The 57,671-nt window shown below is 39.4% G+C and carries 52 protein-coding genes (1 of these 52 only partly in view); 21 read left to right on the forward strand and 31 right to left on the reverse strand.

What is annotated here, in order from left to right; all coding sequences use genetic code 11:
- From HMPREF0013_RS24750 to HMPREF0013_RS21105, 4 genes are all read right to left on the reverse strand, one after another.
- On the reverse strand, positions 1-3,681 hold a 3,681-nt coding region (locus tag HMPREF0013_RS24750), incomplete at its 3' end, for an Ig-like domain-containing protein (RefSeq protein ID WP_025464192.1).
- Between the two features lie 457 nt (positions 3,682-4,138).
- Positions 4,139-5,641 (reverse strand): cation:proton antiporter, encoded by a 1,503-nt coding sequence (locus HMPREF0013_RS21095; RefSeq protein WP_002116022.1) that lies wholly within the window; start codon positions 5,639-5,641, stop codon positions 4,139-4,141.
- Between the two features lie 239 nt (positions 5,642-5,880).
- Positions 5,881-6,780, reverse strand: coding sequence for a neutral zinc metallopeptidase (locus HMPREF0013_RS21100; RefSeq protein WP_002116484.1), 900 nt, complete (start codon positions 6,778-6,780; stop codon positions 5,881-5,883).
- A 27-nt stretch (positions 6,781-6,807) separates the two neighbouring features.
- Positions 6,808-7,737 (reverse strand): DUF808 domain-containing protein, encoded by a 930-nt coding sequence (locus HMPREF0013_RS21105; RefSeq protein WP_002116309.1) that lies wholly within the window; start codon positions 7,735-7,737, stop codon positions 6,808-6,810.
- A gap of 208 nt (positions 7,738-7,945) precedes the next feature.
- Here HMPREF0013_RS21105 and trpS point away from each other — a divergent pair, with 208 nt between their 5' ends.
- On the forward strand, positions 7,946-8,959 hold the full coding sequence (gene trpS, locus HMPREF0013_RS21110; RefSeq protein WP_002116097.1) for a tryptophan--tRNA ligase: 1,014 nt from the start codon (positions 7,946-7,948) through the stop codon (positions 8,957-8,959).
- A gap of 410 nt (positions 8,960-9,369) precedes the next feature.
- Here trpS and sucD read toward each other — a convergent pair whose 3' ends face one another.
- The 10 genes from sucD to sdhC form a co-directional block, all read right to left on the reverse strand.
- Complete coding sequence (gene sucD, locus HMPREF0013_RS21115; protein ID WP_005804645.1) at positions 9,370-10,260, reverse strand: succinate--CoA ligase subunit alpha; 891 nt, start codon at positions 10,258-10,260, stop codon at positions 9,370-9,372.
- A 14-nt stretch (positions 10,261-10,274) separates the two neighbouring features.
- Positions 10,275-11,441, reverse strand: a complete 1,167-nt coding sequence (gene sucC / locus HMPREF0013_RS21120) for an ADP-forming succinate--CoA ligase subunit beta (protein WP_002116307.1) — start codon at positions 11,439-11,441, stop codon at positions 10,275-10,277.
- A gap of 147 nt (positions 11,442-11,588) precedes the next feature.
- Positions 11,589-13,022 (reverse strand): dihydrolipoyl dehydrogenase, encoded by a 1,434-nt coding sequence (gene lpdA / locus HMPREF0013_RS21125; protein WP_002116053.1) that lies wholly within the window; start codon positions 13,020-13,022, stop codon positions 11,589-11,591.
- Between the two features lie 61 nt (positions 13,023-13,083).
- A complete protein-coding gene (odhB, locus tag HMPREF0013_RS21130; protein WP_002116193.1) occupies positions 13,084-14,280 on the reverse strand; it encodes a 2-oxoglutarate dehydrogenase complex dihydrolipoyllysine-residue succinyltransferase in 1,197 nt (398 codons plus the stop codon).
- Positions 14,280-17,120, reverse strand: a complete 2,841-nt coding sequence (locus HMPREF0013_RS21135) for a 2-oxoglutarate dehydrogenase E1 component (protein ID WP_002116442.1) — start codon at positions 17,118-17,120, stop codon at positions 14,280-14,282. Before HMPREF0013_RS21135 ends, odhB begins: the two co-directional genes overlap by 1 nt.
- 157 nt (positions 17,121-17,277) lie before the next feature.
- The gene (locus tag HMPREF0013_RS21140) at positions 17,278-17,406 is read right to left on the reverse strand and encodes a hypothetical protein (RefSeq protein ID WP_002116082.1); all 129 of its coding nucleotides are present in this window, start codon (positions 17,404-17,406) and stop codon (positions 17,278-17,280) included.
- A gap of 283 nt (positions 17,407-17,689) precedes the next feature.
- Complete coding sequence (locus tag HMPREF0013_RS21145) at positions 17,690-18,400, reverse strand: succinate dehydrogenase iron-sulfur subunit (RefSeq protein WP_002116292.1); 711 nt, start codon at positions 18,398-18,400, stop codon at positions 17,690-17,692.
- 14 nt (positions 18,401-18,414) lie between these two features.
- On the reverse strand, positions 18,415-20,250 hold the full coding sequence (sdhA, locus tag HMPREF0013_RS21150) for a succinate dehydrogenase flavoprotein subunit (protein ID WP_002116225.1): 1,836 nt from the start codon (positions 20,248-20,250) through the stop codon (positions 18,415-18,417).
- A gap of 12 nt (positions 20,251-20,262) precedes the next feature.
- Positions 20,263-20,628, reverse strand: coding sequence for a succinate dehydrogenase, hydrophobic membrane anchor protein (gene sdhD, locus HMPREF0013_RS21155; protein ID WP_000833672.1), 366 nt, complete (start codon positions 20,626-20,628; stop codon positions 20,263-20,265).
- A complete protein-coding gene (gene sdhC, locus HMPREF0013_RS21160; protein ID WP_005804648.1) occupies positions 20,628-21,029 on the reverse strand; it encodes a succinate dehydrogenase, cytochrome b556 subunit in 402 nt (133 codons plus the stop codon). Before sdhC ends, sdhD begins: the two co-directional genes overlap by 1 nt.
- Positions 21,030-21,503: 474 nt before the next feature.
- On the opposite strand from sdhC, the gene HMPREF0013_RS24760 reads away from it, so the two are divergent.
- Entirely contained in the window at positions 21,504-21,629 is a 126-nt protein-coding gene (locus tag HMPREF0013_RS24760) for a hypothetical protein (RefSeq protein WP_002116304.1), read from the forward strand.
- A gap of 343 nt (positions 21,630-21,972) precedes the next feature.
- Entirely contained in the window at positions 21,973-23,247 is a 1,275-nt protein-coding gene (gene gltA / locus HMPREF0013_RS21165) for a citrate synthase (protein ID WP_002116327.1), read from the forward strand.
- 73 nt (positions 23,248-23,320) lie between these two features.
- Here gltA and HMPREF0013_RS21170 read toward each other — a convergent pair whose 3' ends face one another.
- Complete coding sequence (locus tag HMPREF0013_RS21170; RefSeq protein WP_002116550.1) at positions 23,321-23,806, reverse strand: DUF1289 domain-containing protein; 486 nt, start codon at positions 23,804-23,806, stop codon at positions 23,321-23,323.
- A 111-nt stretch (positions 23,807-23,917) separates the two neighbouring features.
- Here HMPREF0013_RS21170 and HMPREF0013_RS21175 point away from each other — a divergent pair, with 111 nt between their 5' ends.
- Positions 23,918-24,850: a rhodanese-related sulfurtransferase gene (locus HMPREF0013_RS21175; RefSeq protein ID WP_002116523.1), complete on the forward strand. Its 933-nt coding sequence runs from the start codon at positions 23,918-23,920 to the stop codon at positions 24,848-24,850.
- Positions 24,851-24,973: 123 nt separating this feature from the next.
- Here the strand turns inward: HMPREF0013_RS21175 and HMPREF0013_RS21180 are convergent, their stop codons facing one another.
- Together HMPREF0013_RS21180 and HMPREF0013_RS21185 are read right to left on the reverse strand one after the other, a co-directional pair.
- Positions 24,974-25,498: a YecA family protein gene (locus tag HMPREF0013_RS21180; protein WP_002116105.1), complete on the reverse strand. Its 525-nt coding sequence runs from the start codon at positions 25,496-25,498 to the stop codon at positions 24,974-24,976.
- Between the two features lie 74 nt (positions 25,499-25,572).
- Positions 25,573-25,779, reverse strand: coding sequence for a PA3496 family putative envelope integrity protein (locus tag HMPREF0013_RS21185; RefSeq protein WP_002116495.1), 207 nt, complete (start codon positions 25,777-25,779; stop codon positions 25,573-25,575).
- Between the two features lie 358 nt (positions 25,780-26,137).
- On the opposite strand from HMPREF0013_RS21185, the gene rpoD reads away from it, so the two are divergent.
- The 6 genes from rpoD (at position 26,138) to HMPREF0013_RS21215 (ending at position 32,720) form a co-directional block, all read left to right on the forward strand.
- Positions 26,138-28,024, forward strand: coding sequence for an RNA polymerase sigma factor RpoD (gene rpoD / locus HMPREF0013_RS21190; protein WP_002116414.1), 1,887 nt, complete (start codon positions 26,138-26,140; stop codon positions 28,022-28,024).
- Positions 28,025-28,121: 97 nt separating this feature from the next.
- Positions 28,122-28,409, forward strand: a complete 288-nt coding sequence (locus tag HMPREF0013_RS21195) for a YbeD family protein (protein WP_002116017.1) — start codon at positions 28,122-28,124, stop codon at positions 28,407-28,409.
- 202 nt (positions 28,410-28,611) lie between these two features.
- The gene (lipB, locus tag HMPREF0013_RS21200; protein WP_002116342.1) at positions 28,612-29,265 is read left to right on the forward strand and encodes a lipoyl(octanoyl) transferase LipB; all 654 of its coding nucleotides are present in this window, start codon (positions 28,612-28,614) and stop codon (positions 29,263-29,265) included.
- Positions 29,266-29,346: 81 nt separating this feature from the next.
- Positions 29,347-29,880 (forward strand): hypothetical protein, encoded by a 534-nt coding sequence (locus HMPREF0013_RS21205; protein ID WP_002116035.1) that lies wholly within the window; start codon positions 29,347-29,349, stop codon positions 29,878-29,880.
- Between the two features lies 1 nt (position 29,881).
- Positions 29,882-31,066 (forward strand): iron-containing alcohol dehydrogenase, encoded by a 1,185-nt coding sequence (locus HMPREF0013_RS21210; RefSeq protein ID WP_002116403.1) that lies wholly within the window; start codon positions 29,882-29,884, stop codon positions 31,064-31,066.
- A 250-nt stretch (positions 31,067-31,316) separates the two neighbouring features.
- Entirely contained in the window at positions 31,317-32,720 is a 1,404-nt protein-coding gene (locus HMPREF0013_RS21215) for an APC family permease (protein ID WP_005064540.1), read from the forward strand.
- Between the two features lie 47 nt (positions 32,721-32,767).
- Here HMPREF0013_RS21215 and HMPREF0013_RS21220 read toward each other — a convergent pair whose 3' ends face one another.
- A complete protein-coding gene (locus tag HMPREF0013_RS21220; protein ID WP_002116454.1) occupies positions 32,768-33,328 on the reverse strand; it encodes a flavodoxin family protein in 561 nt (186 codons plus the stop codon).
- A 117-nt stretch (positions 33,329-33,445) separates the two neighbouring features.
- On the opposite strand from HMPREF0013_RS21220, the gene HMPREF0013_RS21225 reads away from it, so the two are divergent.
- A complete protein-coding gene (locus HMPREF0013_RS21225; protein ID WP_002116344.1) occupies positions 33,446-33,826 on the forward strand; it encodes a winged helix-turn-helix transcriptional regulator in 381 nt (126 codons plus the stop codon).
- Between the two features lie 43 nt (positions 33,827-33,869).
- Here HMPREF0013_RS21225 and HMPREF0013_RS21230 read toward each other — a convergent pair whose 3' ends face one another.
- The 3 genes from HMPREF0013_RS21230 to HMPREF0013_RS21240 form a co-directional block, all read right to left on the reverse strand.
- Positions 33,870-34,502, reverse strand: coding sequence for a hypothetical protein (locus HMPREF0013_RS21230; RefSeq protein ID WP_079377695.1), 633 nt, complete (start codon positions 34,500-34,502; stop codon positions 33,870-33,872).
- Between the two features lie 16 nt (positions 34,503-34,518).
- A complete protein-coding gene (locus HMPREF0013_RS21235; RefSeq protein ID WP_002116521.1) occupies positions 34,519-35,328 on the reverse strand; it encodes a DUF6502 family protein in 810 nt (269 codons plus the stop codon).
- 84 nt (positions 35,329-35,412) lie between these two features.
- Positions 35,413-36,603, reverse strand: a complete 1,191-nt coding sequence (locus HMPREF0013_RS21240) for a cupin-like domain-containing protein (RefSeq protein ID WP_002116005.1) — start codon at positions 36,601-36,603, stop codon at positions 35,413-35,415.
- Positions 36,604-36,704: 101 nt separating this feature from the next.
- Here HMPREF0013_RS21240 and HMPREF0013_RS0105730 point away from each other — a divergent pair, with 101 nt between their 5' ends.
- The gene (locus HMPREF0013_RS0105730; protein ID WP_031944222.1) at positions 36,705-38,318 is read left to right on the forward strand and encodes a PT dipeptide repeat lipoprotein; all 1,614 of its coding nucleotides are present in this window, start codon (positions 36,705-36,707) and stop codon (positions 38,316-38,318) included.
- Between the two features lie 61 nt (positions 38,319-38,379).
- Here HMPREF0013_RS0105730 and HMPREF0013_RS21245 read toward each other — a convergent pair whose 3' ends face one another.
- From HMPREF0013_RS21245 to rplU, 7 genes are all read right to left on the reverse strand, one after another.
- Positions 38,380-38,853: a tRNA (cytidine(34)-2'-O)-methyltransferase gene (locus tag HMPREF0013_RS21245; RefSeq protein ID WP_002116042.1), complete on the reverse strand. Its 474-nt coding sequence runs from the start codon at positions 38,851-38,853 to the stop codon at positions 38,380-38,382.
- Between the two features lie 43 nt (positions 38,854-38,896).
- Complete coding sequence (gene cysG, locus HMPREF0013_RS21250; protein ID WP_002116039.1) at positions 38,897-40,270, reverse strand: siroheme synthase CysG; 1,374 nt, start codon at positions 40,268-40,270, stop codon at positions 38,897-38,899.
- Positions 40,271-40,337: 67 nt separating this feature from the next.
- Positions 40,338-41,609 carry a serine--tRNA ligase gene (gene serS / locus HMPREF0013_RS21255; RefSeq protein WP_002116367.1) on the reverse strand — a complete coding sequence of 424 codons (1,272 nt, stop codon included), beginning with the start codon at positions 41,607-41,609 and terminating at the stop codon, positions 40,338-40,340.
- A 118-nt stretch (positions 41,610-41,727) separates the two neighbouring features.
- Positions 41,728-42,528: an RsiV family protein gene (locus tag HMPREF0013_RS21260; protein WP_016802913.1), complete on the reverse strand. Its 801-nt coding sequence runs from the start codon at positions 42,526-42,528 to the stop codon at positions 41,728-41,730.
- 115 nt (positions 42,529-42,643) lie between these two features.
- On the reverse strand, positions 42,644-43,339 hold the full coding sequence (lolA, locus tag HMPREF0013_RS21265) for an outer membrane lipoprotein chaperone LolA (protein ID WP_002116386.1): 696 nt from the start codon (positions 43,337-43,339) through the stop codon (positions 42,644-42,646).
- 239 nt (positions 43,340-43,578) lie between these two features.
- Positions 43,579-43,836, reverse strand: a complete 258-nt coding sequence (rpmA, locus tag HMPREF0013_RS21270; protein ID WP_002116037.1) for a 50S ribosomal protein L27 — start codon at positions 43,834-43,836, stop codon at positions 43,579-43,581.
- A gap of 18 nt (positions 43,837-43,854) precedes the next feature.
- A complete protein-coding gene (rplU, locus tag HMPREF0013_RS21275) occupies positions 43,855-44,166 on the reverse strand; it encodes a 50S ribosomal protein L21 (RefSeq protein WP_000271409.1) in 312 nt (103 codons plus the stop codon).
- Positions 44,167-44,607: 441 nt separating this feature from the next.
- On the opposite strand from rplU, the gene sdsA reads away from it, so the two are divergent.
- The 8 genes from sdsA (at position 44,608) to HMPREF0013_RS21315 (ending at position 55,283) form a co-directional block, all read left to right on the forward strand.
- On the forward strand, positions 44,608-45,585 hold the full coding sequence (gene sdsA, locus HMPREF0013_RS21280) for an All-trans-nonaprenyl-diphosphate synthase (protein ID WP_002116233.1): 978 nt from the start codon (positions 44,608-44,610) through the stop codon (positions 45,583-45,585).
- 14 nt (positions 45,586-45,599) lie between these two features.
- The gene (locus HMPREF0013_RS21285; protein WP_002116069.1) at positions 45,600-47,660 is read left to right on the forward strand and encodes a site-specific recombinase; all 2,061 of its coding nucleotides are present in this window, start codon (positions 45,600-45,602) and stop codon (positions 47,658-47,660) included.
- A gap of 183 nt (positions 47,661-47,843) precedes the next feature.
- A complete protein-coding gene (locus HMPREF0013_RS21290; RefSeq protein WP_002116177.1) occupies positions 47,844-48,470 on the forward strand; it encodes a phosphatase PAP2 family protein in 627 nt (208 codons plus the stop codon).
- 24 nt (positions 48,471-48,494) lie between these two features.
- Positions 48,495-49,742, forward strand: a complete 1,248-nt coding sequence (gene adeI, locus HMPREF0013_RS21295) for a multidrug efflux RND transporter periplasmic adaptor subunit AdeI (protein WP_002116482.1) — start codon at positions 48,495-48,497, stop codon at positions 49,740-49,742.
- A gap of 12 nt (positions 49,743-49,754) precedes the next feature.
- A complete protein-coding gene (gene adeJ / locus HMPREF0013_RS21300) occupies positions 49,755-52,931 on the forward strand; it encodes a multidrug efflux RND transporter permease subunit AdeJ (RefSeq protein ID WP_002116419.1) in 3,177 nt (1,058 codons plus the stop codon).
- A complete protein-coding gene (adeK, locus tag HMPREF0013_RS21305) occupies positions 52,931-54,382 on the forward strand; it encodes a multidrug efflux RND transporter outer membrane channel subunit AdeK (RefSeq protein WP_002116015.1) in 1,452 nt (483 codons plus the stop codon). Before adeJ ends, adeK begins: the two co-directional genes overlap by 1 nt.
- A gap of 108 nt (positions 54,383-54,490) precedes the next feature.
- Positions 54,491-54,841, forward strand: a complete 351-nt coding sequence (locus tag HMPREF0013_RS21310) for a YbjQ family protein (protein WP_002116377.1) — start codon at positions 54,491-54,493, stop codon at positions 54,839-54,841.
- Positions 54,842-54,848: 7 nt separating this feature from the next.
- Complete coding sequence (locus tag HMPREF0013_RS21315; protein ID WP_002116525.1) at positions 54,849-55,283, forward strand: YbjQ family protein; 435 nt, start codon at positions 54,849-54,851, stop codon at positions 55,281-55,283.
- Here HMPREF0013_RS21315 and HMPREF0013_RS21320 read toward each other — a convergent pair.
- From HMPREF0013_RS21320 to HMPREF0013_RS21330, 3 genes are read right to left on the reverse strand one after another with little or no spacing between them, the layout of a single operon-like run.
- Positions 55,280-55,714, reverse strand: a complete 435-nt coding sequence (locus HMPREF0013_RS21320; RefSeq protein ID WP_002116099.1) for a nuclear transport factor 2 family protein — start codon at positions 55,712-55,714, stop codon at positions 55,280-55,282. The two genes, HMPREF0013_RS21315 and HMPREF0013_RS21320, sit on opposite strands and share 4 nt — an antisense overlap.
- 53 nt (positions 55,715-55,767) lie before the next feature.
- Entirely contained in the window at positions 55,768-56,574 is an 807-nt protein-coding gene (locus HMPREF0013_RS21325; RefSeq protein ID WP_002116246.1) for an SDR family NAD(P)-dependent oxidoreductase, read from the reverse strand.
- A gap of 25 nt (positions 56,575-56,599) precedes the next feature.
- Positions 56,600-57,271 (reverse strand): hypothetical protein, encoded by a 672-nt coding sequence (locus tag HMPREF0013_RS21330; protein ID WP_002116504.1) that lies wholly within the window; start codon positions 57,269-57,271, stop codon positions 56,600-56,602.
- 196 nt (positions 57,272-57,467) lie between these two features.
- Here HMPREF0013_RS21330 and HMPREF0013_RS21335 point away from each other — a divergent pair, with 196 nt between their 5' ends.
- Positions 57,468-57,671 carry the beginning of a valine--tRNA ligase gene (locus tag HMPREF0013_RS21335; RefSeq protein ID WP_002116441.1) on the forward strand. It continues 2,694 nt past the right edge of the window, so 204 of the gene's 2,898 nt are visible here — the first part of the coding sequence; it begins with the start codon at positions 57,468-57,470; its stop codon lies beyond the right edge, outside the window.

Consider the following 57,671-nt stretch of genomic DNA (forward strand, 5'->3'; position numbering starts at 1 on the left):
CACATCATCAAGTGCAACCACCGGCGGTGTGATGTCGGCAGAGACTGTGCCTGTACCTGGCAATGAAGTATTGCCTGCAGGGTCAGTCGCTGTTGCAGTCACTGTATCGCCATCCACCAGATTGCCCGGGTTTGGTACTGACCATGTTCCGTCTGTGCCTGCCACGACTGTTGCAGTGGTGCCATCAGGATATGTCACAGTCACTGTAGAACCAGCTTCTGCTGTACCGCTCACTGGGTCAGTTGCATTGATTGGATCAAGTACAGGTGCATTTGGTGCGGTGGTATCAATTGTATAAGTTTGTGTATCATTAACAGTGCTGCTATTACCTACTGCATCAGTGAAGGTTACTTTGGCATCAATTATTTTATCTGCATCCGCTGTTAAACCGCTACCAGGCACACTTACTGTCCATGTACCTGCTGCACTGTCTACAGTTGCATTATAAGTTACCCCATTAATAACAACTGTAACGGCTGTAGTAGCCGCATCTGAAGGAACGTTTGTCAGAACACCAGTAATCGTGACATTACCCGCTGCTTCTGATGCATTAATTACATTGTCAGCTGTTACTGAATCAACTGCGAAGTTGACACCATCGGTATTTGGGCCAACTGCATCGACAATAGCTGTGCCTGGTAATGATGGGTTACCTGCTGGATCTGTAGCAATCGCTTCAACTTCATCGCCATCATTCAGGCCAGGGTTTGGCACAGTCCACGTACCGTCTGGTCCTGCTACAACACTTGCTGTACTGCCGTCAGGATAAGTCACAGTCACTGTTGAACCAGGTTCTGCTGTACCTGTAATTGGGTCTGTCCCGTTAACCGGGTTAATTACTGGAGCATCAGGTGCAGTGGTATCGATTGTATATGTTTGTGTATCGTTAACACTGCTGCTATTACCTGCTGCATCTGTAAACGTTACTTTGGCATCAATTGTTTTATCTGCATCCGCAACCAAACCACTACCCGGCACACTTACTGTCCATGTGCCTGCTGTGCTATCTACAGTCGCAGTATACGTCTGGCCATTAATCACAACAGTGACCACTGTATTTGCTGCATCTGCCGGAACGTTTTTCAATACACCTGTAACAGTAACGTTGCCTGACGCTTCTGACGCATTAATCACATTGTCAGCTGTTACTGAATCAATCGCAAAATTTACTGACCCTGTATTCGGTGCAGCTGTATCAACTGTTACAACCCCTGTATCGGTACCCGCATTGCCTGCTGCATCTGTTGCAGTTACGGTAATGGTGTGTGGACCATCAGTTAACGCAGGAAGTGTATTGTCTGCAAGCGTCCAGGTGCCGTCACCATTATTCACTGCCGGATAGTCAGTGCCATCCACATTGACAACCACAGTGGCTGTTGGATCGTTCACTGTACCGGTTAACTCAGGTGTACTGTCATTGGTCAATACATCGTTAAGCGCTACTGTCGGCGCAACCGCATCAACCACAGCTGTTGCTGGGCCTGATGTATTGCCTGCCGGATCTTCTGTTACTGCTGTTACCGTATCACCATCATTTAAGCCTGGGTTTGGCACAGTCCAAGTACCATCCGGTCCTGCTACAACACTTGCTGTACTACCGTCCGGATATGTCACAGTCACTGTTGAACCAGGTTCTGCTGTACCTGTAATCGGGTCTGTCCCGTTAACTGGGTCGATCACTGGCACTGAAGGAGCAGCTGTATCAACTGTCACAACACCCGTATCTGTACCTACGTTACCTGCTGCATCTGTTGCAGTCACGGTAATGGTGTGTGGACCATCAGTTAACGCAGGAAGTGTATTGTCTGCAAGCGTCCAGGTGCCGTCACCATTGTTCACTGCCGGATAGTCAACGCCATCAACAGTCACCACTACAGTTGCTGTCGGATCGTTCACTGTACCAGTTAACGCAGGTGTACTGTCATTCGTTAATAGATCAGTTATAACAACTGCTGGTGCAACTGCATCAACAGTAGCTGTACCTGGTAAAGATGGGTTGCCTGCTGGATCTGTAGCAATTGCCTCAACTTTATCACCATCATTCAAGCCTGGGTTCGGCACAGTCCAAGTACCATCCGGTCCTGCTACAACTGTTGCTGTGTCACCATTAGGATAGGTTACTGTTACGGTTGAACCAGGTTCTGCAGTACCTGTAATCGGGTCTGTCCCGTTAACAGGGTCAATCACTGGCGCTGAAGGAGCAGCTGTATCCAGTGTATAAGTTTGTGTATCGTTAACTGTGCTGCTATTACCTGCTGCATCAGTGAAGGTTACTTTAGCATCAATCGTTTTATCAGCATCAGCAACCAAACCGCTACCTGGTACACTTACTGTCCATGTACCTGCTGCATTGTCTACAGTTGCAGTATAAGTTACCCCATTAATAACAACTGTAACGGCTGTAGTAGCCGCATCTGAAGGAACGTTTTTCAATACACCTGTAATCGTGACATTGCCAGCCGCTTCTGATGCATTAACCACATTATCAGCTGTTACCGAATCAACAGCAAAGTTAACACCATCCGTATTTGGACCAACTGCATCAACAATAGCTGTTCCTGGTCCTGATGTATTGCCAGCAGGGTCTGTTGCTACAGCTGTAACTTCATCACCATTATTCAAACCAGGGTTTGGTACAGTCCAAGTACCATCCGGTCCTGCTACAACACTTGCCGTACTACCGTCCGGATAAGTCACAGTTACTGTTGAACCAGGTTCTGCTGTACCTGTGATCGGGTCTGTCCTGTTAACCGGGTCAATCACTGGTGCATTCGGTGCAGTCGTATCAATCGTATAAGTTTGTGTATCTTTAACAGTACTGCTATTACCTGCCGCATCTGTAAACGTTACAGTCGCATCAATGGTTTTATCTGCATCAGCTGTTAAACCACTACCAGGCACACTTACTGTCCATGTACCCGCTGTTTTGTCTACAGTTGCATTATAAGTTACCCCATTAATAACAACTGTAACGGCCGTATTGGCCGCATCTGCTGGAATGTTTTTCAGAACACCAGTAATCGTGACATTACCTGCTGCTTCTGATGCATTAATTACGTTATCTGAAGTAACAGGATCAACAGAGAAAGTGACTCCATCTGTATTTGGTGGAGTGGTGTCAGCAGGTGTTGAGTCATCATCATTATCACTATTCGATGCTGCAGCGATAATACCGCCCGCAACTAAAGGAATAGCTGCCCACAACCATGGGTTTACACCCGCATCGTGATAAAGTAATGGTTCAATTGAAGAAATAGGTTGGTAAATAACATCAGATACCAACTCTTGTGGTGCTTCTGCTGGTAAAGCAGCAGGTAAATCCTCAGCTACCAGAGCTTGTGGTTCAACATCACTGTCTGCATCAGCGTCCGCATCAGCATCGGCGTCCGCATCATTTTCAGCATCTTTGAATTTTGCCCAAATCAACTGTCCATTTTCATCTTGAAAAACAAGACTGTTATCTTTAGGCTCAGCTGTTCCACTAAAGAAGCCTTCAATAACAATAGTCTCGCCATTTTTCAGGCGAATGACTGCATTGGTACCCTCCCTATTCACTACCAATACATCACTGGCAGCCACTTTTACCAATACGACCGACGCTTCTGAAAGCTTTGCAGAAGTTCCCTTGATTGTTGACAAGGTATCGTGACTATCCTTGGCAATAATTTGTATTTCAGGCATATCTGTATTCCTTTTATATTATTGATTTAAATGATTTTATGTATAATTCTTTTTACTTAATCTTTCTAAGTTTTTGACCTACAACTTAAAAACATTAAGTAATGTGATCATTTTTACATTAAACACTTTAAAATAAAAAAAACAAATACTAAAGTACCTAAAGAAAAAATTTTAATTAATAGAAATTATATATAAGTTTTAGTTAAGTTTTTCTTATGTTAATTTAATGAAAAATCACGTTAAACGTTTTATATATAAAACAAATTTATTGTTTTTCTATTTACCATTTGTTGAAAAATCATTTAATTAAAATATTCATATAACAATTATTAATATCTTAATAAAATAAAATATATTATTAATGATATATATAGAAAAAAAAGGCTTTAGGTAATATTTTACTATTACACTAAAACCTCATTTTTAAATATCTTATAAATTTTAAAAATATTTATATTTAGAAATTATCTGGACTCTCAAATCTTTTTACTTCTTGTAACTTATTCGGGTCATGCATTGTCGCAATTCCATCCTCAGTTTTTTGGTCTACAAGAATATCTGGATTATAAACGGTGATTGTTTCTCTACCCAGCGCATCCTCCCCCACAATATACTGAAAACCTCTTCGGTTCATCTTATGGCACAACCTTTGATAGAAGCCTTTTAAGCCTTCAGTTTCTTCGTTGGGGTTGTAATAAAAAGCATTCATCACAGCTGGTAAACCTAGGCCGCACACAATACCTGATAACAATACACTAATAAATGTATATCCAATCAGGATACTACTATAGGGACTTAAGGCAGGGATATTGGCTACTGCCAAAATCAATGCAAGTGAAATTCCTCCTCGTACCCCACCCCAAGATAAAATAGTCAAACTACCGTTGTAGCTTTTAGTTCTACGCATTGTGGGAAAAAAAGCGAAAGCCATAAAGTTGGCAGCAAAACGAGAAATATGAAGAATAAAGAACGCAACAATACCGCCTAAAATCAGGCTAAAGTTTAGATCAAGAATAAATAACTCTAAGCCAATTAAAGTAAATAAGAATGAGTTAATGATTCCTTCTACTGTATGCCAAAAATGATTAACTTCTTGAATCTCTCGCTCTTCTCGTATTTCCTTCCATTTGTTTCCAACAATTAAACCGCCAATTACACAAGCAATCGGTGCTGATGCATGTGCAAACAAAGCAACCAAATATGCTCCACTTGCAAGTAAAGCTGTTGTTAAAATTAGGGACTCCATTTCGTGTTTACCACGTAATAGACGCAACACCCCTACCCCAAATGCCCAACCAATGCCGACGGCGACAACAATTTCATAAAGTAGAGCTTCTAATGTTGCCACTAATGAGAAATGTTCACCTTGCAAAACATTAAGCAAAGTCATAAACAATGCAATACACATTGCATCATTAAATAATGATTCACCTTCTAGCTTAACAATTAAATGATGAGGTGCGCGAATCGAACTAAGCACACCTTTAATACCAATTGGGTCTGTTGCCCCTAAAGCTGCACCTAAAAGTAACAGCACCAGAATTGGCACATGATATCCAACCAGTAATTGGAATCCGTAGAGTAAACTGCCAAATAATACGGCGCAAAGCACTAAGGCAATTGTTGCCAAAATACTAATTTGTTTCCAATAACTTTTTAGATCTGAAATTTTAAATTTGAGTGCAGAAGAAGTTAGAATAAAGCAAATAACACCATTAATTAAAAAATCATAAAAATCGATATGGCGTACAGCTTCCTCAATATTATGAATGTTAATGGTAATAAACTGGTTACCATTTAGTAGGCTGGCACCCCACTGTAGAATAAAGACAAAAATTGCTGAGACCAGAGGAACACCAATCGCCTGCGGAAAGCCTAAAATACGCTTATTAAAGATCGTGGTTGCTATTGATAATGCAAAAACCACTGTAAACGCTTGTAATAGAAAAAAATTACCCATGAATACCCTTCTTCTGGGTCAACGACCAAATAAGAAAATTTTGCTAGGTCGACCAAACTAAACAAAATGCAGGCATTAATAATGCCATGATCATAAAAAATGAAAATTCGGATGCAAGTTTAACGAATTGATTGAACAATCTATCAATCTGTTAAATTTCTTAACATTATTTATAGTTATGATCTGAAAAAAAGATGAGCTTATTAAATTATGTTTAACAAGACTCATCCTATAAAATTTTAAACTGGATTATTAAAAGTATCACATTGATTAATATCACCAGTTTTTAAACCAACCTGAAACCAATGCATTCGCTGTTCACTACTACCATGAGTAAAGCTGTCTGGAACGACCTGCCCCGTAGAGCGCTTCTGTAAATAATCATCTCCAATTTTTTGAGCAGCATCCATCGCTTCTTCAATGTCACCTTGCTCTAAAAATTGAGTTCGCTGTTGATTATGGCTCGCCCAAATACCCGCTAAACAGTCAGCTTGTAATTCTTGACGAACAGATAATTGGTTACCTTCTCTTTGGCTGACTTGTGCACGGGCTTGCTGTACTTGTGACGAAATACCCAGCAAGGTTTGAACATGGTGCCCTACTTCATGTGCAACCACATAAGCTTGTGCAAAATCCCCAGCTTGATCTTCTCTAGAAAGTTCAGTTTGGTTCTGCTCACCAGAAATTCCCATTTGCTGACGCATATCTTTAAAGAATTCTGTATCGATATAAACCTTTTGGTCTGCAGGACAATAAAATGGCCCCATTGCAGATTGAGCAGTACCACATCCTGACTGAACCATTCCACTAAACAATACTAATGTTGGTGGCGTATAGCTTTTACCTAACTGTTTAAATATGGGGGTCCAAGTATCTTCTGTATCAGCCAAAACCGTTCCAACAAAATCCGAGGCTTCCTTTTGCTCGGCCGTTAAACTTTCTGGCGCAGTTGCATTTGATTGTTGTGAAGCAGTAACTTGCTGCGTTGCTTGATAAGCCTGCTGTGGGTCAACACCAAAGAACTTCCACGCAACAAATGCAACAACCAAACCAATAATACTGATACCGCCTGCTCTAACACCGCCACCACCTCGACGGTCCTCAACATTGCTACTAATTCGTCGACCTTTCCAGCGCATAATTTCCCTCTTCTTTTTAGAATGGCATCATGAACCCGATGCTTTTTTAGGCCACATTTTTTGTATTAAGCTCACAATTAATAGAACAATTGCACCTGCAACAAGTCCTATTCCAAAGTTAATCAATGTTGGTGTTAAAGCACCAATGATGTTACCCACTGCTGGTATTGTTTCCACATGATCCACTGTGTCTTCAGTTAAGTGATGAAGCAATGGAATCGTATGATTAATAATCCCGCCACCCACTAAAAACATTGCAATAGTGCCCACGATTGAAAGTAATTTCATCAAAATAGGAGCAAAAGCTAATAGGCCTCGACCTATAGTTTGTTTAAATGAGGTCGACTGTTCTGTTAAATATAATCCCAAATCATCAATCTTAACAATCATACCAACTAGGCCATAAACGCCAATCGTCATCACAACAGCAATAACACTTAAAACGCTTAACTTTGTCATTAAAGTAGCTGTAGCAACTGTACCAAGCGTAATCACCACGATCTCAGCCGATAAAATAAAGTCAGTTCTTACTGCTCCTTTTATTTTTTCTTTTTCAAAAGTTGCTAAGTCTAATTCTTCAGTTTCAAGCTCTGCTTTTGCTTCCTCTGATGTAGAAGCTTTTTTATGCATAATGGTATGAAGAACTTTCTCTACTCCCTCATAACATAAAAATAACCCCCCGAGCATTAATAGCGGGTTAATAAGCCAAGGTGCAATCACACTAATTAACAATGCTAAAGGAACTAAAATAAGCTTATTAACAAATGAGCCTTTAGCCACTTTCCAAACAATAGGTAGTTCGCGATCTGCGCGCACACCTGTTACTTGCTGAGCATTTAAGGCCAAATCGTCACCTAAAACTCCGGCAGTTTTCTTGGCTGCCATTTTGCTCATTAAAGCAACATCATCTAAAATTGTTGCTATATCATCTAGTAATAAAAGTAAGCCACTCGCCATTTCTTATCCAAGTTTGTATTTATTAAGGCTATTGTAAGATGATTTTTTTGAATTTCTGTAATTTTACTGAATAAATTCACAATATTATTTTAAGAAAAGTTTCCCCAATCGCTGACGAAAAAAATTTATTTCCCGTACAATAATGCCAATCTTTTATATTACAGGGCTTACTACCCCTGATTAAGCCAATACGATAGTGGAATAAATAATGAGTAATGTTGATCAGCGTCCAATTATTTTGACAGGCGACCGCCCAACCGGACAACTTCATCTTGGGCATTTTGTCGGTTCTTTGCGTTCTCGTGTAGGTTTACAGGATAGCCATCATCAACATCTCTTATTAGCAGATGCACAAGCATTAACAGATAATGCAGATAATCCAGATAAAGTTCGTCGTAATATTCTAGAAGTTGCTCTAGATTATTTAGCTGTAGGCATTGATCCAACAAAAACTACCATTTGTGTTCAGTCTTGCTTGCCAGCACTCAATGAACTCACAATGCTCTATCTTAACTTTGTGACAGTTGCGCGTTTAGAACGTAACCCGACCATTAAATCTGAAATTCAAATGCGTGGTTTCGAGCGTGACATTCCAGCTGGTTTCCTCTGCTACCCTGTTGCACAAGCGGCTGATATTACTGCTTTCAAAGCAACTGTGGTTCCAGTTGGTGAAGATCAGATTCCAATGATTGAACAAACCAATGAAATTGTACGTCGAGTAAATCGCCAAATCGGTCAAGATCTTTTGCCTGAATGTAAAGCTTTGCTTTCTAATATGGCACGTCTACCTGGTTTTGATGGTAAAGCGAAAATGTCTAAATCATTAGGCAATACCATCGTTTTAAATGCTTCTGATAAAGACATTAAAAAAGCTGTTAATGCGATGTACACCGATCCAAATCACCTTCGTATTGAAGATCCAGGTCAAGTTGAAGGCAATATTGTATTTACTTATTTAGATGCATTTGATCCAAATAAAGAAGAAGTTGAAGAGTTAAAAGCTCACTATCGTCGCGGTGGTCTTGGTGACGGTACAGTTAAAAAACGTCTTGAAGGTGTCTTAAAAGAGTTAATTACACCTATTCGTGAACGTCGCGAAGAACTTGCTAAAGATCCTGACTATATTATGGATGTTTTACGTCAAGGTACAGATAAGTGCCGTCTTATTACTCAACAGACTTTAGACGAAGTTAAAGATGGTTTAGGTTTATTTAAATTTTAATTCTCGTTAGAAATTAAAAGCCCTTCGGGGCTTTTTTTATTTATTAGATTCAATAATATTCATTTTTTAGAATTACTAATGTATTGATAGCCATTCACAGGCTTTTACCCTATTAACGTGAAGTAACACTTATTAACGCTAATAGCGATGAAGAATATCTTAACTTTATCTATTATCCTCTATGTAGGTTACATCATATGAGCCTCACGACATTTCTCCTTAAACCGAAACTGTTTTTACAGATTCGTTGTTCTACGCAATGATCACCCCAATCATTGCGTATTTTTTTGCCTAAAAATTTTATTTATGAATTAGCTATACTTATAAAAACTCTTATTTTTCTTTAATAAATAAAAAAACACCGCATCATTTTTCAGATGCGGTGCTTTTTAAGATTCAGCGTAAAGCGATTAAGCTAAACCTTTCTCTTTTAAAACTTGCAACATAGTTGAACCAAGCTCAGCTGGGCTACGAGTGTAAGCCATACCTGCTTTTTCAAATGCAGCGAATTTCTCTTCAGCAGTACCTTGACCACCAGAAATAATCGCACCAGCGTGACCCATACGCTTACCTTTAGGAGCAGTTACACCAGCAATGTAACCTACTACAGGCTTAGTCACGTTAGATTTGATGAATTCAGCAGCTTCTTCTTCCGCTGTACCACCGATCTCACCGATCATGATGATTGCATCAGTATCTGGATCATCTTGGAACAATTGAAGCGCTTCGATTTGGTTCATACCTGGGATTGGGTCACCACCGATACCGATACAAGTAGACTGACCTAAACCAAGCTTAGTTGTTTGAGCAACAGCTTCATAAGTCAATGTACCTGAACGCGAGATGATACCAATACGACCTGGTTGGTGAATATGACCAGGCATAATACCAATCTTACATTCACCCGGAGTGATCACGCCTGGACAGTTAGGACCAACTAAACGAGTACCGTTACCGTTAGTTTCTAAGTAGCGTTTTGCTTTAAGCATGTCGATTGTTGGAACACCTTCAGTGATCACAACGATTAGGCCAACACCTGAATCAACCGCTTCAACGATTGAGTCTAAAACGAATGGAGCTGGTACATAGATTACAGATGCATCTGCATTTGTTTCACCTACAGCTTCTTTCATTGTGTTGAATACTGGTAGGTCAAGGTGAGTAGTACCGCCTTTACCTGGAGTAACACCACCAACAACTTTTGTACCGTAGTCTAAAGCTTGTGCAGAGTGGAAAGTACCGTTTTTACCAGTAAAACCTTGTACCAATACTTTAGTGTCTTTATTAATTAATACGCTCATGATTGATACTCCCCTTACGCTTTAACTGCAGCTACAACTTTTTCTGCGGCATCAGACAAGCCGTTTGCAGAAATTAATTTCAAACCAGATTCATCAAGTAATTTAGCACCTAACTCAGCGTTGTTACCTTCTAAACGAACAACAACTGGAACAGTTACGTTTACTTCTTGAACCGCTGCAATAATTGCTTCAGCAATCATGTCACAACGTACGATACCACCGAAGATGTTGATTAAAACACCTTGTACAGATGTATCAGCAAGGATGATTTTGAACGCTTCGATTACGCGCTCTTTAGTTGCACCGCCACCAACGTCAAGGAAGTTTGCAGGCTGACCACCATAAAGTTTAATGATGTCCATAGTTGCCATTGCAAGACCAGCACCGTTAACCATACAACCGATGTTACCTTCTAAAGCAACATAGTTAAGATCAAATTCAGATGCTTTTAATTCACGCTCATTCTCTTGAGATTTGTCACGTAAAGCAGCAACTTTAGGTAAACGGTAAAGCGCGTTAGAGTCGATACCTACTTTCGCATCAACACATAAAATTTCGCCATTTTCACGAACTGAAAGTGGGTTAATTTCAAATAATGCAAAGTCATTTTCAACAAATGCTTGGTAAGCAGCTGTCATGATTTTTACAAATTGATTAATTTGCTTGTCTTTCAAACCTAAAGCAAACGCAACTTCACGTGCTTGGAATGGTTGTAAGCCAACTAATGGATCAACTTCAACTTTGATAATTTTTTCTGGAGTTTCTTCCGCAACTTTCTCGATTTCTACACCACCTTCTGTAGAAGCCATGAAAGTAATACGACGGCTAGAACGATCTACAACCGCGCCCAAGTAAAGCTCACGCTCAACTGGGTATACGTCTTCAGCAACAATAATGCTGTTTACTGGTTGACCATTTGCATCTGTTTGATACGTTACAAGACGAGTACCAATGATATTATTTGCAAATTCGATAACGTCTTCTTTAGATTTTGCAACTTTAACGCCACCAGCCTTACCACGACCACCAGCATGAACTTGCGCTTTCATTACCGCGAATTTACCACCAAGCTGTTCAAATGCAGCAACTGCTTCGTCTGCATTGGTAGCCAAGATACCTTCTTGTACTGGCATACCATATTCTTTCAATAACGCTTTAGCTTGATACTCATGTAAGTTCATTTAGTTACCTACTTAACTTTGTTTGTTGTCTTCAATTTGCGCAACATTCTCATGTTACTTATGCAAATTGCTGTCTACGTCTTTCACCTTGATGCTTTTTTAATCACACCATCGAATGTGAAAAAGAGCGGAGAACCGCTCTTTATTTTATTTACGCTTACGTTGAATCGCGTGAATTGCACGACCATCTACAGCAAGTGCAGCTTCATGAACAACTTCAGAGAATGTTGGATGACCAAATGTCATTAACTGAAGATCTTCAACAGAAGATACAAATTCAAGAGCAATCATACCTTGGTGTACGATATCAGATGCTGCAGGTCCAATAACATGCATACCTAATAAACGGTCAGTTTTTGCATCAGCAACAAACTTAACAAAACCAGCACCTTCACCCGCCGCTAAAGCACGACCATTTACAGCAAAACCGAATTGACCAGTTTTAACTTCATGACCTTTTTCTTTAGCTTGTTCTTCAGTTAAACCAACCCATGCCGCTTCCGGATGTGTATAGATAACAGAAATGATTGTGTCATAGTTCACTTGAGCTGCATGACCGTGAATACGTTCAACAGCCATTACACCTTCTTCCATTGCTTTATGAGCAAGCATTGGACCACGAACCAAGTCACCAATCGCATATACACCTTCTACAGAAGTTGCACAGTGATCATTTACTTCAACTAAACCACGTTCAGTTAATTTAATGCCTGAATCATCTGCCAATAAACCTTCTGCATAAGCTTTACGGCCTACACAAACGATTAATTTGTCAAAAGTCTGAGTTTTTTCTTCGCCGCCTTGAGTGTATTTAACAGTCACTTCACGACCATTAATTTCAGTACCAGAAACTTTAGCACCGATACGAATATCAAGACCTTGCTTAGTTAAAAGTTTTTGGTAGTCTTTTGCCAAAGCTTTATCAGCCATTGGTAAGAATGCATCCATTGCTTCAAAAACAACAACTTCAGCACCAAGACGACGCCAAACAGAACCAAGCTCTAAACCGATTACACCTGCACCAATTACACCTAAACGCTTAGGTACTTCTGGGAAGTTCAATGCACCAGTTGAATCAACAATAATATCTTGATCTACAGGAGCTACTGGAATATTTACAGGCACAGAACCAGACGCAAGAATAACGTATTTAGGTTCTAAAACTTGAGTTTCGCCTTCATGAGAAACGAACTCAACTTTTTTACCAGCAAGTAATTTACCAGTACCTTTTAACCATTCAATGCCATTGCCTTTAAGCAATTGATCGATACCACCAGTTAATTGGTCAACAATTTTGTCTTTACGAGCAAGAAGCTTAGCAAGATCAAAATTCACTTCACCTGTAGTGATACCGTGATCAGCTAAGTGATGTACTGTATCTTCGTAACGGTGAGAAGAGTCAAGTAATGCTTTAGAAGGAATACAACCTACGTTTAAGCATGTACCACCTAAAGATGGCTTACCGTTGTGAATACGTTTTTCGATACAAGCGACTTTAAAACCTAGTTGAGCAGCGCGAATTGCAGCTTCATAACCACCAGGACCACCGCCAATAACAACAAGATCAAATTGTTGAGACATTGTTTATCTCCATGGTCCGAGATAGAGGATCACTCTACCTCGGTAATATTATTCGAAGAAATTAAAGATCAAGGATGAGTTTAGCTGGCTCTTCTAACAATTCTTTGATTGCTACCAAGAAACCAACAGCTTCTTTACCATCGATCATACGGTGGTCATAAGAAAGTGCTAAATACATCATTGGCAAGATTTCAACTTGACCATTTACAGCCATAGGACGCTCTTGGATTTTGTGCATACCCAAGATACCAGTTTGTGGCTGATTCAAAATTGGAGTTGAAAGTAATGAACCGAAAGTACCACCGTTAGTGATTGTGAAAGTACCACCAGTCATTTCTTCGATAGATAATTTACCATCACGTGCTTTAGCAGCATATGCACCAATACCAGATTCAACTTCTGCATAGCTCATACGATCAGTATCACGTAATACTGGTACAACAAGACCACGATCAGAAGATACTGCAACACCGATGTCGTAGTAACCGTGATAAACGATATCGTCGCCATCAATTGAAGCGTTTACAGCTGGGTAGCGTTTAAGCGCTTCAGTTGCTGCTTTAACGAAGAATGACATGAAGCCTAAACGAGCGCCATGACGTTTTTCAAAAGCATCTTTATATTGCTTACGCAATTCCATGATTGGCTTCATGTTAACTTCGTTGAATGTAGTTAACATTGCTGTTTCTTGAGTTGCAGCAAGAAGACGCTCAGCTACACGCTTACGTAAACGAGTCATTGGAACACGTTTTTCGATACGCTCACCAACAGCCACACTTAACGGAGTAACGTTAGCAGCTGGTTTAGCTTGATGGTTTGCAACATCTTCTTTAGTGATACGACCACCACGACCAGTACCTTGTACGTCAGCAGCAGCAATACCAGATTCAGTTAATGCTTTACGAACTGCAGGAGCTTGATCAGATACAGTTTCTGTACGCTCAACAACAGGCGCTGCACCAGCTTGAGTGTGAGCAACTGCTTGCTCTACTGCTGCCGGAGCAGCCGCTGCTGCACCAGCACCAGCTTCAAATTGAGCAATAACTTCGTCAGAAAGAACTGTATCGCCTTCATCTTTAATGATTGCAACTAAGCTACCATCAGCAGGAGCAACAACTTCTAAAACAACTTTGTCGGTTTCAATATCACAGATTACTTCATCACGTGATACAGGTTCACCCACCTTTTTATGCCAAGTTGCGATGGTGCCATCTGCAACAGACTCTGGGAATACCGGTGCTTTAATTTCGGTTGCCATTATTGAGAATCTCCTGATTGTTCAGCTTCGATTGCCAATGCATCATTAATTAGCTGAGCTTGTTGTTTTGCATGCAAGTACGGTGAGCCACAAGCTGGTGCAGCAGAAGCTTCACGACCTGCAAAACTGATACGGATTTGTTTGCCAGATTTTAAGATATCGTCATATAAACGCGGTGCAATAAATAACCATGCGCCTTGGTTCTTCGGCTCTTCTTGTGCCCAAACGAGTTCTTTCACATTTGGATATGAAGCCAAGATTTCCGCAAGACGTTGCTCTGGATATGGATACAACTGTTCAATACGTACAATTGCGACATTAGTTAAGTTTTGTTCACGACGTTTTTCAAGTAAGTCGTAATAAACTTTACCGCCACAAAGTACAAGACGAGTTACATCTGACTTGTTAATTTGATCAATTTCGTCAATTACAGTTTGGAATGAACCATTCGCAAGCTCTTCTAAAGTAGAAGTAGCAAGTTTATGACGAAGTAAAGATTTCGGTGACATTACAATCAATGGCTTACGAATTGGGCGTACAGCTTGACGACGTAATGCATGGAAAATCTGTGCAGGTGTCGTTGGAGTGATCACTTGCATGTTGTCTTCAGCACATAACTGTAAGAAACGTTCTAAACGAGCTGATGAGTGTTCTGGGCCTTGACCTTCGAAACCGTGTGGTAACAACATTGTTAAACCACAAACACGTTCCCACTTAGTCTCACCAGAAGCAATAAACTGGTCAATCACAACTTGAGCACAGTTTACGAAGTCACCAAATTGTGCTTCCCAAATAATCAAGCTCTTAGGAATTGTAGTTGCGTAACCATATTCGAATGCAAGAACTGCTTCTTCAGATAAAAGAGAGTCATAAATCGCAAAACGTGGTTGGTTTTCTTTCACATGACAAAGTGGAATGTAAGTTGAACCATCAGCTTGGTTATGCAATTTCGCATGACGGTGTGAGAAGGTACCACGACCCACATCTTCACCAGTAATACGAACTAGATAATCTTCATCTAATAAAGTTGCATAAGCTAAAGTTTCTGCTGCACCCCAGTTTAATGGAGTTTCACCAGTTTGCATTTTTACGCGGTCTTCAATTACTTTTTGAACCTGACGCTGCATTACAAACCCTTCAGGAAGTTTGCTCATGCCCTCGCCTAATTCTTTTAAGCGATTTAAGTCAAATGAAGTATCCCAATCGTCTGTGTAGTCATGGCCCAAATATGGAGTCCAATCAACAAACATTTTGGTATTTGGTTCAAGAATCAATGCATTTGCTACATGATTACCCGCTTCTAAATCAGAACGGTAATCTTCAACCATTTGGTCTGCTTCAGCACGATCAAGTACTTTCTCTTGAACAAGTTGATCAGCATAAAGTGTACGAGTCGTTGCTTTCTTCGCAATTACTTGATACATCAATGGTTGTGTACCAGATGGCTCATCTGCTTCGTTATGGCCACGACGACGATAACAGAACAAATCGATAACAACATCTTTACGGAATTCGTGACGGAAATCATGTGCTAATTGAGTAGCAAAGATAACAGCTTCAGGATCATCGCCATTTACATGGAAAATTGGCGCCTGAATCATTTTAGCAACGTCTGTACAGTATTCTGTAGAGCGTGCATCACGAGGATCAGAAGTTGTGAAACCTACTTGGTTGTTCACAATAATATGAACTGTACCACCAACCGTATAGCCACGAGTTTGTGACATCTGGAAGGTTTCCATGTTCACGCCCTGACCTGCAAATGCCGCATCACCATGAACAATAACTGGTAAAACGTCATCACCGCCAATGTCTCTACGACGTACTTGACGTGCACGTACAGAACCTTCAACTACAGGACCAACAATTTCCAAGTGAGATGGGTTAAATGCTAATGCCAAGTGAACTTCGCCACCTGGAGTCATTACATTACTTGAGAAACCTTGGTGGTATTTAACGTCGCCAGAACCTTTTTTATGAATTGATTTACCTTCGAACTCACCAAATAAGTCCGCAGGGTTTTTACCCATAATATTCACAAGAAGGTTTAAACGGCCACGGTGCGGCATACCAATAACAACTTCTTTACAACCTACAGCACCAGCACGCTGAATAATCTCGTTTACCATAGGAATAAAGGATTCGCCGCCTTCAACACCAAAGCGTTTAGCACCGACGTATTTATTACCAAGATATTTTTCAAGACCTTCAGCAGCAGTTAAACGCTCTAAGAAGCCTTTCTTTTGATCATTTGTGTAATTGAATTTACCACGGGCACTTTCAAGACGTTGTTGAATCCAACGTTTTTCTTTTGTGTCCACGATATGCATGTATTCAACACCGATCGAACCACAATAGATTGATTCCATTGCTTCAATCATTTCAGCAAGCGTTGCTTCGCTTTTGCCGATTTCAAGATTGCCAGTATTGAATACAGTATCTAAATCTGATTTGGTTAAACCGTGAGCTGAAAGATCTAAATCTGGAATCTCTTCACGCTTAGCAAGACCTAATGGATCTAATTTAGCTTTTTGATGTCCGCGATTACGATAAGCAGCAATAAGTTGTAAAACGCCAATTTGACGACGCTCATGCTCAGTACTTACAGTACTTTGTACAACAGGTTGAACACGATTAGCATTACGTCCTAGTAATAGGAATTGCTCACGCACAGTGCTGTGTGGTTGGTCACCCTTTGGATATTTATCGAAATATTGGCGCCAGTCCTCAGCTACAGAGGTTGGGGAAGTCAGGTACTGCTCGTAAAGTTCTTCAATATACGCTGCACTATCAGCGGAAAGTTCAGTGTCAAGACGCAATGCGTCAGCAACTTCTTGCATTTGTGGACCCATTTCCTATTGCAAAAAATATTACAGGCTGCCTTTTAAGCACACCCATGATGCATAATGCCAAATTGGTAAAAAAGGCATTAGTTACCCAACAGGTCTCTAAGACCATGGGGCGTCATACTACCTAGAGAGAAAACTCCATAGGTAATTAATGAATCACAACGCCCTCAATGGCATCATCACTCACCTTATACTCGATTAAAACCGAGCAATTTTTTGCAAATCTTTTTAGAAAAATTAACTTTAAAATTAACTTTTCTAAAATGACTTTAACCATAAAAATTAAGCACAGATCTAAGATCGTGCTACTTAAATTAATTTCACTAGTATACGCTTTTTTCACCTATAACTTTGTGGCAAATCGTATCATGTTCTTAAACAACGATTGATTTTTTTGACACATACCACCTATAAATTGGCGAAATACATAAGCGATTTTATCTTTTAATATATGGTGCAATATATAAAATCCTCGCTCTTTTCGACCAAAGTCTAAAGTTTACATTATAAAATTAAAAAAAAACGCACATCAAGGATGCGCGTTTTCTATTTGTGCAGAATTAACCCGCTTGATCTAATAGCATGTTACGGATGTGACCGATTGCTTTAGTAGGGTTTAGACCTTTAGGACATACTGACACACAGTTCATAATACCTTTACAACGGAACAAACTGAATGGATCGTCAAGACGAGCCAAACGGTCTGCAGTAGCAGTATCACGAGAGTCGATGATAAAACGATATGCATTTAACAATGCTGAAGGACCCAAGAATTTATCAGGGTTCCACCAGAATGATGGGCATGAAGTTGAACAACACGCACAAAGAATACATTCATACAAACCATTTAAGTGTTCACGCTCTTCAGGAGACTGTAAACGCTCTTTAGGTGGAGCTGGTTGGTTATTGATCAAGAATGGCTGAATTTTGTCATATTGATCATAGAATTGGTTCATATCAACAACCAAATCTTTAACAACCGGCAAACCTGGTAATGGACGAATTACAATTTTCTCAGGCAGGTCATTTAAATTCCATAAACAAGCCAAACCATTTTTACCATTAATGTTTACACCATCCGAACCACAAATACCTTCACGGCATGAACGACGGAACGTTAATGATTCATCTTGAACCTTCAAAGCAAGTAATGCATCAAGCAACATACGGTGCTTATCAGTCAATTCAAGCTTGAAAGTTTGCATGTACGGCGCTTTATCCTTATCAGGATCATAGCGGTAGATTTCGAATGTACGTGTACCTCTACTCATCTTTATACTCCCGATTAGAATGTACGTGGTGCTGGTGGAATTGCATCAACAGTCAACGGTTTGAAGCGCACTGGCTTATATTCCAAACGGTTATCTGATGAATACCATAAAGTATGCTTCATCCACTCATCATCACGGCGACCGTATGAATAAGTTGGGTGATCAGCTGGCAATTCATAATCAACTACAGTATGCGCACCACGACACTCTTTACGCGCAGCAGCTGAAATTAATGTAGCTTTTGCAACTTCATATAAGTTTTCAACTTCAAGCGCTTCAACACGTGCAGTGTTAAATACTTTAGATTTATCTTTCAAGTGAATGTTGCGCACACGTGGTTCAAGAGCAAGAATCTCTTTAACACCTTTATCAAGCAAAGCTTGAGTACGGAATACACCAGCGTGGTCTTGAACGATATCACGAATCGCATCAGCAACTTCTTGTGCATTTTCGCCAGAAGTTGATTCATCCAATTTACGTACGCGATCTAAAGTTTGCTCTAATACGTTTGTTGGAAGTGGTGCATATTCATCACCATGATGCTTAGTTACGTAGTCGATAATGTGCTCACCAGCAGCTTTACCAAATACAACCAAGTCAAGAAGTGAGTTAGTACCTAAACGGTTTGCACCATGTACTGATACACAAGAACATTCACCAATTGCATAGAAACCTTTTACAGGTTTAGTGTAATTGTCTGTACCTGCTTCAGGTAAGCACACTTGACCATGCATATTTGTAGGAATACCACCCATTTGATAATGGATTGTTGGTACTACAGGAATTGGTTCTTTAGTAATGTCAACGTTCGCGAATTTTTTACCAATCTCAAATACAGATGGCAAACGCTTCATGATTGTGTCAGCGCCCAAGTGAGTCATATCTAGTAAGATATAATCACCTTTTGGACCACAACCACGACCTTCTTTAATTTCTTGGTCCATAGAACGTGATACGAAGTCACGTGGAGCCAAGTCTTTTAAAGTTGGTGCATAACGTTCCATGAACGGTTCGCCGTCTTTGTTACGAAGGATTGCACCTTCACCACGACAACCTTCAGTTAACAATACGCCTGCGCCCGCAACACCCGTAGGGTGGAATTGCCAGAATTCCATATCTTGTAATGGAATACCAGCACGAGCAGCCATACCAAGACCGTCACCAGTGTTGATATAAGCATTTGTTGATGCACGGTAAACACGACCAGCACCACCGGTCGCAAACAATGTCGCTTTTGCTTGGAATACTGCGATATTACCAGTTTCTTGGTCAATCGCTGTTACACCAAGAACATCACCTGCTTCGTTACGGATCAAATCAAGCGCGATCCATTCAACGAAGAACTGAGTACCCATTTTCACGTTGCTTTGATAAAGCGTGTGCAATAATGCGTGACCAGTACGGTCAGCAGCAGCACAAGCACGTGGAACTGGTTTATCACCATAGTTCGCAGAGTGGCCACCGAACGGACGCTGGTAAATTGTACCATCAGCGTTACGGTCAAACGGCATACCCATGTGTTCAAGTTCATACACAACTTTTGGTGCTTCACGACACATAAATTCAATTGCGTCTTGGTCACCTAACCAGTCAGAACCTTTTACCGTATCGTAAAAGTGGAAATGCCAGTTATCTTCTTGCATGTTACCTAACGACGCACCGATACCGCCCTGAGCAGCAACTGTATGTGAACGTGTTGGGAAAACTTTAGTAAGTACTGCAACTTTCAAACCTGCTTGAGCAAGTTGGTAAGAAGCACGCATACCAGAACCACCACCACCAACGATAACTGCATCGAAAGTGAGGTTTTGAATATTTGAATAATCTTCTTTAGGGGTTATCGCGCCCATGATATCTTCCTATCAATTCGCCCAGAAAATCTGGATACCCCAGATTGCGTACACAAACACTGCAATAATGACAGCCGTCGTCAGTACAAGGCGTAAACCTTTCGCTGAAGGACCCATTTGACGAGTAGTGACATAGTCAGTGAAAACCTGCCACATACCAATCCATGCGTGTGCGATAAGCGATAAAATTGCCAATAAAGAAAAAATCTTCATTGGTAATGTCATCATGAAGCCAGCCCACTGTTGATAGTCAAATCCACCTTTGCAGAGAATCCAACCAAAAAGAACAACAGTATAAGCTGCTAATACAACCGCACTTACACGCTGGATAAACCAATCACGAGAACCTGAACCAGTTAAACCTGTAGCACTTTTCATTAGAACATAATCCATACAAAGGCTGCGATAATGGCTACCACAGATAAGATCAATGAAATTGTCGCTGCAATACGACCACTTTGCAGTTCTTCAGCAAAACCTAAATCTGCAAGTAAGTGCTTAATTCCAGCAATAAAGTGGAATATCAAGCCGGCTGCAAATACCCAAACAACAAAACGTACAAGGATATTTCCAAAAACGACATTTTTAACGTAGTCAAATCCTTCTGGTGAAGATAATGATTTATCTAGAATCCATAAGAGAACTGGTACTAATAAGAAAACGATGACACCTGATAAACGGTGTAAAATTGATGCAATAGCCACGGGTGAGCGTAAATTTACCGCTAACACCTGACCCATGGACAAATTGACAGGTCTGTTGCTTTTCACAGCGGGCATCCTGTAGGTAGAAACTCCGACCGGAGTTTGTTGAATTAATTCCAAGGAAAGCTGGCATTGTTAGGCAAGCACAGCTCATGCCTAACCTATAAACGACACTGAATTATAAAACGCGAAGTATCAAAATACAAACAATCCACTTTGCCATTTCAGCAAAAAACCATTAAATAAGAATCATTCAAAACAATATTACATTATTAGGTCAATAAAAAAACTACACCTACATACATCATGTCCTTGTTTAAAATAACATTTTATTTAATTTCATTTTTTCTGAAATTTCTTTTAAATAAGCCGATTTTAGACTAAAGATGAAGTTATAAATTCCTCATATCAATAGAAAAATGATCGCAATACCCTCCTATTTTCAATGTGAGCCACATTTCAAATAAGTGAACAGACTTATATTTCAGATAGATATTAAGCGATCTATACTAATTTTTCGAAAGTGAATTTCATTAAAAAACAGTTCTTATGATTTTAAAATCATCTGATAAGCTATTTTTTATACAATTAAACTTAAAAAAAGAACAATATTCTTTGTTACAACTAAATAAAAATACAATTTTTTTTGAGTATAAATTTGAAATTACATCATGAGTTTTATGATTTTTTTAAGCGGATTGGCATTTTCTACCGCCTTATTATTCTAAATTGCAATTTATAAATTTGCTTACAATTGTACTCATCCTTCATTTTTTTTCTGCACGTTCTTGTTGAATTGACTTATTATACCATCCCGATGCAGTGATTTTACTGACTTTTTTGCTCGGGTCTTGATGACTAACTCTCTGTGGGAACGTCATTTTTTATCCATAAGTATAATTGACAAAATTTCAGTACTCACTAATCTTATAGCAAATTTTGACACCGTCTGATTCGCACATGAGAACATTAGGATTTCGAGTCAGATCAACATTCACCAGGACAGGAGATCTATTGAATGTCTGAAGCAAATGGCAAAAAAGCCGTATTACATCTTGATGGCAAAGAAATTGGTTTACCAATCTACAGTGGCACTTTAGGTCCAGATGTAATTGATGTCAGCAGCATACTGAAAGAAGGTCATTTTACTTTCGATCCTGGTTTTATGGCGACAGCCGCATGCGAATCTAAAATTACTTTCATTGATGGTGACAAAGGTATTTTATTACACCGCGGTTACCCAATTGACCAGTTAGCAACTCAAGCAGACTATCTTGAAACTTGTTATTTATTATTAAATGGCGAGCTCCCAACTGCTGAGCAAAAAGTTGAGTTTGATACGAAAGTTCGTGCTCACACTATGGTTCATGATCAAGTTAGCCGTTTCTTCAATGGTTTCCGTCGTGACGCTCACCCAATGGCAATCATGGTAGGTGTTGTAGGTGCATTATCTGCGTTCTATCACAACAACCTAGATATTGAAGATATCAACCACCGTGAAATTACTGCAATTCGTTTAATTGCAAAAATTCCAACACTTGCTGCTTGGAGTTACAAATACACAGTAGGTCAACCATTCATCTATCCACGTAACGATTTAAGTTATGCGGAAAACTTCTTGCACATGATGTTTGCTACTCCTGCTGACCGTGATTACAAAGTTAATCCTGTTCTTGCTCGCGCAATGGATCGTATTTTTACGCTTCATGCTGACCACGAACAAAATGCTTCTACATCTACAGTACGTCTTGCTGGCTCTACTGGTGCAAACCCGTATGCATGTATCTCTGCTGGTATCTCTGCACTTTGGGGACCTGCTCACGGTGGTGCAAACGAAGCAGTTCTTAAGATGCTTGATGAAATCGGTAGCGTTGAAAACGTTGCAGAGTTCATGGAAAAAGTTAAACGCAAAGAAGTTAAGCTTATGGGCTTCGGTCACCGCGTTTACAAAAACTTCGATCCACGCGCTAAAGTAATGAAGCAAACTTGTGACGAAGTTCTTGAAGCTTTAGGTATCAACGATCCTCAATTAGCACTTGCTATGGAACTTGAGCGTATCGCATTGAACGACCCGTACTTCGTTGAGCGTAAACTTTACCCTAACGTAGACTTCTACTCAGGTATCATCCTTAAAGCGATTGGTATCCCAACAGAAATGTTTACTGTAATCTTCGCTCTTGCTCGTACAGTTGGTTGGATCAGCCACTGGTTAGAAATGCACAGCGGTCCTTACAAAATCGGTCGTCCTCGTCAGCTTTATACTGGTGAAACTCAACGCGACATCAAACGTTAATATTCGAAAGAAAATTAATGAAAAAAAGCTGCCTTCTGGCAGCTTTTTTATTTACGTCTTTTTTACTCTAGACTTATTCTTCTTCATACATAGTTAACAAGTGATGGCTAATTCCATCTGCTCGCAACCAAGCCAACTCATAGCTCGCTTTAGCCAACGCTAAAACGCGTCGTTCAAACTCAACCCATATTGTTTTGACTTGAGTCTCCGAAATACCCAAACCACTCTCGTGTGCTAAATGTTTATTCTTTTCACATATTTTTAAGGCATGGTAAAGCTTACGGCCTTGGCTCGCCCCTTCCATTAACCGAACACGCTTACTTAAAATAAAGCCCTCAACATGCTGTAAGTCTGCATGAGGCAGCATCGGTACTAAGATTTGATTCAATTGATCATCTAAACGCTTCCATACAGCCAAACGCTGCTCTGCCGTATAAGTGTTCCATTGAATCACCTCGTGGTTAAAACGGCGACAACCACGACAAACCTGATCACCAAAAACTGTTGAACAACGCCCTGCACATGGGGTGAGAGAGAGCGTTCGATGATCATTACTCAAAACAAACTCCTTAAATAAACCATATACTTTTTATGGTTTTCTCGCTTATTACAAATTTTCGCGCTAAAATATGCGCCTTAAATTTCTATCTTAATACATTTGGAGTTTTCCATGAACGCTACTGTAGAACAGCTTGCACCTGTAGAACAGCAAGCGACCGCAGGTTGGGTTGTTGCAGCACTATATCAATTTAAAGAAGTTCAAGATCCTGCCGATCTTCAACAACGTTTATTAGACTTAGTGAAAACAATTAACCTTTGTGGAACTCTGATTGTAGCAGGTGAAGGAATTAATGGTACTGTTGCTGGTGATCGCTTAGCAATTGATACACTACATCAATTTTTGCTCAATGAAGGCTTTGGTGCTATGGAATACAAAGAATCTCATAGTTCTGACAAACCTTTCCGCAAAATGAAAATTAAACTTAAAGAAGAAATCGTGACTTTAGGTGTTGAAGTTAAACCTCGTGACTTAGTCGGTCACTATCTTGATCCTAAAGAATGGAATGATTTAATCGCACGTGATGATGTAATTTTAATCGACACACGTAATGATTACGAATATAAAGCGGGTACATTTAAGGGTGCAATTGACCCTAAAACTGAAACATTCCGTGAGTTTCCAGAATACGTTAAGAAAGAATTAGAGCAACATAAAGACAAAAAAATTGCGATGTTCTGTACTGGTGGTATTCGCTGTGAAAAATCAACTTCTTTACTTCTTCAAGAAGGATTTAAAGAGGTTTACCATCTTAAAGGCGGTATCCTTAAGTACCTAGAAGAAACCCCTGCTGATGAAAGCTTATGGGAAGGTGAATGTTTCGTATTTGACGGACGTACTGCTGTAACTCATGGTGTAGAGGAAGGCGTGAATATTAAATGTCATGCTTGCGGTTGGCCTTTAACTCCTGAAGAGTCTGCTCTACCAAGTTACGAACACGGTGTTTCTTGCGTTTATTGCATCGACAAAACCACTGAAAAGCAAAAAGCTGGTTTCCGTATGCGCCAGTCACAAATTGCTGCTGCAAAGCGTAAACGTCTATAAAACTATAAAATAGTTTTTAAAGGGCATTTAGATTTCTAACTGCCCTTTTTTATTTATACCACTAATTTTTTTACAATAAAAAACGCCCTAGAAAGGACGTTATTTATTATTTCTTCTAATAAGTTAATTTGGCGTATGATACATCAAGTATAATTCATTCAAATTATCTGGGATTTCTTCTGCCAGTTCATCCATTAACTGTCCATTACGACGGAAAGATTCCATCTGTGGATCTTCTTCATCAATTCCACTAAATACCATCATTGGTAAAGTTAAATCAATTAATTGTTCCTCATATTCAGGTGCAAACCATGCATCTTCATTTAAGAACATCGCATCAACAAATCCAACACTCCAGTCGCCTAAGCTAGACTCAACATCAGCTTCTTCAATTTCAAACGGAAATTCAATTCCATTTTCATTTGCTAAGTCTTGTCGAATTGACTCTAACCACGCTTTGATCTGCTGAATAATTTCGGCAGGAACTTTTTTATGGTTATTATCAAACAATTCATCTAACCAACGATCGAACTGAGGGCCTACTGCAATTGCACACAGAAAACCATGAGTTGCAGCGAAATCCAGACCATACTCATTGTGGTCTCCATCTAGATATTCACTTAATTGGTCTAAATCTAACGCACTCATTGTGTTACCTGACTATAAAAAAGAAATCTACGATAGCATAGCATCTAAGCTGACGATGCCCTATTCAGATTTGATTAGTCTTCATCATCAAGATCATCATCGTCTAAATCGTAATCAAAATCTTTTAACTCACGCTCTAAACGGCGTTGAGCCAATAGATCATCAATTAATCTACGTTTTTCTAATGATTCTTTCGCAGTGATTTTGCCTGATGACTCATCAAAACCGACATCATCATCATCACCGTAGTTATCATCTAATTCAAAATCTGTAGAAGACACTAAAACTACCTCTAATGAAAAAATGTGAATGGGTCTAGCCGCTATTTATCTTGGTTATTAAATCGTGTCAAGTTTTATTTATATTTTTTTCATTAAACTGCATATTTGTACTTTTTTTCGCCCAAAAAATTGTGTATTTATAAAGCTGAACTATTTTTTTGATCAAAAAAAAATTCTATGATTTTTTCGATGATTTAAGCTTGAAAAAAATGATTTTATCCCAATATTCAAAAAACAGACGTGAATTCAAAGATATTTTTTATTTAACGGTTACTGATCAAAGCCAAAACATTTCAAGCAAATTGTGCTATCATGCACGGTTTTTCACTGCCACAGATTCAACAAAGAGTAAGCAAAGATGAGCGATATGCATTCCCCTACTTCTCAAGTAGCGGCTCTGATTAGCCGAGGCAAAGAACAAGGTTACTTAACTTACGCTGAGGTTAACGATCATCTGCCGGACTCGATTACTGAAAGCGAACAGATTGAAGACATTATTCAAATGCTTCAAGACGTTGGTATTCCTGTACACGAGCGTGCACCTGAATCTGACGATACCATGTTCGGTGAGTCGGCTGACGCAACTGATGAGGTTGCTGAAGAAGAAGCTGCTGCCGTACTTGCATCGGTTGAAAATGAGCCTGGGCGTACGACAGATCCTGTACGTATGTACATGCGTGAAATGGGTACAGTTGAACTGTTAACCCGTGAAGGTGAAATCAGCATTGCCAAACGTATTGAAGAAGGTATCCGTGATGTCCTTAATTCAATTGCTTACTGGCCAAATGCTGTTGAAGTTGTATTAAAAGAATATAATGATTTTTTAACTGGCGAACGCCGTCTTGCAGATATTTTATCAGGCTACCTCGATCCTGAAACTGATGAAGATATTCCAGAAGTTTTAGAAGAAGTTGAAGAACTTGAAGAAGAAGACGAATCATCTTCAAAATCAACGAAAGAAGTTAAGCTTGATGATGATGATGAAGAAGAAGAGTCTGAAGGTGATGATGACTCTGAAGGCGATTCAGGTCCAGACCCTGAAGTTGCAAAAGTTCGTTTTACTGAACTAGAAGCTGCTTGGGCTAAAACAAAAGCTGTTGTTGAAAAACATGGTCGTAACAGTCCAGAGGCTGAAGAAGCTTTAGAAGCTTTAGCTACTGTGTTCATGATGTTTAAATTTACACCACGTTTATTTGACATCATCTCTGAAATGATTCGTGGTACCCATGAGCAAATTCGTGCCAATGAACGTGAAATCATGCGTTATGCAGTACGTCGTGGCCGTATGGACCGTACTCAATTCCGTACATCTTTCCCTAAACAAGAATCTAATCCAGCTTGGTTAGATGAACAAATTGCTAAAGCACCTGCTGAAATCAAGGCGCATTTAGAAAAAGTTCGTCCAGATGTTTTAGCATTCCAACAAAAGATTGCAGATATTGAGAAAGAGCTTAGTTTAAGCGTTGCTGAAATTAAAGATATCTCTAAACGTATGGCGATTGGCGAAGCGAAAGCACGTCGCGCTAAGAAAGAAATGGTAGAAGCCAACCTCCGTTTGGTAATCTCGATTGCGAAGAAATATACTAACCGTGGTTTACAGTTCCTTGACTTGATTCAAGAAGGGAACATTGGTTTGATGAAAGCTGTAGACAAGTTTGAATACCGTCGTGGTTATAAATTCTCGACTTATGCAACTTGGTGGATTCGTCAGGCGATTACTCGTTCGATTGCCGATCAGGCTCGTACAATCCGTATTCCAGTACACATGATTGAAACGATTAACAAGATCAACCGTGTATCTCGTCAATTGTTACAAGAAATGGGCCGTGAACCAACACCTGAAGAATTAGGTGAACGTTTAGAAATGGATGAAGTTAAGGTTCGTAAAGTACTTAAAATTGCTAAAGAACCGATTTCGATGGAAACACCTATTGGTGATGATGAAGATTCACATCTTGGGGATTTCATTGAAGATCAAAACATCACTTCTCCAATTGATGCTGCGACTTCAGAAGGCTTAAAAGAAGCAACTCGTGAAGTATTGGAAAATTTAACTGAACGTGAAGCAAAAGTATTGAAGATGCGTTTTGGTATTGATATGCCAACCGATCACACACTTGAAGAAGTTGGTAAACAATTTGACGTAACACGTGAACGTATCCGTCAGATTGAAGCGAAAGCATTACGTAAATTACGTCACCCTTCTCGTTCTGAACATTTACGTTCTTTCTTGGAAAATGACTAAGTTTTGAAAGCTTGAAATTTCAAAACCAAGCCCCATTTAATAGAAAGAGCTATAAACGCCTGCGATAATGCAGGCGTTTCAAATCATGAGGTAACTTATGTTAGACCGCACTCCATCTCGCGAACTACAAGAACATCTTTGGGTATTTCCGATGGATTATCCAATTAAACTTATTGGCGATGCGGGTGAAGAATTACGTGTTGCTGTAGTCGATATTTTGGTAAAACATTTTCCAGACTTCGACCACTCAACATTAAAAGTTCAAGAATCTCGCACTGGCAAGTATCATTCTTTAACAGCACAATTGCGCTTTGAAGAATTGGAACAAGTTCATGCACTTTATGCTGACTTGGCTGCTTGTCCGCAGATTAGAACTGCGCTTTAATTTTAAGTTCTTCAATCAATACCACAGTCAGGCATTCTTACTGTGGTATTTTTTTGGAAATTTTAAAAACTTCCTACCACGAAAAACCTTACAAATATTTAGAATTCCTTTTATAAAATCCTTTAAAATTACAAGGTTTTCGGCTTTTATCTAGTAGATATTAACTGGGCGCCGCATAAACTAATTATAGGAAGAGATTGTGATGAGCCTTGATAAACCTAACTTAATCATTCGGCAATGGAACGATTTACAAGATTATCAAAGCAAGTTTGAAACCATGAAACTCTTAACAAATGAGCGAGATCAAGATACGCCTGATGAGTTATGGTTACTTCAACATCATAATGTTTTAACTCAAGGTCAAGCTGGTAAACCTGAACACATCCTAATTTCATCAGATATTCCTGTAGTGCAAACTGACCGTGGTGGACAAGTGACTTGGCATGGACCTGGTCAACTTGTTGCTTACTTCATGTTTGATCTTAATCGTCTAAAATGGAACGTACGAACATTGGTCAGTTTTGCTGAACAATTCATGATAGATGTTTTAAAAAAATACAGAATTGAAGCGTATGCTAAGCCTGATGCTCCAGGAGTATATGTCGATGACCGTAAGATTGGTTCCTTAGGCTTTAAAATTCGTCGTGGCCGTAGCTATCATGGATTAGCATTAAACTTGGACTGTGCTTTAGATGGGTTCCAAACTATTAATCCTTGCGGTTACGCAGGCTTAGAAATGGTGCGTATACAAGATTTGGTGACTCCTTATCCATCATTCACTCAACTTTGCCAAGACTTTATTGAGTATATTAAGAACACGGGGTACTTTAATGACCCGGAAGTCAAAACCGAATAAATCGCTTTGCGATGAAATAAAAATGGATTAGAGTAATTACTCTAAATTTGCTTTTGCATAATTTTAACAAGGGATACGCGAGTGATTTCGACAAAAGCTGTAAAGCCTACTCTGCAACTTGCCTACGTTAAGCTCATGATGGATGTTGTTGGTCGTGGCTTAGTCATGGCAAGTCAAGTGGACACTGAAATACAAGAGGAAGTATCTAAATTTCCTGTTCACTTTGTACTTTCAATGAATGTTTTCCCAAATGGACCAGCATTTTTTGCTCGAGTCACAGAAGACAAACAGTTAGAGCTACTCAAAAGAGCTGAAAGAAAGCCAGACTTAACTATTACATTCAAACATGTAACTCATGCCTTTTTAGTATTTTCTTTTCAAGAAAGTACTGCCCAAGCATTTGCTAATGACCGAATGATTGCTGATGGTAATGTATCTGCTGCCATTCGCTTAGTACGCTGTCTAAATAAAATGGAATCTCTCATTTTACCTAAATTGGTTGCGTCTCTTGCAGTCAAAGAATACCCAACCGAACTCACCCTAAAAGAAAAATTCAACGAAGCTGCAAATATTTACTTAAAAGTAGCTAAGTCCTATTTCAAGCGGAGCGCATAACATGGCTAAACCATATTACGAATTCTTTTGTCCTGTAAAAGTCATTGCCGGTAATGCTGCGTTAGAACATATTCCGTTTGAACTTGCGACTCTAGGTGCAAAACGTCCGCTCATCATTACAGATAAAGGTGTGCGCGCAAATGGCCTACTCAACCCGATTGAAGCTGCGTTCAGTACGACTGATGCTGTCATTGGTCATGTATTTGATGATGTTCCACCAGACTCAAGTTTAGAAGTCGTTCGTCTTGCCGCAGAAGCTTATCGCAAGAATAAATGCGATGCGATTATTGCTGTAGGTGGTGGTTCAGTTATCGATACTTCTAAAGCAACTAACATTTTAGTATCTGAAGGTGGAGATGACTTACTTCAATATTCTGGTGCACACAACCTACCAAAACCATTAAAACCCTTTTTCGTAATTCCGACTACATCAGGTACGGGATCTGAAGTGACTATGGTTGCCGTGGTTTCAGATACACAAAAGAATGTTAAATTGGCATTTGCTTCTTATTACTTAATGCCACATGCAGCGATTTTAGATCCGCGCATGACACTTACATTGCCACCTCATTTAACTGCAATGACAGGTATGGATGCCTTAACACATTGTGTTGAAGCCTATACATGTATGGCTGCCAATCCACTTAGCGATGCTTATGCAAGTGCTGGAATTAAAAAGATTAGTGAAAACCTATTTAATGTCCTAGAAAACCCAAATGACTCACAAGGTCGTTTAGAACTAGCACAAGCCTCTACAATGGCAGGTATTGCATTCTCTAACTCAATGGTAGGCCTTGTACATTCTTTAGGTCATGCTTTAGGTGCTGTTGCTCATCTGCCCCACGGTTTATGTATGAATTTATTCTTACCATATGTGCTTGAATATAATAAGCAGGTAAATGGCCAGAAAATTGGTGAATTACTATTGCCATTAGCTGGTGCTGATATCTATGCACAAACTCCAGCAACTCAACGTGCAGACAGAGCGATTGCAACAATTTTAGCGATGCGTGATCGTTTATTTACCTTAACCAAGTTACCACGTACTTTACGTGAAACTGGCAAAGTAACTGAAGCACAGCTCGATGAAGTTGCAGAAAAAGCACTAAATGACGGCTCAATTATTTACAACCCTAAAGAAGCAAGCCTAAAAGATATCCGCGATATCTTACAAAAGGCATGGTAACAAGATAAGTTAAATCAAAAATCCCCCATAAGATCCTGATTTTTATATAAAATCAGGATCTTTTTTATAGATGTGAATCTATATTCATCATTTTATTTGTAAATATGGCAAAAAATTTGCTAAAAAATCGATGAAAGTACTGACAATTTGCATCAATTTAGGATAGATTGGCGCACTTTATCTTTTTCTGTAGGGGGGATCGTTCGTCTCAAACGATCCTTAACACCAAGCTGATCCTTGATCAACGATTATGAGGATAACGCCGTTGACAACTATCTCTGGGACTCCGTCTGTAGTTAAGCTACGAAAAACGCTAGGTCTTTGGCATATTATTATTATTGGTTTAGCCTATATTCAGCCAATGACATTATTTGACACATTCGGTCTAGTTTCCGAAGAAAGTCATTACCATGTTCCAACTTCGTACATTTTTGCATTAATTGCCATTTTGCTAACATCGATTAGTTATGGACATATGATTAAGCGCTATCCATCTTCAGGTTCAGCTTATACCTATGCACAAAAATCAATTCACCCTAATGTTGGTTTTATGGTGGGTTGGTCATCTTGGTTAGATTATTTGCTTTCACCAATGGTCAATATTATTTTGGCTGGTATTTATCTTGATGCATTATTTCCTACAGTCAATCATTGGGTATGGGTAATTGTATTAACCGCTTTCATGACTGGTATTAACTTACGTGGCGCACGCTTTGTTGCTAATTTTAATAGCCTGATTGTATTTGTACAGTTACTCGTGATCGGCATATTTACTTATCTAGTCTATAGCAAATTACAAATGGGCTATAATGCAGAAGGTCCAATTACAGAAGCAACCCGTTATCAGTTATGGAGCTTAGAGCCTTTCTGGAATGAGTTGACATCCGTAGGGGCATTAGTCACTGGTGCAACATTACTTTGCTTCTCGTTTACTGGATTCGACTCTTTAAGTTCTTTAGCAGAAGAAACAAAAGACACTGAGAAAACATTACCTAAAGCGATTTTCTTAACAGCACTTATCGCTGGTGTAATCTTTGTCATCAGTACTTACTTCATGCAAATTTACTTCCCACATGATCCTAAAAACTACTTTGAAGATGTTGCAGCAACACAGCCAGACATTTTATTACTTGTAGGTGGTTCATTATTTCAGTCATACGTTCTTGCTTTTGCAATTATTACTGTCATGGCATCTGGTATTTCAGCTCATGCAGGTGTATCGCGCTTGATGTATGCAATGGGACGTGATGGTGTAATCAATAAAAAAATCTTTGGTCATGTTAGTCCAAAGAACTATACGCCTTCATACAATATTCTTATTGTTGGTGTTGTAGCACTAGCAGCAGGTTTCATGAGCTTAGATATTGTCATTTCAATGATTAGCTTTGGTGCGTTAACTGCATTCACATTTGTTAATTTATCAGTGATTTCACGCTATGCTTTACGTGATGGCCGCACAAAGAATTTCAAAGATATTTTTAACTTTGTAATTATTCCACTTCTTGGCTTCTTTAGTATTTTCGCTCTATGGCTTGAGATTGAAGAGACAGCCTTGAAATATGGATTATGGTGGGCAATGTTCGGTATTTTATACCTAGGTTATAAAACTAAAGGTTTTAAATATCAAGCACCTCAACATAATGAACATGAATAACCATCCCTCATAAAAAAGGCGCTTAAAGCGCCTTTTTTATGGTCAAATTAACCAAAAATTTTGTTCACAATATTTTGTACACGTTTAGCGTAGAGTTTCGCTGTTTCAAGGTCTCCAGCAGGAACTTCCTCTACACTTGCATCAGAAGGCGATTGAACTAAAAGTCCAACTGAACCACCTAAGTTATTTACATCTTCACGTGTTGCATCTTTTGTATTCGCTGGTAATAAACCAAGGCTTACCCAAATTCCACCATGTTGCGATGCTAAAGTCTGTAATTGAATAAGGGTAACCTGCTTATCCCCATTTAAGCTCGCGCTGTTTGTGAAGCCTGCAAATACTTTATCTTGCCACCCACGTGTAAACCAAACTTTTGAAGTTGCATCAGCAAACTTTTTAAATTGCCATGGTGCTGTACCCATATAAGTCGGAGCACCAAAAACAATCCCCTTCGCATCATTTAATGTCTGCCAATCTTGCTCAGTAATATTACCTTCTTGATCAATTTGGATGAGCTGAGCATTAATTTCGTTTGCAAACGTTTCAGCCACGACTTTGGTATGGCCATAACCAGAGAAATATACAACCGCGATATTAGAGTTAGACATGGGAGCAAACCTTTGTTTTATTAAATTCCACTTTATGATATATTTTAGAAACTAGGTGTCAATTAGTTACTAATCGGTAACTATGGTAATTTTTTAAGAAATTAGCAGGTAAATAGTATGAATGAATGTCTAAAATATAATGTTTTTCAACAACATTGCCCTGCTCGTTTATTTTTTGAAAAAATTGCAGATAAGTGGGTTTTATTAATTTTAAATGTGCTTGAAGAGGAAACTCAGCACTTCAACTTGCTCAAAAAGAATATTCAAGGTATTTCGCCTAAAGTCTTATCACAAAAGTTAAAAATGCTGGAAAGGGATGGTTTTATTGAGCGTAAAATTCAGAATACGTCTCCTATTCGTGTTGATTACTCACTCACTTCTCTGGGGCAAAATGTCGCTTCAATGGCGTTCCAATTAAAAGAATGGGCCGAAACTAATATTGAACAGGTTTTAGCAGCCCAAATGACTTATGATGAAAAAGTGCTAGAGCAAGCTTAACTCATACTTCCCTTAAAATTTTATCGCTCATGAGTGGCTCAACTTAATTAATTTTAATCGGCTCAGGTGGTGCATTTATTTTAAATTGGATAGTTAAAGGTTCACATTGTTTTAACTCTTGATCACTCTTCAAATAAGTGCTTTCTAGACCATATTTCCAAGTACCATTCATGACGTCAAATGCTGGATAATTGACAATAAAAGTTTTGGTTTCACCTGGCAGATATTCGTAAGGTTGAGTCTCTTTACACTCATTTTCTGGATAGGAGCGCTTTGTATTTCCAAGTAAATAGAGTTCTAAAGGTACGTAACATGCAGGTTGTTTTTCTTGTATTTTCTCTAATCCCTTATTAGTTTGAGTAATCTGCAAAGCCAGAGTACCGTTTAGAGTTAACTGCTGTGCATATTTAAAAACAGTTTCTTTTTCTATAGGTTCACGCGTTACATTATTGAGAAACTGTAGTTTGCGATGTAAGCCATTACAGTCATCTTCAACGGGTGCAGGCAACCAAATTTCATTATCTTTTGAGTCGCCTTTCTCTCCATCGGCCGGTGTTTCAAAATCACCCGGTTTACCAGGTTTAGTCGGATATCCTGACCCCCCTAAACTTGCACCACCTGCGAATAAATCCTCTCCACAAGCGGTTAAAAGACCACCTGTCAAAATGAAGCTCATGGATATTATTAATTTTTTATAAGTTGTTTTCGTCATATTGATAAGCTCCGAAACGGAAAGTTTTTGTTGCACCCTCTTTTCCTTCATCTAGTGCACAACGTTCAATAGCTAACTTAAGTACTTGTAGTGATAAATCTTCCCATAAGCGCAAACTTGCTTCTTTGAGTAAAGTAATCGATTCATCTGTTAGTTCATCAGCAAAAATTGCTTGTTCTAAATAGGGTTCTCTTTCTGGCTGAAATAAATTATGAACTCCAGCAGCTAAATGTGCTTCTAAATTACTCGTTAATAATTTTCGAACCTCAAATTGCTCTACATCAGGCATAAAACTACGCTGCTGCAACATCACAAGGCCATCTTCTTCTCTCACAATATTTAGGCGTTCGAGTTCATTCAAAATAGATCTTGGATGCTTTTCAGTTGAGACTTTCTTTACTAAATTTTCAAAACAAATTTGATCATTACTTACAAATGGAATTTTTTCTGCCAATCCCTCTGCAAGCCACAAACCAATCACCCGAGCAGGAACACTTACTGGCTCTGCTACTTTTGCTTCTGTTAAAGGCTGCCCAGCCTGCATCGCCTTTTTAAATGCATTCACATCTTTGCGATGTAACCCTGAAAGTAAACTGACCGCTGAATCAGTTGGCTTTTGCTCTATACGCTCTAGCTCAGTTAAAGCTTGTTGATAGAAAACAGGTTTTAAAGCAGTTACAAAGTCGTTATATCCAACTCCCGAACGAATTAACCATTGCGTCAGGTATTCCATTAACATTAATACCTGCTTTTGATTAAGTTCTGCATTGTTCGTTTGGAGTGTGGTCATAGGGTAACAATTTTCCTTCATATTTGAAAACAGTATGGGCCGAGCAATTGTCACACTGAACGGTTTAAGATGCAATTTTCATTCTTAAACCTCTTTGGGAAACCGATCAATATAATGATTTGGTGCATTAAAATGGGTAAAAGAAATACTGATTGAGACATCCAAACTTTCTACGCTATGCCACCAACCAATCGGGATGAATAGAGCTTCCCCTGCATTCAAAATACATTCAACAGGAGTAATTGATTTTGCTAAAGGATATTTTTCAAAATCAATTTTATTTGTATCACTCAACTCACTAAATACCCAATGATCGTTATATAGATGAGGAACTTGCAATGCAGGAATTAAAGTTACTTTTTTGCTCCCATAAATTTGAACTAACATATTATTCGTTAAATCATGATGTAAAGGTGTAAATGTTCCTTTAGGTCCAAACCATAAAAAACTACGGTCATCCTTTAAAGCCAAATCACAGTAACCATCTGCAAAATCATCTATATCTGAAAATAATTCTTGAAGCATCTGATGACTATTTGATGCATTATTTGCAGTCATATAAAAATCGTTACTAGCATCAACTGACATAACTTTTGATACAAACTCTGCCATCTTCATTTTTTGTTTTAATGATGGAGAATGTCTTTCAAACTGTTCATCTAAATTTCTATTCATCTGAACTTCAACTAAATGATGACCAAATTTAGAAGCAAAATATTGCGGAGACCATTTGTGCAAAGCTGGCCAATGTTCTATTCCTTTTTTTAAAATCACAGGACGATGTTGACTATAGTAACCCTTCACAAAATCAGAAAAATTTGGAGCAGTAATAGAAGGAATTTTTTTACTATAGTCAGAGTTTAGCTGTGCCAATTGATCTACAGTTTCTATTAACCATTCACATTTTTTAAGCTGATGATGCTTTTTCTTCAAAATTTTATATAACTTATTATTTTCTAAATTATTTAAATATTCTTTTACTTTTAAACCATCATGCCCCTGCTCTATTAATATTTTTATAATTTCCGAAGACGTTACCTTATTTAAAACTTGTTCAATTATCCACTCTTGATCATGATCCAATAAAGTCTGAAATTTCAAATCATTCATTTCAAACTTTGGTTCAAATCCATTTGCTTTTAATACATCGACTAATTGTTCAACTCCACACCCTTTTTCTAAGTTTTCTTCAAGCCAGTTTTTCCACTCTAATGGCAACTGGTCAAACCATTTTTGGCTTTGTTCGAATATTTCAATTTGATTATAAGCTGCCATGTTGAACCTTTTTTCAAATTTGATCTTTACAACTGCATTATAATTGATCTATTTTAAAAATGTTAAATTTTCACATTTTTAATAAAAAAAGGGTTCATGTGATGAATAACATACTAAAAGGAAGCAGCATTGCTTTGATTTTTATAGCTTTAAGTGGTTGCGGATCTGATGATAACGATTCGGAACCGACACCGACACCAACACCGACACCGACACCAACACCGACACCAACACCGACACCAACACCAACACCAACACCAACACCAACACCAACACCAACACCAACACCAACACCAACACCAACACCAACACCAACACCAACACCAACACCAACACCAACACCAACAAGTGTAGCGGATCGCTTTGTTGGAAGTTGGTTAGCAGGCAAAGGAGGTTGTATTAACGGCTCTGCTCTAAAAATGAATGTCATTAAGGTTTCTGATAACAGCGTGCGATTTGCCAGTGAAACAGTACGTTATGAGAATGAATCGAACTGTACAGGTAACATTGTTGCAAGTTACCGCCAAGCTGAAGATTTTAGTCTGGTTTCAAATATTGGAGCACCTCAGACAGTACAAACCTCAAGCTATAACAAAGTAGATTGGCAGCTTGTAGTAGCAGGAAAGCTAACGCAGAAACAGCCAGCTATTCTAGGGTTTAAAAATGCAAACCAATTCTGTCTAGTTCCTACAGATGAACCAAATGCGATACATAATTATTTGCAGCAAGCAAACTTTGATCTCACAAATACCTGCTTCACAAAAACAACTCCACCAGCAAGCATGCAAAAGCCAACTCAAGTATTGGCAACAGCAAGTTTTAGACTAGGAGATAATAAGGAATCTTGGGCAGACGTATTAAGTCAACTTAATGATCAAGGACGCCAAGGCTACGCTCTTCTCACGCCATCTGTAAGATTAGATAATCCGGATGGAAGCTTTGCGCTGTATAAAAATTTATATGTTAAAAACAATAAATCCACTGACACATACACCTATAAAACAGTTGATGTTAAAACTAATTCAGTAGCAAACCGTTATTTACTATGGGTGAATGAGTTAAATAAACAAGGTAGCTTAGGCTATATATATAAGCTTTCATTTGGCGAGGTTACATCTGATACAGATAAATATTTATTTGTGAAAAATGATAAGAAACCTGCAACCTATTCGTATTCTAATCGCTTCTTAACCAACACTTCTCGCACAAGTATTCTAAATGCCTTCAATGAACTTGGTGCACAAGGTTGTAAGCTAATTTACGCAAACTCAGAATTCACCAATAATGGCACAACGAATGGAACCTTCTATGTACCTACTTGCGTAAATAGCAGTACCCATAATGGAACCTATGCATATCGTTATTTTGAAGTTCCGCAACATATTCCTTTCAACAAGGATGATGCAATTAAACTTGAAAAACTTCTTAAAGAACAGGCAGCTGAAGGTTACAGATTAGTCGACGCGAACAATAACCTAGGCTTCTTTAATATTGATGGTTATCTATTTGAGCGCGACAGTGAAAATACAGGACCTATTGAATATAAAGTATTTATTGAAGATGCTGCATCCGAAACAGATGAGCCTTATATCGTTGAAAATCGGATTCAAGACCAAGGTACATTAGGCTGGTTCTTTGCAGTTCGACTTGGATCGGTCTATACTAACTCACCAACAAATTATGATTTAGCAAGTGGTGTTGTTTTCCCTAAATAAGACATCTAAAAAACAAATAAGGCCACAACTGTGGCCTTATTTTTATTTAAAAATTATTAACTTATCCTAAGTTTTTAAAACCCTGCTGACGCCATGCTTCATAAACAATCACAGCCGTTGCATTAGATAAATTTAAACTTCTTGAGTTTTCCGCCATCGGCAAACGAATCCACTGTTCTTGTGGGAACATCAAGCGAACATGCTCAGGCAAACCGCGTGTTTCCGGCCCCATCAGTAAAGCCACAGGTCGATTCAAATCAACTGTATGCGGAGTTGCAGAACCTTTAGTGGTGAGTGGAAAAACATGCTCAACCCCTTTAGCTTTCAGGTCAGCAAGGCAAAGTTCTATGTTGTCCCAAATTTGCATACGTGCCCATTCATGATAATCAAGGCCTGCTCGTTTGAGCTTTTTATCATCTAATTCAAAACCTAAAGGCTTGACCAAATGTAACTGTGCACCAGTATTAGCACATAAACGAATGATATTGCCTGTATTGGCAGGAATTTCAGGCTCGTATAGGACAACATGAATCACAAATTTTCTCGACTTTAATAACCAGCAATAAACTCAAATGAACTTATTGCCATTTTAACTGTTCACGTAAATTCACCACTTCACCAATAATGGTTAAAGTCGGTGCTACAATATGATGTTCAGACACTTTTGTTGCGATATCAGCTAATGTTCCAACTACAACTTTCTGGTCTGGTGTGGTTCCCTTAGAGATTAAAGCTACTGGCATATCAGCACGTTGGCCATGAGCAATAAGTTGCTCACAAATGCGTTCTAAACCAACTAGTCCCATATATAAAACCAAAGTTTGATTTTCATAAACCAGCTCATTCCAAGGAAGTTCAGCTGAACCTTCCTTTAAATGCCCAGTCAAGAAACGAACACTTTGTGCATAATCACGATGTGTTAATGGAATGCCCGCATAAGCTGAACAGCCTGATGCTGCTGTTATACCTGGTACAACTTGGAAAGTGACATTCGCCTCAACGAGCTCTTGAATCTCTTCACCACCACGTCCAAAGATAAATGGATCACCACCCTTTAAACGACAAACACGCTTTCCTTTTTGAGCATACTCAACCAGTAAAGCATTGATGCCATCTTGGGGAACGGAGTGATTTGAACGCGCTTTACCGACATAAATTTTAGTCGCATCACGACGGCAAAGCTCTAAAATGGGCGCAGAAACAAGACGATCATAAATCACAACATCAGCTTGCTGCATAAGACGTAATGCTTTTAGTGTCAGTAACTCTGGATCACCCGGTCCAGCGCCTACCAAATAAACTTCACCTTTAGGTGCAGTCCATTCTGTTAGAGCTTGCTGAATCAAACTATTTGCAACTTCTAAATTGTCATTGAAAACTTGTTCTTTCAATGGGCTAGCATAGAGATTTTCCCAAAAAATCCGACGCTCATCTGGATTGGGAATTTTTTCTTTTACCTGCTTACGCCACTGACCAGAAAACTCAGCCAACTTACCCATGCCATGCGGAACAATTGTTTCTATTTGAGTACGAAGTTGTCTTGATAAAACTGGTGATGCACCATTTGAAGCGACAGAAATAATTAACGGAGAACGATCAATAATAGCTGGAACCATAAAGCGACAATGTGGAATATCATCAACACTATTGACCAATAAATTACGCGCTTCACATTGTTCAAAAACAGCTTTATTCACTTGCGCATCATTAGTTGCAGCAATCACTAATCGATATGGTGTATTTAATATTTTTTTAGCAAAGGACTCGGCAAAATACTCTCCGCCTGTCGTTTTGACTAACTGTAAAAGCTGCTCTTCAATTGCAGGAGCAATAATATCGATTACTGCTCCCGCTTTGGCTAAAAGGTTTGCTTTGCGCAATGCAATATGCCCACCACCTACAATCAGACAATGTTGCTGTTGCAACTTTAAAGAGATTGGAAAAATATCCACCTTAAACCTCTACATTAATCATCTGATTTGGGTTAAGCAAAAACCGTGCACAATTTAGATGCAAAGCTTAGTCAATAAACGTTGCACCACCCATATATGGGCGTAATACTTCTGGAATCTCGATAGAACCGTCTTCACGTTGGTAATTTTCCATTACAGCAAGTAAAGTACGTCCAACTGCCAGACCTGAACCATTTAGTGTGTGCACCAATTCGGTCTTCTTTTGATCCATTCTGTAGCGCGCCTTCATGCGGCGTGCCTGAAAATCACCCATATTAGAGCAACTAGAGATTTCACGATAAGTATTTTGGCTTGGAACCCAAACTTCTAAGTCGTAAGTTTTAGTAGCACCGAAGCCCATATCCCCACCACAGAGCAAAATTTTGCGGTATGGTAAACCTAGTGCCTGCAAAATGCCCTCAGCATGTGCAGTAAGCTCTTCAAGTGCTTGCATAGATGTTTCAGGTTTAACAATTTGCACCATTTCAACTTTATCAAATTGATGCTGACGAATTAAACCACGGGTATCACGACCATAAGAACCAGCTTCACTACGGAAACATGGCGTATGCGCTGCATATTTTAAAGGCAAACGTTCAGTATCAATAATCTCATCACGAACAAAGTTAGTAACAGGAACCTCTGCTGTAGGGATGAGGTAATATTCTTTTTCACCTTGAAGTTTGAATAAATCTTCTTCAAATTTTGGCAACTGACCAGTACCACGAAGTGAATCAGCATTGACCAAATAAGGCACGTAAGCTTCTGTATAGCCATTCTTTAAAGTATGGGTATCAAGCATGAACTGCGTTAATGCACGTTGTAGGCGTGCTAAAGAACCTTTCAATACGCTAAAACGTGAACCAGTCAATTTAGTAGCGGTTTCAAACTCTAAACCACCCATCCACTCACCTAAATCAGTATGATCTTTGATTTCAAAATCAAACTGACGAGGCTTACCCCATTTTGAGATTTCAACGTTGTCATCTTCATCTTTACCAGCAGGAACAGACTCATCTGGTAAGTTAGGAATACTCAACGCTTTTTGTTCAATCTCGTTTTGTAACTCTGACAAAGCAACTTCAGCAGCTTTAATTTCGTCGCCAATGGCTTGCATACGCGCCATGATTTCAGAAGCATCACCACCGGATTTTTTAATCTGACCCACTTGTTTTGCACCGGCATTACGTTCTGCCTGCAATTTTTCAGTTTTTGATTGCAAATCTTTACGGCGAGTTTCTAAAGAAGCCCATTCTTGAACATCTAATTGAACACCGCGTTTTGCCAAAGCCGCATTAACGGCTTCAATATTATTTCTGAGTAACTTAGGGTCGATCATAATCAATCATAATATGGGTAAAAAACTGGCTATAGTGTAAGGCCTTAACACTAAAAAATATAGTGATCATCTTCATAACGAATAGCTTTCACACAATTCTTAGAATAGATCACTTATTTTAAAAGTTATAGTTTGGCACACTTGGCAAATACTCAGGTTTAATGAACTTACCCGCTTCAAAATATGGCAGCGTTAATTCAGACATTCCCTCTGCATATGAAGCCAGCTCATAAATTGGATAGACAAATACAATGCCATTAGCACCATAGTAGAAATTATCGCTTAGCTGAAGTTTTTCACGGCTAATATTATGTGCTTGAAGCCAATTTGTATTTGCTTCAAAAAGAGCATCAACCAACTGTTTTTCAACATCTGGCTGAATAAGTTCAGCAACAGTAATGTGCTTTTTATTTAATAAGTCAAAATTTACAAATTCTTGATGAGACATGCCGTGTGCAGCACCAGCTGAGTATGAATAGGTCTGTAATGCAAAGGTAGCAAGATTATAGTTTTGCCCTAAATAGCGAACATAAATTGCACTTTGACTTGAACTTGGTTCACCTTCAGGTACTTCAACTGGTTGATCGGCTAAATTTGCAAAAGCATTCGGATCTGCTTTCTTTATACGATTGGTGAAGTAATCATTAATCCATTTTTGATTGGTCTGTACTGTTTGAAAATCATACTCAGTACAACCATCTTCTAAGCAAACTTTTGATTTTGGCAATTTTACCGGGATTACTTTTGCTTGAATTACAGGAACACCAGCCTCTTTCGTTTCTTTAACTTTTGCAGTCGAAGCAGCCTGCTCTTCTTTGGCTGCCGACTTTGGTTGGCAACCAGTCACAATTGCCATTGCAGCCATTAATGGAAGAATATAAATAATTTTCTTATCGTAAAGTCGCATAATAATCCCCATGAATTTATCTCTAACACTATACAAAGCGTAAGAATAAGACGGGGTTAAAAAATGTATCTGTTTCTCTTATATAAAAAAAGCTACCGTTAAAGTAGCTTTTTTGAAGAGGCTTTAATTATTGGTCAATAACATCTGTACCTTTTGGCGGCGTAAAGTTAAAGACTGATGCCGGAATTGAAGCATTTACTTTAACGTTCTTAAAGCGTACATAGGTGGTTTGACCTAATGAGTCTTGTAATACCATAAGTGTAGGTGCTTTATTTGCTCCGAAGCTAATCGTTAAGCTTTGGAATGCCCCATCTTCTTTTTTAGGGAATAATGTGAAATAAAGTTTAGATTTATCGGGTTGTGTTACACGATAAGACTTCATGATTTGGTTGGTATTACCAGAAAGTAATAATGCTGGTGTATCTGCAACCTGATCATCTAAGTTTTGGCGGACAGCTTGTTGTAAATCTGGATCATAGATCCAAACTGTTTTTCCGCTCGTTACAATAGTTTGTTTAGCAGGACTTACTGTTTCCCAATAAAATTTCCCCGGACGCTCAACTTTCATTGAGCCTTTAAATGTCTGGTTCATATGCTGTGCACTTAAACTCTTTTTCTGTGCCACAGTTTTTGTATTGGCTTTAGTTGTTTGTTCAAAGTCGGCAGTCAAACGCTGTAAACCTGATAACTGATTAACCAGGTTCCCAATTGCCTGTTGCTCCGGTGCTGCTACAGGCGCAGCAAACACTGTAGTACTCATTACAGGAGCAAGCACTGACGCGCTAAGTGTAATAGCACACATAGTTTTACGAAGCATATTCATGTCATCACCTTTTTAGTTGCTGTAAGACAACTTACTCTCTTTCAAAGTTATGAAGCTGAGTAAGCTCTTAATTCAAGACTCATATTAACCGACAAACTCTGTGCTAATCATTGAGAAAATAAGATATTTTGTTATGTTATTCATGTTGTTTGTAGAATTTCATTCATCATGATGAAGATGAATAAAAATAAATGCCATAAAAAAAGCCCACAAAATGTGGGCTTTTTTCGAGCTAAAACTTATACAGTTTCAACTTTTACGTAGCGACGGCCAAATTGACCTTTCACTTCGAATTTTACTACGCCGTCAGCAGTAGCAAATAAAGTATGGTCACGGCCCATACCAACATTTGCACCAGCGTGGAACTCTGTACCACGTTGACGAACGATGATGTTACCAGCAGTTACAGCTTGACCGCCGTAAACTTTAACACCTAACATTTTTGGGTTTGAATCACGACCGTTCTTCGTCGATCCACCGGCTTTTTTAGTTGCCATGTCTCTTACTCCTCGTGATTAGCCTGAAATACCAGTAATTTTCAACTCAGTGAACCATTGACGGTGACCTTGTTGTTTACGGTAGTGTTTACGACGACGCATTTTGATGATGCGGATTTTGTCGTGACGACCATGACCAATCACTTCTGCAGTTACTTTAGCGCCAGCTACAACTGGAGCACCGATTTGAATGTTGTCACCGTTTACAACCATTAATACATCATCAAATGTAATAGTCGCACCAGATTCAGCTTTCAATAATTCAACTTTAAGGGTTTCACCCTCAACTACACGGTGCTGTTTACCACCGCTTTGGATTACTGCGTACATAATGTACTCCAATCAGCCCGTGTCGTCGTGTCGATAAAGGGATATATCGATCTTAAAACGATCGCCACTGGGGTTATACAAGGCGACAGATTTTAAGTGAAATTTGATCAAACGACAAGTATTTTCTATCTATCAGTAAAGCATGATCCCCTATTCTTACAAAATCAAACAGCTTGGACTGGAATTTAGCAGTTTTCATTGATTCTGAATGAAAATTAAAATACAGTTCCAAACACAAATTGCGTCAAGAACAAGTTGTATTAATGCTGATGTCATTAAATTTATTGTTTTGCCGAAAACATCGTATTTTGCTTAAATAAAGAACAAAAAACGCTTAAAAACAATAGAAATGATTAATATCAGCCACTTGTTAACCTGTGCAACACATCTTTAATTGATACACTAACGCCACTTATCTACCAATACGGGGTTTTTCTTCATATGGTCATCGATTTCAAGCAAGACATTCTTGCGCCTGTTGCTTCAGACTTCGCTGCGATGGATCACTTGATTAATGAAGGAATTAGCTCAAAAGTTGGTTTAGTCATGTCTGTCAGCAAACACGTCGTTGAAGCTGGCGGAAAGCGTATGCGCCCAATCATGTGTTTGCTTGCAGCACGTGCTTGTGGCTTAGATAACATGGCAAATGCACAGCGTTTAGCTGCAATCATTGAAATGTTACATACCGCGACACTAGTCCATGATGATGTGGTAGATGAATCTGGGCTTCGTCGTGGTCGCCCTACAGCAAATGCGACATGGAACAATCAGACAGCTGTTTTAGTCGGAGACTTCTTGATTGCTCGTGCTTTCGATTTACTGGTCGATTTAAACAACATGACTTTATTGAAAGACTTTTCAACAGGGACATGTGAAATTGCTGAAGGTGAAGTATTACAACTTCAATCACAGCATCAACCAGATACAACTGAAGAAACTTATTTAAAAATTATTCATGGTAAAACGTCTCGCCTGTTTGAGCTGGCTACAGAAGGTGCTGCTATTTTGGCAGGGCAAGAAGCGTACCGTGAGCCATTAAGATTGTTTGCTGGTCATTTTGGTAATGCATTCCAAATTATTGATGATATTTTAGACTACACCTCTGATGCTGAAACATTAGGTAAAAATATTGGTGATGATTTAATGGAAGGTAAGCCAACTTTACCGTTAATTTCTGCATTAGCACGCTCAACAGGTGAAGAGCATGCGATTATTCGTCGCAGTATCGCAACCGGTGGAGTAGACCAACTATCTCAGGTCATCGAAATTGTACAGAAGTCTGGTGCTTTAGATTATTGCAACCAACGTGCTCAAGAAGAAACAGAAGCAGCACTGCAAGCTTTATCAAACCTACCCGATACACCGTATCGTCAGGCTTTGATTAACTTAACTCAGCTTGCGTTACATCGAATACAATAGATATTATTTTGCCTATGCATATAAATTTTTCAGATCTTTTTTTAAAAATAGAGAAGCAGCTTGAGGACCCTCGAGCTGTCATTGATGAAAATCTACTAATTGAACTCGTCAATGTCATCCGACCATCCAACCCACAAGATACGGATGAAATTAAGAAAAAAATACAGGCTTTTATTGAAAGTCTTTTGCGCACACCTACAGCGCCCTTCTTACTACAAACTTTTTTATTACGTTTAATTAATCGCTATAAGCAAGTTAGTTTATATGCCGATAGCGGAATCTTGTCTTTAGATGGTTTCTGGAACCAGCTTGGGCAAAGACTCGGAGCACATTTTTTACCGCTAATTGAAGACTCAAGCCAACTCAAAATATTAATTGGAAAAATTTTCTATCTAGAGAGTGACAAAATCTGGCTCAATAATATTGATGATGAAGATTGGGCAAATTTATTTGGCCTTATTGGGCAAAGCCAAAGTAATGTCGATGAGAAGTTAGTCATTCAAAGTGAAATGATTAAAGCCATTACAGTCCTATCCTATCGAATTAGTGGAATTGGTCTTTATCCTGAATTTATTAACGCTCAGCCAGAATTAACAGAATATGAGTCGCCATTTTTAGTTCAGAACCGTGAAATTATTGAGTTTATTGAAAAGTATAAAAAACAAGAAATTTCTGAACATGAAATTGCAGTTATTTCCCCGCCCGATGCATCACAAGCATTTGTTATGTTGGAACAGTGCCGAGATGTCGTTTTAAAGATTCGTCGTGCGACCAAACGAATTGGTGTCAGCTTAAGTTTGACTTACTTACTATCATTACTTGAGCAATGTCTTGATCGAATTGAGTTATTACTTTATCTGGTCGTAGATAACACTAAAGGGAAATATGTTTCTTTAGGACATCTGATTTCCGATTTAACCAAGGCACATTACAGCGAAAAAAGTGTTCGCTCATTACTCAGTACGACCAGTGAACTTATTGCTTTTCAGGTAACAGAAAATGCTAGCCGAACAGGTGAACATTACGTAAGTACGGATACCAAAGGCTTTTGGGGAATGTATAAAGCTGCCGCTGGTGCAGGTGTCATTATTGCCTTTATGGCATCTTTAAAAATTCTTGCTGCAAGAATGACAATGGCCCCGCTCATGCAAGCCTTTACGTTCAGTATGAATTATTCCCTAGGTTTCATTCTGATTCATGTTCTGCATTTTACAGTTGCGACCAAGCAACCCGCTATGACGGCGGCGGCTCTTGCTGCAACAGTGCAGCAACGTAAAGGCTCTAAAACGGCTCAAATTGCAGAGTTAGCGGCGCTTATTATTAATATTATCCGAACGCAATTTATTGCTATTTTGGGCAATATTTCAATTGCGATTCCTACTGCTGCACTCATCACTTTTGCTTGGCAGTTTTACCTTGATGAACCGTTATTAACCCATACTAAAGCAACTTATCTTCTACACAGTCTAAACCCCTTTACTTCATTAGCAGTTCCCCATGCAGCAATTGCTGGAGTATGTTTGTTTTTGTCAGGTCTCATTGCAGGATACTTTGACAACATGGCTGTTTACCGAAAAGTCGGCCCGCGTCTAAGAGCACATCGCCGTTTAGCTAGCTGGTTTGGGCAAGATCGCCTTAACCGTTTTGCTGAATATATTGAACGTAATTTAGGTGCGTTAGCCGGTAACTTCTTATTCGGTATTATGCTAGGAAGTATGGGGACCATAGGCTTTATCCTAGGTCTACCTTTAGATATTCGCCATATTGCCTTTGCATCCGCTAACTTTATTCAAGGTTTAATGACTATTAACGGCAGCCCAGATATCGGACTGATTATCGTGTCCTTTCTTGGTGTGCTATGCATTGGTCTCACTAACTTATTTGTGAGTTTCACCTTAACGATTATTGTGGCATTACGAGCGCGTCGAGTCCGCTTTGAACAATGGAAACCTTTAGCCAAATTGGTCATGACCCATTTTTTAACTCGTCCAAGCGATTTTTTCTGGCCACCGAAACAACCATTAGAACTTGAAGAAAACACCTCAACAAATAACGGGAAAAAAGCAGACCACTAAGAATTTTGCTTTGTACACAAAATGTGATTTTCGTCAATTTTGTTGTGATTGTTTTTCCAAATGTTAAAAAATTTTCAAAATGAATTTACGATGATCTATCAGGCTTGAAAAAAAGTGTACTGGCAAGTACACTTTTAACGGCTTTCAGTAGTAGACACTGCTTGAACGAGCAAAGGTATATACATGCCCTATTTATTGCTTTTTATTGGTTGTATTTTTTTAGGATTAGGTGTTCTTGGTCTTTTTGTACCAAGACTTCAATCTTTGGATCTTCTCACCGTTCAAATATTGAGTGAAAATCGATCAGATTATCTTAACTCTATTACGACCTTTCTAGCACGTGTAGGCGGTATGCCTTTTGTATGTTTTTTATCCTTATTGGTGTGTATATATCAAGCATGGTATAAAAAATATATTACTGTTATTTTCATTAGCGTGGGTGTTCTTGGCAGTATCATCACGGGTTGGCTGCTCAAGTGGTGTGTTGACCGTCCAAGACCTCCACAGGTATATCATATTGTCGAAAGTTATGGTGCATCGTTCCCAAGTGCACATAGTGTTTATGCATCAACACTGGCTTGTATGGCAATTATAATGTTATGCCATAAGCCCAACACTAACTCTCCTTATATCATTTTGATTTCCTGTCTTTGGTTTATCTGCATGGGGCTTTCAAGAATATATGCTGGAGTTCATTTTCCAACAGATGTACTCGCCGGTTGGGGCATAGGTTTTATTTGGATTGCACTGCTTTGGCTCTGGTTATTACAAACACAAAGTAGGTTAAGTAGAAAACAAATATATTTTTAGATTTTATCTAAACGAGGTGGAACAATGATGTCGGCTAAGCTTTGGGCTCCTGCCCTTACTGCTTGCGCATTAGCAACAAGTATCGCACTTGTTGGTTGTAGCAAAGGCTCCGATGAGAAACAGCAAGCTGCTGCTGCTCAGAAAATGCCGCCTGCAGAAGTAGGTGTTATTGTTGCTCAACCACAAAGTGTTGAACAAAGCGTTGAACTCTCCGGCCGTACTTCAGCATATCAAATTTCTGAAGTTCGCCCTCAAACAAGTGGTGTTATTTTAAAACGCTTGTTTGCTGAAGGAAGTTACGTTCGTGAAGGACAGGCTCTATATGAACTGGATTCTCGCACGAACCGTGCAACGCTTGAAAATGCAAAGGCTACCCTTTTACAACAACAGGCAAATCTAGCTTCACTACGTACTAAGTTAAACCGTTATAAGCAACTTGTTTCAAGTAACGCTGTATCTAAACAAGAGTATGACGACTTACTTGGTCAGGTTAATGTTGCCGAAGCACAAGTTTCTGCTGCAAAAGCTCAAGTAACGAATGCAAATGTTGATCTTGGCTACTCTACAATTCGCTCACCAATTTCTGGTCAGTCTGGACGTTCTTCTGTAACAGCAGGTGCTTTAGTGACTGCCAACCAAACTGATCCGTTAGTGACGATTCAACAGTTAGATCCAATCTATGTTGACATTAACCAGTCTAGTGCCGAGTTATTACGCTTACGTCAACAACTTAGCAAAGGCAGTTTAAACAATAGTAACAACACGAAAGTGAAATTGAAGCTCGAAGATGGTTCAACTTACCCAATCGAAGGACAACTTGCTTTCTCTGATGCTTCTGTAAATCAGGATACAGGAACGATTACTTTACGTGCCGTATTCTCAAACCCGAATCATCTGTTACTTCCAGGCATGTATACCACTGCACAGATTGTTCAAGGTGTAGTTCCTAATGCTTACCTGATTCCTCAAGCTGCAATTACACGTTTACCTACAGGTCAAGCTGTAGCAATGCTTGTTAATGCCAAAGGTGCTGTTGAGAGTCGTCCTGTTGAAACCTCTGGTGTTCAAGGACAAAACTGGATTGTGACTAACGGTCTTAAAGCTGGTGATAAAGTGATTGTTGACGGTGTTGCCAAAGTTAAAGAAGGGCAAGAAGTTTCAGCAAAACCTTACCAAGCTCAACCAGCGAATCCACAAGGTGCAGCTCCAAATGCGACAAAACCGGCTCAATCAGGTAAACCTCAAGCAGAACAGAAAGCATCTAATGCATAAGGGGTAGATTGAATGGCACAATTTTTTATTCATCGCCCCATTTTTGCGTGGGTGATTGCATTAGTCATTATGTTGGCAGGTATTCTCACGCTAACAAAAATGCCTATTGCACAGTATCCGACGATTGCACCACCGACAGTTACAATTGCTGCAACTTATCCTGGTGCATCTGCTGAGACTGTTGAAAACACTGTAACCCAGATCATTGAACAACAAATGAATGGTCTAGATGGTTTACGCTACATTTCATCTAACAGTGCTGGTAACGGTCAGGCCTCTATTCAATTAAACTTTGAACAAGGTATTGATCCAGATATTGCACAGGTTCAGGTTCAAAACAAATTGCAATCTGCAACTGCGCTTTTACCTGAAGATGTACAGCGTCAAGGTGTAACAGTAACTAAATCTGGTGCAAGCTTCTTGCAAGTTATTGCATTCTACTCACCAGATAACAGCCTTTCTGACTCGGACATTAAAGACTACGTAAACTCATCAATTAAAGAACCACTTAGCCGTGTTGCTGGTGTGGGTGAGGTACAGGTCTTTGGTGGTTCATACGCAATGCGTATTTGGCTTGATCCAGCTAAGTTAACCAGTTATCAACTAACTCCTAGTGATATTGCGACAGCTTTACAAGCGCAAAACTCACAAGTAGCAGTAGGTCAATTAGGTGGTGCACCAGCTGTACAAGGTCAAGTGCTTAATGCAACAGTGAATGCACAAAGTTTGCTGCAAACACCTGAACAGTTTAAAAATATCTTCTTAAAGAACACAGCATCTGGTGCTGAGGTTCGTTTAAAAGATGTTGCGCGTGTAGAGTTAGGTTCTGATAACTATCAGTTTGACTCGAAGTTTAACGGTAAACCTGCTGGTGGTCTTGCAATTAAAATTGCAACTGGTGCCAATGCACTTGATACCGCAGAAGCTGTTGAACATCGTTTATCTGAATTACGTAAGAACTATCCAACAGGTCTTGCAGATAAACTGGCTTATGACACGACTCCATTTATTCGTCTTTCAATTGAAAGTGTTGTACACACATTAATTGAAGCGGTAGTTTTGGTATTCATTGTCATGTTCTTGTTCTTACAGAACTGGCGTGCAACGATTATTCCAACACTTGCTGTACCTGTTGTTGTGTTAGGTACATTCGCTGTTATTAATATCTTTGGCTTCTCAATTAACACCTTAACCATGTTCGCCATGGTATTGGCAATTGGTCTTCTGGTCGATGACGCCATCGTTGTGGTCGAAAACGTCGAACGTGTGATGAGTGAAGAGCATACCGATCCGGTCACGGCGACCTCACGATCAATGCAACAGATTTCTGGTGCGTTAATTGGTATCACAAGCGTATTAACAGCGGTATTCGTACCAATGGCATTCTTTGGTGGTACAACTGGTGTAATTTACCGTCAGTTCTCGATTACCCTTGTAACAGCAATGGTTCTATCGTTAATTGTAGCGTTAACATTTACACCGGCACTTTGTGCAACCATTTTAAAACAGCATGATCCAAACAAAGCACCAAGTAATAATATTTTTGCTCGTTTCTTTAGAGGCTTTAACAATGGTTTTGACCGCATGTCGCATAGCTACCAAAATGGTGTTAACCGCATGCTTAAGGGCAAAATCTTCTCTGGCGTGCTTTACGCTGTAGTTATTGCTTTATTAGTGTTCTTGTTCCAAAAACTCCCATCTTCATTCTTACCGGAAGAAGATCAGGGTGTAGTAATGACACTTGTTCAATTACCGCCAAATGCAACGCTTGACCGTACAGGTAAAGTGATTGACACCATGACAAACTTCTTCATGAATGAAAAAGATACAGTGGAATCGATTTTCACCGTTTCGGGCTTCTCATTCACAGGTGTTGGTCAAAATGCTGGTATTGGCTTCGTTAAATTGAAAGACTGGAGTGAACGTACTTCACCAGAAACTCAAATTGGCGCATTGATTCAGCGAGGTATGGCATTGAACATGATCGTTAAAGACGCATCTTACATCATGCCTTTACAGCTTCCAGCAATGCCTGAACTCGGTGTAACAGCCGGATTCAACTTGCAACTTAAAGATTCAAGTGGTCAAGGCCATGAGAAACTTATTGCTGCACGTAATACGATCTTAGGTTTGGCTGCACAAGATAAACGCCTTGTGGGTGTTCGCCCTAATGGTCAAGAAGATACACCTCAGTATCAAATTAATGTAGACCAAGCTCAAGCTGGTGCCATGGGTGTGAGTATTGCCGAAATTAACAATACGATGCGTATTGCATGGGGTGGCTCATACATTAACGACTTCGTTGACCGTGGCCGCGTGAAAAAAGTTTATGTTCAAGGTGATGCGGGTAGCCGTATGATGCCTGAAGACTTAAACAAGTGGTATGTACGTAATAACAAAGGCGAAATGGTACCGTTCTCTGCATTTGCTACTGGCGAATGGACATATGGTTCTCCACGTCTTGAACGTTATAACGGCGTGTCATCGGTTAACATTCAAGGTACACCTGCACCTGGCGTGAGCTCTGGTGACTCGATGAAAGCAATGGAAGAAATTATTGCTAAGTTACCATCTATGGGCTTACAAGGTTTCGACTATGAATGGACAGGTTTATCACTTGAAGAACGTGAGTCTGGTGCTCAAGCTCCATTCTTATATGCGCTTTCATTGTTAATCGTTTTCCTTTGCTTGGCTGCATTGTATGAAAGCTGGTCTATTCCGTTCTCGGTTTTACTTGTGGTACCACTCGGTATTATTGGTGCAATCGTATTAACTTACTTGGGTATGATTATTAAAGGAGATCCAAATCTCTCAAATAACATTTACTTCCAGGTAGCGATGATCGCGGTAATCGGTCTTTCTGCAAAAAATGCGATCTTGATTGTTGAGTTCGCAAAAGAGCTGCAGGAAAAAGGTGAAGACCTGATTGAAGCAACTTTACATGCTGCAAAAATGCGTTTACGTCCAATCATCATGACTACCCTTGCCTTCGGTTTCGGTGTACTTCCGCTTGCCCTTTCAACAGGCGCAGGTGCAGGAAGTCAGCACTCTGTTGGTTACGGTGTACTCGGTGGCGTACTCAGTGCAACGTTCTTAGGTATCTTCTTTATCCCTGTATTCTATGTGTGGATTCGTAGTATCTTTAAGTACAAACCAAAAACCATAAACACTCAGGAGCATAAATCGTGATGCAAAACGTATGGTCTATTTCAGGTCGTAGCATTGCGGTATCTGCACTTGCGCTTGCTTTGGCAGCTTGTCAAAGCATGCGCGGCCCAGAACCAGTCGTGAAAACCGATATTCCACAAAGCTATGCATATAGCGCTTCTGGTACGTCTATTGCTGAACAGGGTTACAAACAGTTCTTTGCTGACCCTCGTTTGCTCGGAGTGATTGATTTGGCACTTGCCAACAACCGCGACTTACGTACAGCAACGCTCAATATCGAACGTGCTCAACAGCAATATCGAATTACACAGAACAATCAGCTTCCAACAATCGGAGCAAGTGGTAGTGCAATTCGTCAGGTTTCTCAAAGCCGTGATCCGAATAACCCCTACTCTACTTATCAAGTAGGTCTGGGTGTAACTGCCTATGAGCTTGATTTTTGGGGCCGCGTACGTAGCTTAAAAGATGCTGCGTTAGATAGTTATCTTTCAACGCAAAGCGCACGTGATTCGACTCAAATCAGTCTAATCAGTCAAGTGGCTCAAGCATGGTTGAACTATTCTTTCGCAACCGCGAATTTAAGACTTGCAGAGCAAACACTTAAAGCACAGCAAGACTCTTACAATCTCAACAAAAAACGTTTTGATGTGGGTATCGATAGTGAAGTTCCACTACGTCAGGCACAGATTTCTGTAGAAACTGCGCGTAATGATGTAGCGAACTACAAAACACAGATTGCTCAAGCACAAAACTTGTTGAACTTGTTAGTTGGCCAATCAGTTCCACAAAACTTGTTGCCAACCCAACCTGTAAAACGCATTACTCAACAAAATGTATTTACAGCGGGTTTACCAAGCGACTTACTTAACAACCGTCCAGATGTAAAAGCTGCTGAATATAACTTAAGCGCTGCTGGTGCGAATATCGGTGCTGCAAAAGCACGTTTATTCCCAACCATTAGCTTAACGGGTTCTGCAGGTTATGCATCAACTGACTTAAGTGATCTATTTAAGTCTGGTGGTTTTGTATGGTCAATTGGACCAAGCTTAGACTTACCAATCTTTGACTGGGGCACTCGTCGTGCCAATGTGAAAATTTCTGAAACTGATCAGAAAATTGCATTGTCTGATTATGAAAAATCAGTTCAGTCTGCGTTCCGCGAAGTTAATGACGCGCTTGCAACTCGTGCCAACATTGGTGAGCGTTTAACAGCTCAACAACGTCTAGTAGAAGCAACTAACCGCAACTACACACTTTCAAATGCCCGCTTCCGTGCCGGTATTGATAGTTACTTGACGGTTCTTGATGCACAGCGCTCATCTTATTCAGCAGAACAAGGTTTGTTATTGCTTCAACAAGCAAACTTAAACAACCAAATCGAGTTATACAAAACTCTAGGTGGTGGTTTAAAAGCAAATACTTCAGATACAGTGGTTAATCAACCATCTAGTGCTGAACTTAAAAAGCAATAAGTTTTAAATAACTTATTCATAAAAGCTCACTTCGGTGGGCTTTTTTATTGCAACTCATCTGAATATTTTTTATCTTGAAACCTTAAGAATTTAGATTGATAAAAAACAATGTTATTAAGTAATTTAGAAAGTGTTCCAGGCCACCAGATTGTAAAGCAGCTGGATGTTGTTTACGGAAGTACCGTTCGTAGTAAGCATGTTGGCCGTGACTTGATGGCAAGTTTAAAAAATATCGTGGGTGGCGAACTGACGGGTTATACCGAATTATTAGAAGAATCTCGCCAAGAAGCCATGCAGCGTATGATTGTAAAAGCCCAACAGCTTGGTGCGAATGCAATTGTGGGTATTCGCTTTTCAACTTCCAATATTGCACAAGGTGCTTCTGAGTTATTTGTGTATGGCACAGCAGTGGTTGTGCAGCCTCAAGCACCTCATCTACCCGATCCATTTAATGCATAGGTAGAAAATGGATAATCTTATTTTTCAGCTTGTTATTTTTCTCATTCTTTTCAGTATTGGTTGGGCTTTTGGCCGCCATATTGAACGAAAACATTTGAATGAACTTCTAGAAAAAGAGCAACAATTTGCCCATATCAGAATTGATACCAATCGTTTTGCAACAAGTGATCAACTAGGCCACTTTATTAGCAGTAATGTTGTGATTTCTCATGATTACTTTAAATATGTATTGGCATCTATAAAAAATGTTTTAGGTGGAAGACTAACCAGTTATGAAAGTATTGTTGAACGCGCTCGCCGAGAGGCAATTGTACGTTTAAAACAACAAGCTCAAAGTGTCGGTGCTACTCATATTATGGGAGTTCGGTTGAGTACAACCGAACTTGGTATGCAAGGCGGAATGGTCGAAGTTTTTGCTTATGGAACAGCAGTTAAAGATTAATACTGCCCAACCTCAGAAAAATGAATGCGCGGATTGCCAATATTTTTAGTTAGGTGTTGGCAAATTCGGGTAATTTTCCATTGGTCTTGTTGTTTTGCCAAAGTAAAATAATAACGACCAAAAGAATGAAAATAATCATTTTCTGAAAAACGATAAATTTGATAATTACATTCTAGCCATGCTTGATCTTGTTCAATCCGAATCAGAGGATTGCTCAAATTGTGCTGTAGTCGCAAATGGGATAAGGCTTGCTGCCGAGAGCCTTTATATTCATGACACGACACGACACATAAAGGTTCTCCTCTAAATTGGAAATAGTCCACCTCAAGTTGATCTGCCAATAACTCATCAAAAGCATCCCAATTTTTCTGATCAAAGACCAATTGAAAACGCGTGACGACTTCTAAAATACGGTGATAATCCTGATCCATGGTGAACCTTCTATGCGGGTTTTTCACCAATTTAGCACGGCAAAATCACTTTTTTATTTTACTTTTGTTTTCCGAATCATTTTATAAAGAAGTTTTGGTGACATCCGAGAAACCATCACCCCTAGTTTTTCTTTGGCCCCACCCACAACAATATATTCTTGCCCCTGTACTAAAGCTTTTACAGCTTGCTCTGCAAAAACATCTGCCTCTAAACCATTTTCAATTGCTTCATCTTGATGGCCTTGAGGTTCCCCTGCACCATTGAGTGCATTAAAAGAAACATTAGTTTTTACGAAACCAGGGAAAATAACCGAAACTTCGACACCTTGATCTGAAACCTCAGCACGTAAACTATTTGCCCACATGTGAATTGCCGCTTTAGCAGCCGAGTAGCTTGCACGGTACTGTGTACCTAATAAGCCCGCTACACTCGACACAAATACAACTCTGCCAGACTTCTGTTTTAGCATAGTTGGTAGGACGGTTTTGGTGAGTGCAACTTGTGAGAAATAATCGACTTCCATAATGGCCCGTTCAGTTGCCATAGTCGTGTCTTTAATTAAAGCACGTTGACTCAAACCTGCATTATTGATGAGCCAATCAATACGACCTTTCGCCTTTAAAATCTGCTTGTAAGCCTCTTGAACCTGCTTTTCATCAGTAATATCTGCGACCACAGACAAATGATGATCGGGATTTAATAAGCCAACCCGAACCTCTTCTAATTCTTCAAAACGACGCGAAGTCAAAATCAGCTTTGCGCCTTGTAAAGCCAATTCCCCTGCTAAGGCCTTACCCAAACCAGAAGATGCGCCCGTAATCCATACCACTTTATTTTGCAAAGTATCAATTTTGGCCATGTGATGTTCCTATTACCTTTTTAAATTATGCTGCTTGGTGCATGAAGGCCAAAAAGTGGTTGATATAATGAGTTGCTGTGGTCTGATCGACCTGTGTCCCTAACTTTTCCAAACGTTTATAGCCCAAATGCGTCGTCATGTTGATGACTCCGTTAAGAGTTTTATCGACAACCAAATTAAATTTTAAACGCTTTTTAGGTTCACGTACTAGGCTTGTTACGCCTAAATCCACAATTTGTATGAGCGTTTCAAATGCAGCCGTAATGCTTTGCATATTACCGTCACGAATTTGCTGGGTAAGAGTTTCGGCTTGTTGCACGAGTTGAAGCGTGACCGGATAGGTAATATAAACTTGCTGCCCTTGCTCTTTCATGAGAGATGTCATGTAGTCAACTAAGGGTAAGAGACGTTCATTTCCAAAGAATGAAACCGACCACGGCATGTATTTTCGAAAAGTCTCTAAAACTTGCTGAATAACTTTTTCAGACTCAGCCTGTTGTTTTGGAGACATGCTTGCATTTCCTGACTGTAAAAGCACAGAAAAAACCTGCTCAATAATTTCACAAGAAAGGTCAGACAATACATCCCCCAAAACTTTTGCCTGACTTTGGCTTACCCCATCATGCAGTTTTTGCCGAATAGCCTCGAATTGGGTATAAGTCGAATCGGAAATTTTCAAAAAAACTTCATAACTCATCAGCAGTATCCTTTTTCAATTCTTTTGTAATTTTTGTGCCGTGTCGCCACACGATTAAATTGTGATCCATCTTTCATAAATCTACCGTTTTTTGAAAAAAATACAAAACCGTTTATCTGTTTTCAGCACATTAATTTCGAGGCATTTTTTTGCTACAATAGATGCAATTTTTTATGCATATTCGATCTAAGCTACTATGACTGACGCTCAAACCGCTCAAAATATTGCAACCACATACGATCCAACCGAGATCGAAAAGAAGTGGTACAAAACGTGGGAAGAACAAGGTTACTTCAAACCTTCTGGTCACGGTGAATCATTCTGTATCATGATTCCGCCACCAAACGTCACTGGTAGTTTGCACATGGGCCATGGTTTTAACAATGCCATTATGGATGCC

The sequence above is a fragment of the Acinetobacter sp. SH024 genome (genome assembly GCF_000163635.1).
Taxonomy (GTDB): domain Bacteria; phylum Pseudomonadota; class Gammaproteobacteria; order Pseudomonadales; family Moraxellaceae; genus Acinetobacter; species Acinetobacter pittii.

Bases quoted from the DNA above. Each gene is read 5' to 3' on its own strand.
- HMPREF0013_RS21095 (WP_002116022.1), bottom strand. From the start codon at position 5,641: ATGGGTAATTTTTTTCTATTACAAGCGTTTACAGTGGTTTTTGCATTA.
- HMPREF0013_RS21100 (WP_002116484.1), bottom strand. From the start codon at position 6,780: ATGCGCTGGAAAGGTCGACGAATTAGTAGCAATGTTGAGGACCGTCGA.
- HMPREF0013_RS21105 (WP_002116309.1), bottom strand. From the start codon at position 7,737: ATGGCGAGTGGCTTACTTTTATTACTAGATGATATAGCAACAATTTTA.
- trpS (WP_002116097.1), top strand. From the start codon at position 7,946: ATGAGTAATGTTGATCAGCGTCCAATTATTTTGACAGGCGACCGCCCA.
- sucD (WP_005804645.1), bottom strand. From the start codon at position 10,260: ATGAGCGTATTAATTAATAAAGACACTAAAGTATTGGTACAAGGTTTT.
- sucC (WP_002116307.1), bottom strand. From the start codon at position 11,441: ATGAACTTACATGAGTATCAAGCTAAAGCGTTATTGAAAGAATATGGT.
- lpdA (WP_002116053.1), bottom strand. From the start codon at position 13,022: ATGTCTCAACAATTTGATCTTGTTGTTATTGGCGGTGGTCCTGGTGGT.
- odhB (WP_002116193.1), bottom strand. From the start codon at position 14,280: ATGGCAACCGAAATTAAAGCACCGGTATTCCCAGAGTCTGTTGCAGAT.
- HMPREF0013_RS21135 (WP_002116442.1), bottom strand. From the start codon at position 17,120: ATGCAAGAAGTTGCTGACGCATTGCGTCTTGACACTGAACTTTCCGCT.
- HMPREF0013_RS21140 (WP_002116082.1), bottom strand. From the start codon at position 17,406: ATGGTTAAAGTCATTTTAGAAAAGTTAATTTTAAAGTTAATTTTTCTA.
- HMPREF0013_RS21145 (WP_002116292.1), bottom strand. From the start codon at position 18,400: ATGAGTAGAGGTACACGTACATTCGAAATCTACCGCTATGATCCTGAT.
- sdhA (WP_002116225.1), bottom strand. From the start codon at position 20,250: ATGGGCGCGATAACCCCTAAAGAAGATTATTCAAATATTCAAAACCTC.
- sdhD (WP_000833672.1), bottom strand. From the start codon at position 20,628: ATGAAAAGTGCTACAGGTTTAACTGGTTCAGGTTCTCGTGATTGGTTT.
- sdhC (WP_005804648.1), bottom strand. From the start codon at position 21,029: ATGCCCGCTGTGAAAAGCAACAGACCTGTCAATTTGTCCATGGGTCAG.
- HMPREF0013_RS24760 (WP_002116304.1), top strand. From the start codon at position 21,504: ATGATTTTAAAATCATCTGATAAGCTATTTTTTATACAATTAAACTTA.
- gltA (WP_002116327.1), top strand. From the start codon at position 21,973: ATGTCTGAAGCAAATGGCAAAAAAGCCGTATTACATCTTGATGGCAAA.
- HMPREF0013_RS21175 (WP_002116523.1), top strand. From the start codon at position 23,918: ATGAACGCTACTGTAGAACAGCTTGCACCTGTAGAACAGCAAGCGACC.
- HMPREF0013_RS21180 (WP_002116105.1), bottom strand. From the start codon at position 25,498: ATGAGTGCGTTAGATTTAGACCAATTAAGTGAATATCTAGATGGAGAC.
- rpoD (WP_002116414.1), top strand. From the start codon at position 26,138: ATGAGCGATATGCATTCCCCTACTTCTCAAGTAGCGGCTCTGATTAGC.
- HMPREF0013_RS21195 (WP_002116017.1), top strand. From the start codon at position 28,122: ATGTTAGACCGCACTCCATCTCGCGAACTACAAGAACATCTTTGGGTA.
- lipB (WP_002116342.1), top strand. From the start codon at position 28,612: ATGAGCCTTGATAAACCTAACTTAATCATTCGGCAATGGAACGATTTA.
- HMPREF0013_RS21210 (WP_002116403.1), top strand. From the start codon at position 29,882: ATGGCTAAACCATATTACGAATTCTTTTGTCCTGTAAAAGTCATTGCC.
- HMPREF0013_RS21215 (WP_005064540.1), top strand. From the start codon at position 31,317: ATGAGGATAACGCCGTTGACAACTATCTCTGGGACTCCGTCTGTAGTT.
- HMPREF0013_RS21220 (WP_002116454.1), bottom strand. From the start codon at position 33,328: ATGTCTAACTCTAATATCGCGGTTGTATATTTCTCTGGTTATGGCCAT.
- HMPREF0013_RS21225 (WP_002116344.1), top strand. From the start codon at position 33,446: ATGAATGAATGTCTAAAATATAATGTTTTTCAACAACATTGCCCTGCT.
- HMPREF0013_RS21230 (WP_079377695.1), bottom strand. From the start codon at position 34,502: ATGAGCTTCATTTTGACAGGTGGTCTTTTAACCGCTTGTGGAGAGGAT.
- HMPREF0013_RS21235 (WP_002116521.1), bottom strand. From the start codon at position 35,328: ATGACCACACTCCAAACGAACAATGCAGAACTTAATCAAAAGCAGGTA.
- HMPREF0013_RS21240 (WP_002116005.1), bottom strand. From the start codon at position 36,603: ATGGCAGCTTATAATCAAATTGAAATATTCGAACAAAGCCAAAAATGG.
- HMPREF0013_RS0105730 (WP_031944222.1), top strand. From the start codon at position 36,705: ATGAATAACATACTAAAAGGAAGCAGCATTGCTTTGATTTTTATAGCT.
- serS (WP_002116367.1), bottom strand. From the start codon at position 41,609: ATGATCGACCCTAAGTTACTCAGAAATAATATTGAAGCCGTTAATGCG.
- HMPREF0013_RS21260 (WP_016802913.1), bottom strand. From the start codon at position 42,528: ATGGGGATTATTATGCGACTTTACGATAAGAAAATTATTTATATTCTT.
- lolA (WP_002116386.1), bottom strand. From the start codon at position 43,339: ATGAATATGCTTCGTAAAACTATGTGTGCTATTACACTTAGCGCGTCA.
- rpmA (WP_002116037.1), bottom strand. From the start codon at position 43,836: ATGGCAACTAAAAAAGCCGGTGGATCGACGAAGAACGGTCGTGATTCA.
- rplU (WP_000271409.1), bottom strand. From the start codon at position 44,166: ATGTACGCAGTAATCCAAAGCGGTGGTAAACAGCACCGTGTAGTTGAG.
- sdsA (WP_002116233.1), top strand. From the start codon at position 44,608: ATGGTCATCGATTTCAAGCAAGACATTCTTGCGCCTGTTGCTTCAGAC.
- HMPREF0013_RS21285 (WP_002116069.1), top strand. From the start codon at position 45,600: ATGCATATAAATTTTTCAGATCTTTTTTTAAAAATAGAGAAGCAGCTT.
- HMPREF0013_RS21290 (WP_002116177.1), top strand. From the start codon at position 47,844: ATGCCCTATTTATTGCTTTTTATTGGTTGTATTTTTTTAGGATTAGGT.
- adeI (WP_002116482.1), top strand. From the start codon at position 48,495: ATGATGTCGGCTAAGCTTTGGGCTCCTGCCCTTACTGCTTGCGCATTA.
- adeJ (WP_002116419.1), top strand. From the start codon at position 49,755: ATGGCACAATTTTTTATTCATCGCCCCATTTTTGCGTGGGTGATTGCA.
- adeK (WP_002116015.1), top strand. From the start codon at position 52,931: ATGCAAAACGTATGGTCTATTTCAGGTCGTAGCATTGCGGTATCTGCA.
- HMPREF0013_RS21310 (WP_002116377.1), top strand. From the start codon at position 54,491: ATGTTATTAAGTAATTTAGAAAGTGTTCCAGGCCACCAGATTGTAAAG.
- HMPREF0013_RS21315 (WP_002116525.1), top strand. From the start codon at position 54,849: ATGGATAATCTTATTTTTCAGCTTGTTATTTTTCTCATTCTTTTCAGT.
- HMPREF0013_RS21320 (WP_002116099.1), bottom strand. From the start codon at position 55,714: ATGGATCAGGATTATCACCGTATTTTAGAAGTCGTCACGCGTTTTCAA.
- HMPREF0013_RS21325 (WP_002116246.1), bottom strand. From the start codon at position 56,574: ATGGCCAAAATTGATACTTTGCAAAATAAAGTGGTATGGATTACGGGC.
- HMPREF0013_RS21330 (WP_002116504.1), bottom strand. From the start codon at position 57,271: ATGAGTTATGAAGTTTTTTTGAAAATTTCCGATTCGACTTATACCCAA.